Origin of the sequence: Actinomadura verrucosospora, assembly GCF_039540335.1 — a bacterium.
GTDB lineage: Bacteria > Actinomycetota > Actinomycetes > Streptosporangiales > Streptosporangiaceae > Spirillospora > Spirillospora verrucosospora.
Genome location: NZ_BAABEV010000039.1, coordinates 1 through 57,024, shown reverse-complemented (window position 1 = coordinate 57,024; position 57,024 = coordinate 1). Strand labels below are relative to the sequence as shown.

At 73.1% G+C, this 57,024-nt stretch carries 51 protein-coding genes and 3 pseudogenes (1 of these 54 only partly in view); 14 read left to right on the top strand and 40 right to left on the bottom strand.

Annotation, left to right across the window (positions count from 1 at the left end; all coding sequences use genetic code 11):
* From ABD944_RS32025 to ABD944_RS32015, 3 genes are all read right to left on the bottom strand, one after another.
* Positions 1-440 carry the 5' end (the start) of an ABC transporter substrate-binding protein gene (locus ABD944_RS32025; protein ID WP_345183025.1) on the bottom strand. Its footprint begins 940 nt before the window's first position, so 440 of the gene's 1,380 nt are visible here — the first part of the coding sequence; it begins with the start codon at positions 438-440; the stop codon falls past the left edge of the window.
* Positions 437-1,666, bottom strand: a complete 1,230-nt coding sequence (locus ABD944_RS32020; protein WP_345183024.1) for an ABC transporter ATP-binding protein — start codon at positions 1,664-1,666, stop codon at positions 437-439. Before ABD944_RS32020 ends, ABD944_RS32025 begins: the two co-directional genes overlap by 4 nt.
* Positions 1,667-1,919: 253 nt before the next feature.
* A complete protein-coding gene (locus tag ABD944_RS32015) occupies positions 1,920-3,041 on the bottom strand; it encodes a M24 family metallopeptidase (RefSeq protein WP_345183023.1) in 1,122 nt (373 codons plus the stop codon).
* 86 nt (positions 3,042-3,127) lie between these two features.
* On the opposite strand from ABD944_RS32015, the gene ABD944_RS32010 reads away from it, so the two are divergent.
* The 4 genes from ABD944_RS32010 to ABD944_RS31995 all read left to right on the top strand — a co-directional run bounded on the left by ABD944_RS32010 (position 3,128) and on the right by ABD944_RS31995 (position 6,488).
* Entirely contained in the window at positions 3,128-4,048 is a 921-nt protein-coding gene (locus ABD944_RS32010; RefSeq protein WP_345183022.1) for a 5'-3' exonuclease, read from the top strand.
* Between the two features lie 203 nt (positions 4,049-4,251).
* Positions 4,252-4,977: a Crp/Fnr family transcriptional regulator gene (locus tag ABD944_RS32005; RefSeq protein ID WP_345183020.1), complete on the top strand. Its 726-nt coding sequence runs from the start codon at positions 4,252-4,254 to the stop codon at positions 4,975-4,977.
* A gap of 92 nt (positions 4,978-5,069) precedes the next feature.
* On the top strand, positions 5,070-5,669 hold the full coding sequence (locus tag ABD944_RS32000) for an RNB domain-containing ribonuclease (protein ID WP_345183019.1): 600 nt from the start codon (positions 5,070-5,072) through the stop codon (positions 5,667-5,669).
* Positions 5,670-5,684: 15 nt separating this feature from the next.
* Complete coding sequence (locus tag ABD944_RS31995) at positions 5,685-6,488, top strand: hypothetical protein (RefSeq protein ID WP_345183018.1); 804 nt, start codon at positions 5,685-5,687, stop codon at positions 6,486-6,488.
* A gap of 36 nt (positions 6,489-6,524) precedes the next feature.
* Here ABD944_RS31995 and ABD944_RS31990 read toward each other — a convergent pair whose 3' ends face one another.
* The 4 genes from ABD944_RS31990 to nirB all read right to left on the bottom strand — a co-directional run bounded on the left by ABD944_RS31990 (position 6,525) and on the right by nirB (position 12,077).
* Entirely contained in the window at positions 6,525-6,713 is a 189-nt protein-coding gene (locus ABD944_RS31990; protein WP_185033969.1) for a hypothetical protein, read from the bottom strand.
* A 168-nt stretch (positions 6,714-6,881) separates the two neighbouring features.
* The gene (locus ABD944_RS31985) at positions 6,882-8,081 is read right to left on the bottom strand and encodes an amidohydrolase family protein (RefSeq protein WP_345183017.1); all 1,200 of its coding nucleotides are present in this window, start codon (positions 8,079-8,081) and stop codon (positions 6,882-6,884) included.
* Between the two features lie 25 nt (positions 8,082-8,106).
* Complete coding sequence (locus ABD944_RS31980; protein WP_345183016.1) at positions 8,107-9,579, bottom strand: FAD-dependent oxidoreductase; 1,473 nt, start codon at positions 9,577-9,579, stop codon at positions 8,107-8,109.
* Positions 9,576-12,077, bottom strand: coding sequence for a nitrite reductase large subunit NirB (gene nirB / locus ABD944_RS31975; protein WP_345183015.1), 2,502 nt, complete (start codon positions 12,075-12,077; stop codon positions 9,576-9,578). Before nirB ends, ABD944_RS31980 begins: the two co-directional genes overlap by 4 nt.
* A gap of 141 nt (positions 12,078-12,218) precedes the next feature.
* Here nirB and ABD944_RS31970 point away from each other — a divergent pair, with 141 nt between their 5' ends.
* Positions 12,219-13,067: an NAD-dependent protein deacetylase gene (locus tag ABD944_RS31970; RefSeq protein ID WP_345183014.1), complete on the top strand. Its 849-nt coding sequence runs from the start codon at positions 12,219-12,221 to the stop codon at positions 13,065-13,067.
* Positions 13,068-13,083: 16 nt separating this feature from the next.
* Here the strand turns inward: ABD944_RS31970 and ABD944_RS31965 are convergent, their stop codons facing one another.
* The 8 genes and pseudogenes from ABD944_RS31965 to ABD944_RS31930 form a co-directional block, all read right to left on the bottom strand.
* Positions 13,084-13,791, bottom strand: coding sequence for a DUF4142 domain-containing protein (locus ABD944_RS31965; protein WP_345183013.1), 708 nt, complete (start codon positions 13,789-13,791; stop codon positions 13,084-13,086).
* Between the two features lie 93 nt (positions 13,792-13,884).
* Positions 13,885-14,364, bottom strand: coding sequence for a MarR family winged helix-turn-helix transcriptional regulator (locus ABD944_RS31960; RefSeq protein WP_345183012.1), 480 nt, complete (start codon positions 14,362-14,364; stop codon positions 13,885-13,887).
* A 60-nt stretch (positions 14,365-14,424) separates the two neighbouring features.
* Positions 14,425-14,853 (bottom strand): FAD-linked oxidase C-terminal domain-containing protein, encoded by a 429-nt coding sequence (locus ABD944_RS31955; RefSeq protein WP_345183011.1) that lies wholly within the window; start codon positions 14,851-14,853, stop codon positions 14,425-14,427.
* 100 nt (positions 14,854-14,953) lie between these two features.
* A pseudogene (locus ABD944_RS31950) lies at positions 14,954-15,622 on the bottom strand (FAD-binding oxidoreductase); the annotation flags it as partial.
* 94 nt (positions 15,623-15,716) lie between these two features.
* Complete coding sequence (locus ABD944_RS31945) at positions 15,717-16,511, bottom strand: glycoside hydrolase family 15 protein (protein WP_345183010.1); 795 nt, start codon at positions 16,509-16,511, stop codon at positions 15,717-15,719.
* A gap of 143 nt (positions 16,512-16,654) precedes the next feature.
* Positions 16,655-17,479 (bottom strand): annotated as a pseudogene (locus tag ABD944_RS31940) (trehalase-like domain-containing protein); the annotation flags it as partial.
* 138 nt (positions 17,480-17,617) lie between these two features.
* Positions 17,618-18,451 (bottom strand): ABC transporter permease, encoded by an 834-nt coding sequence (locus ABD944_RS31935; RefSeq protein WP_345183009.1) that lies wholly within the window; start codon positions 18,449-18,451, stop codon positions 17,618-17,620.
* A complete protein-coding gene (locus ABD944_RS31930; RefSeq protein WP_345183008.1) occupies positions 18,448-19,416 on the bottom strand; it encodes an ABC transporter ATP-binding protein in 969 nt (322 codons plus the stop codon). Before ABD944_RS31930 ends, ABD944_RS31935 begins: the two co-directional genes overlap by 4 nt.
* 203 nt (positions 19,417-19,619) lie before the next feature.
* On the opposite strand from ABD944_RS31930, the gene ABD944_RS31925 reads away from it, so the two are divergent.
* Positions 19,620-20,471, top strand: a complete 852-nt coding sequence (locus ABD944_RS31925; protein ID WP_345183007.1) for an oxygenase MpaB family protein — start codon at positions 19,620-19,622, stop codon at positions 20,469-20,471.
* On the opposite strand, the gene ABD944_RS31920 is transcribed toward ABD944_RS31925, so the two are convergent.
* From ABD944_RS31920 to ABD944_RS31895, 6 genes are read right to left on the bottom strand one after another with little or no spacing between them, the layout of a single operon-like run.
* Positions 20,453-23,221 carry a DEAD/DEAH box helicase gene (locus ABD944_RS31920; RefSeq protein ID WP_345183006.1) on the bottom strand — a complete coding sequence of 923 codons (2,769 nt, stop codon included), beginning with the start codon at positions 23,219-23,221 and terminating at the stop codon, positions 20,453-20,455. The two genes, ABD944_RS31925 and ABD944_RS31920, sit on opposite strands and share 19 nt — an antisense overlap.
* A gap of 38 nt (positions 23,222-23,259) precedes the next feature.
* Positions 23,260-24,126, bottom strand: coding sequence for a twin-arginine translocase subunit TatC (gene tatC / locus ABD944_RS31915; RefSeq protein ID WP_345183005.1), 867 nt, complete (start codon positions 24,124-24,126; stop codon positions 23,260-23,262).
* 45 nt (positions 24,127-24,171) lie between these two features.
* A complete protein-coding gene (gene tatA / locus ABD944_RS31910) occupies positions 24,172-24,537 on the bottom strand; it encodes a twin-arginine translocase TatA/TatE family subunit (protein ID WP_345183004.1) in 366 nt (121 codons plus the stop codon).
* Between the two features lie 28 nt (positions 24,538-24,565).
* Positions 24,566-24,787 (bottom strand): hypothetical protein, encoded by a 222-nt coding sequence (locus ABD944_RS31905; protein ID WP_345183002.1) that lies wholly within the window; start codon positions 24,785-24,787, stop codon positions 24,566-24,568.
* A gap of 23 nt (positions 24,788-24,810) precedes the next feature.
* Complete coding sequence (locus tag ABD944_RS31900; RefSeq protein ID WP_345183001.1) at positions 24,811-25,812, bottom strand: helix-turn-helix transcriptional regulator; 1,002 nt, start codon at positions 25,810-25,812, stop codon at positions 24,811-24,813.
* Positions 25,809-26,834 (bottom strand): helix-turn-helix transcriptional regulator, encoded by a 1,026-nt coding sequence (locus ABD944_RS31895; protein WP_345183000.1) that lies wholly within the window; start codon positions 26,832-26,834, stop codon positions 25,809-25,811. The genes ABD944_RS31900 and ABD944_RS31895 overlap by 4 nt, the downstream gene beginning before the upstream one ends.
* Positions 26,835-26,929: 95 nt before the next feature.
* Here ABD944_RS31895 and ABD944_RS31890 point away from each other — a divergent pair, with 95 nt between their 5' ends.
* Positions 26,930-28,012, top strand: a complete 1,083-nt coding sequence (locus ABD944_RS31890; protein WP_345182998.1) for a DUF3866 family protein — start codon at positions 26,930-26,932, stop codon at positions 28,010-28,012.
* A gap of 3 nt (positions 28,013-28,015) precedes the next feature.
* Here ABD944_RS31890 and ABD944_RS31885 read toward each other — a convergent pair whose 3' ends face one another.
* The 11 genes from ABD944_RS31885 to ABD944_RS31835 all read right to left on the bottom strand — a co-directional run bounded on the left by ABD944_RS31885 (position 28,016) and on the right by ABD944_RS31835 (position 40,178).
* On the bottom strand, positions 28,016-28,537 hold the full coding sequence (locus ABD944_RS31885) for a DUF3291 domain-containing protein (RefSeq protein ID WP_345182997.1): 522 nt from the start codon (positions 28,535-28,537) through the stop codon (positions 28,016-28,018).
* 32 nt (positions 28,538-28,569) lie between these two features.
* Positions 28,570-29,226 carry a helix-turn-helix transcriptional regulator gene (locus tag ABD944_RS31880; protein ID WP_345182996.1) on the bottom strand — a complete coding sequence of 219 codons (657 nt, stop codon included), beginning with the start codon at positions 29,224-29,226 and terminating at the stop codon, positions 28,570-28,572.
* Positions 29,227-29,271: 45 nt separating this feature from the next.
* Positions 29,272-30,204 carry an FKBP-type peptidyl-prolyl cis-trans isomerase gene (locus ABD944_RS31875; protein WP_345182994.1) on the bottom strand — a complete coding sequence of 311 codons (933 nt, stop codon included), beginning with the start codon at positions 30,202-30,204 and terminating at the stop codon, positions 29,272-29,274.
* A gap of 132 nt (positions 30,205-30,336) precedes the next feature.
* A complete protein-coding gene (gene pafA / locus ABD944_RS31870; protein ID WP_089313247.1) occupies positions 30,337-31,695 on the bottom strand; it encodes a Pup--protein ligase in 1,359 nt (452 codons plus the stop codon).
* Between the two features lie 205 nt (positions 31,696-31,900).
* The gene (gene prcA, locus ABD944_RS31865) at positions 31,901-32,659 is read right to left on the bottom strand and encodes a proteasome subunit alpha (protein ID WP_345183059.1); all 759 of its coding nucleotides are present in this window, start codon (positions 32,657-32,659) and stop codon (positions 31,901-31,903) included.
* 21 nt (positions 32,660-32,680) lie between these two features.
* Complete coding sequence (prcB, locus tag ABD944_RS31860) at positions 32,681-33,526, bottom strand: proteasome subunit beta (RefSeq protein WP_345182993.1); 846 nt, start codon at positions 33,524-33,526, stop codon at positions 32,681-32,683.
* A gap of 284 nt (positions 33,527-33,810) precedes the next feature.
* Positions 33,811-34,020 (bottom strand): ubiquitin-like protein Pup, encoded by a 210-nt coding sequence (locus ABD944_RS31855; protein ID WP_021593619.1) that lies wholly within the window; start codon positions 34,018-34,020, stop codon positions 33,811-33,813.
* 278 nt (positions 34,021-34,298) lie between these two features.
* Positions 34,299-35,816 carry a depupylase/deamidase Dop gene (gene dop / locus ABD944_RS31850; protein WP_345182992.1) on the bottom strand — a complete coding sequence of 506 codons (1,518 nt, stop codon included), beginning with the start codon at positions 35,814-35,816 and terminating at the stop codon, positions 34,299-34,301.
* A gap of 131 nt (positions 35,817-35,947) precedes the next feature.
* Positions 35,948-37,711, bottom strand: coding sequence for a proteasome ATPase (gene arc / locus ABD944_RS31845; protein ID WP_345182991.1), 1,764 nt, complete (start codon positions 37,709-37,711; stop codon positions 35,948-35,950).
* Positions 37,712-37,956: 245 nt separating this feature from the next.
* The gene (locus ABD944_RS31840) at positions 37,957-38,937 is read right to left on the bottom strand and encodes a tRNA (adenine-N1)-methyltransferase (protein ID WP_345182990.1); all 981 of its coding nucleotides are present in this window, start codon (positions 38,935-38,937) and stop codon (positions 37,957-37,959) included.
* A gap of 62 nt (positions 38,938-38,999) precedes the next feature.
* Positions 39,000-40,178, bottom strand: coding sequence for a site-2 protease family protein (locus ABD944_RS31835; RefSeq protein WP_345182989.1), 1,179 nt, complete (start codon positions 40,176-40,178; stop codon positions 39,000-39,002).
* Positions 40,179-40,278: 100 nt separating this feature from the next.
* Between ABD944_RS31835 and ABD944_RS31830 the strand changes: the two genes are divergently transcribed.
* The 5 genes from ABD944_RS31830 to ABD944_RS31810 all read left to right on the top strand — a co-directional run bounded on the left by ABD944_RS31830 (position 40,279) and on the right by ABD944_RS31810 (position 46,974).
* The gene (locus ABD944_RS31830; protein ID WP_345182988.1) at positions 40,279-41,295 is read left to right on the top strand and encodes a RecB family exonuclease; all 1,017 of its coding nucleotides are present in this window, start codon (positions 40,279-40,281) and stop codon (positions 41,293-41,295) included.
* 96 nt (positions 41,296-41,391) lie between these two features.
* Entirely contained in the window at positions 41,392-42,615 is a 1,224-nt protein-coding gene (locus tag ABD944_RS31825; RefSeq protein ID WP_345182986.1) for a sensor histidine kinase, read from the top strand.
* A 109-nt stretch (positions 42,616-42,724) separates the two neighbouring features.
* A complete protein-coding gene (locus ABD944_RS31820; protein WP_345182985.1) occupies positions 42,725-43,405 on the top strand; it encodes a response regulator in 681 nt (226 codons plus the stop codon).
* Positions 43,406-43,645: 240 nt separating this feature from the next.
* The gene (locus ABD944_RS31815) at positions 43,646-44,476 is read left to right on the top strand and encodes an ABC transporter ATP-binding protein (protein WP_345182984.1); all 831 of its coding nucleotides are present in this window, start codon (positions 43,646-43,648) and stop codon (positions 44,474-44,476) included.
* Complete coding sequence (locus ABD944_RS31810) at positions 44,473-46,974, top strand: ABC transporter permease (RefSeq protein WP_345182983.1); 2,502 nt, start codon at positions 44,473-44,475, stop codon at positions 46,972-46,974. Before ABD944_RS31815 ends, ABD944_RS31810 begins: the two co-directional genes overlap by 4 nt.
* 100 nt (positions 46,975-47,074) lie before the next feature.
* Here the strand turns inward: ABD944_RS31810 and ABD944_RS31805 are convergent, their stop codons facing one another.
* From ABD944_RS31805 to ABD944_RS31775, 7 genes are all read right to left on the bottom strand, one after another.
* The gene (locus tag ABD944_RS31805) at positions 47,075-48,214 is read right to left on the bottom strand and encodes an ABC transporter ATP-binding protein (RefSeq protein WP_378187611.1); all 1,140 of its coding nucleotides are present in this window, start codon (positions 48,212-48,214) and stop codon (positions 47,075-47,077) included.
* A 23-nt stretch (positions 48,215-48,237) separates the two neighbouring features.
* Positions 48,238-49,305 (bottom strand): ABC transporter ATP-binding protein, encoded by a 1,068-nt coding sequence (locus ABD944_RS31800; RefSeq protein ID WP_345182981.1) that lies wholly within the window; start codon positions 49,303-49,305, stop codon positions 48,238-48,240.
* Positions 49,305-50,318: an ABC transporter permease gene (locus tag ABD944_RS31795; protein ID WP_345182980.1), complete on the bottom strand. Its 1,014-nt coding sequence runs from the start codon at positions 50,316-50,318 to the stop codon at positions 49,305-49,307. Before ABD944_RS31795 ends, ABD944_RS31800 begins: the two co-directional genes overlap by 1 nt.
* A gap of 105 nt (positions 50,319-50,423) precedes the next feature.
* A complete protein-coding gene (locus tag ABD944_RS31790) occupies positions 50,424-52,187 on the bottom strand; it encodes an ABC transporter substrate-binding protein (protein WP_345182979.1) in 1,764 nt (587 codons plus the stop codon).
* Positions 52,188-52,231: 44 nt separating this feature from the next.
* On the bottom strand, positions 52,232-53,224 hold the full coding sequence (locus ABD944_RS31785; RefSeq protein ID WP_345182978.1) for an ABC transporter permease: 993 nt from the start codon (positions 53,222-53,224) through the stop codon (positions 52,232-52,234).
* A gap of 430 nt (positions 53,225-53,654) precedes the next feature.
* Positions 53,655-54,083, bottom strand: a complete 429-nt coding sequence (locus ABD944_RS31780) for a hypothetical protein (protein WP_345182977.1) — start codon at positions 54,081-54,083, stop codon at positions 53,655-53,657.
* Between the two features lie 208 nt (positions 54,084-54,291).
* Positions 54,292-54,948: an HAD family hydrolase gene (locus ABD944_RS31775; RefSeq protein ID WP_345182976.1), complete on the bottom strand. Its 657-nt coding sequence runs from the start codon at positions 54,946-54,948 to the stop codon at positions 54,292-54,294.
* Positions 54,949-55,130: 182 nt separating this feature from the next.
* Between ABD944_RS31775 and ABD944_RS31770 the strand changes: the two genes are divergently transcribed.
* Together ABD944_RS31770 and ABD944_RS31765 are read left to right on the top strand one after the other, a co-directional pair.
* Positions 55,131-55,592, top strand: coding sequence for a universal stress protein (locus ABD944_RS31770; protein ID WP_345182975.1), 462 nt, complete (start codon positions 55,131-55,133; stop codon positions 55,590-55,592).
* A 203-nt stretch (positions 55,593-55,795) separates the two neighbouring features.
* Positions 55,796-56,638: a PAC2 family protein gene (locus ABD944_RS31765; RefSeq protein WP_345182974.1), complete on the top strand. Its 843-nt coding sequence runs from the start codon at positions 55,796-55,798 to the stop codon at positions 56,636-56,638.
* Between the two features lie 229 nt (positions 56,639-56,867).
* On the opposite strand, the pseudogene ABD944_RS31760 reads toward ABD944_RS31765, so the two are convergent.
* Positions 56,868-57,024 (bottom strand): annotated as a pseudogene (locus ABD944_RS31760) (cysteine--1-D-myo-inosityl 2-amino-2-deoxy-alpha-D-glucopyranoside ligase); the annotation flags it as partial.

Genomic DNA, 57,024 nt, shown 5'->3' with positions numbered 1-57,024 from the left:
GAGACCACGTCGTCGCCCAGGGGCTTGAGCGCCCCCTTGCCGGCGTACTGCTGCATGAGGCCCGGCTGCGGCAGGATCGCCACGTCCGGCGGGTTCTTGGCCTCGATGCGCGGGCCGAGGTAGGCGTCGGTGTTCTCCCCGGTGGAGGCGTAGTTGACCTTCGCCCCGGTCTTCTTCTCGAACGCCTGCAGGACCTTGCGGAAGTTCGCCTCCTCCGGACCGGTCCACTTGGCCGCGACCTCGATGGTGGTGCCCTTCAGCTCACCCCCGCCGGAGGGCGACGACCCGTCCCCGTCCTTGTCGTCGCCGCCGCAGGCGGCGGCCGCGGACAGCAGCAGTCCCGCCGCGACGGCGACTCCCGTCACGCGCCTGCCGACGCCGGCGGAGCCGTGTCGGGGGGTGCGGGGGGAGGTCCCCCCGCCGGCAAAGCTGACCCTCATTCCTCATCCTCCCTGGCCGGAGCGGCGTCGCCTGTTCCCCAGATCGACGCGCCGGACTCGATATCGAAGAAGTGCAGGCGTCCGGTGTCGACGCGGATCGTCACCGGGTCGCCCACCTTCACGCGGGTGCGCGGGCTGAACCGCGCGACCAGGTCCGTGCGGGGGCTCTCCAGGTCCCCCAGCACGTCGGTCCCCGCGTCGCGCGCGAGCTCCTTGGTGTCCTCGGTGACGACCTGGGACGCCTCGATCGCGAAGTGCACCAGCACGTCCGAGCCCATCGCCTCGACGAGGTCGGCGGTGGAGGCCAGCCCGGATCCCTCGGGCGTCTCCACGAGCTCGGAGTCCTCCATGTCCTCGGGGCGGATGCCGACGACGACGTCGCCGCCGAGGTGGGACGCCAGGGCCGGACGCTCGGTCATGACCTCGGCCGGAAGCGCCAGGGTCTGGCCGCCGATCTCCAGGCGCGGGTTCTCCGCGTCGCCGGACAGCGTGCCCTGGACCAGGTTCATGGCCGGTGAGCCGATGAATCCGGCGACGAACAGGTTCGCCGGCCGGTCGTAGAGCTCCTGCGGCGCGGCGACCTGCTGCAGGCGCCCCTTCTTCATCACCGCGACCCGGTCGCCGAGCGTCATCGCCTCGGTCTGGTCGTGGGTGACGTAGATCGTGGTGACGCCGAGGTCGCGCTGGAGGCGGGCGATCTCGGCGCGCATCTGGACGCGCAGCTTGGCGTCGAGGTTGGACAGCGGCTCGTCCATCAGGAACGCCTGCGGCTCCCGGACGATCGCGCGGCCCATCGCGACGCGCTGCCGCTGCCCGCCCGAAAGGTTGCGAGGCTTCTTGTCCAGGTAGTCGGTCAGGCCCAGGGTCCGCGCGGCCCGGTCGACCTTCTCGCGGATCTCGGCCTTCGGCAGCTTGCGCAGCGACAGGCCGAAGCCGATGTTGTCGCGCACCGACAGGTGCGGGTAGAGGGCGTAACTCTGGAACACCATCGCGACGTCGCGGTCCCGGGACGGCACCCGGTTGACGACCCGCCCGCCGATCGTGACCTCGCCCTCGGAGATCTCCTCCAGCCCGGCGACCATCCGCAGCGCGGTGGTCTTGCCGCAGCCCGACGGGCCCACCAGGACGAGGAACTCCCCGTCGGCGATGTGGAGGTTCAGGTCGGTCACGGCCCGCGTGCCGTCGGGATAGACCTTCCCGACGCTGGTCAGGTCGACCTCTGCCACGGCGTCTCCTCTTCGTCACGGCACGTCGATGCGGAAGAAACTCGACTTACTCCCGCGTAACAGTGCAACAAGGAGGTACAGGGCCGGACACCCGGATCGCAACCGGCGGAGGCACGCTCCGGCGCATTTGATACAGAGATCGTTACCGAGCCGTTTCCGTCTCAATTTGCGCTGCCCGAAAACAGCACGTGGGCATGAACGCAAACCCGTTCATGCCCACGGTCGTCCGGGCGCCCGAAGCGCCGGACCGGCGTCAGCCCACGACCACCAGCCCGCGCTCGGTGACGTTCATCGGCGCGTAGCCCTCCTCGGTGCACACGACGATGTCCTCGATGCGGGCGCCGTGCGGGCCGGGGTAGATGCCGGGCTCGATCGAGAACGCCATCCCGGGCTCCAGCGGCTCGCGGTTGCCGGCGACGATGTAGGGCTCCTCGTGCGACTCCAGCCCGATGCCGTGGCCCGTGCGGTGGAAGAAGTGCTGGCCGTGCCCGGCGGCGGCGATGATGTCGCGGCCAGCCGCGTCCACCTCCTCCGGCGTCGCCCCCGGCCGCACGGCCTCGCAGGACGCGCGCTGCGCCTCCTCCAGCACCGCGAAGTACGCGCGGTACTCGGCGGGCGGCTCGCCCACGCAGTAGTTGCGGGTCGAGTCCGAGCAGTAGCCGCTCGGCATCGTCCCGCCGATGTCGACCACCACGGGCTCGCCGGGACGGATGACCCGGTCCGACAGCTCGGCGTGCGGGTTGGCGCCGTTCGGGCCGGAGCCGACGATGACGAAGTCGACCTGCGCGTGCCCCTCGGCGATGATCGCGTCGGCGATGTCGCGGCCCACCTCGCGCTCGGTGCGCCCGGCCCTCAGCAGGTCCGGGACCCGGCGGTGCACCCGGTCGATCGCCTCCCCCGCCTCGCGCAGCGCCGCCACCTCCGCCGCGCTCTTGCGCATCCGCAGCTCCCGCAGCACGCTCCCGGCCGCGACCTGCTCGGCGCCGGGCATCGCGCCGCGGAACCGCAGCGCCATCACCGCCCACATCCGGTCGGCCACGCCGACGGTCCCCACGTCCCGCGGGAGGCGGCCGGCCACCAGCGCGTAGGGGTCGTCGGTCTCGTCCCACGGCACCAGCTCCAGCCCGAGGGACCCCGCCGGCGACTCCTGCGCGGCGGGAAGCTCCAGCCGGGGGACGACCAGGAACGGCTCGCCGCCGGCCGGGACCACCAGGCAGGTGAGCCGCTCGAGCTGCTTGGCGTCGTACCCGGTGACGTATCGCAGGTCGGGGCCGGGTGTCAGCAGGACCGCCCCGAGACCCGCCTTCACCGTCGCCTCGCGCACCAGGCCGACACGCTCGCGCGGATACAACTCCGTTGTCACATCCGTCTCCATATCCCAGCTCCTCTCCAGTGGCCGGTACCAGGATCCCAGGAGCGTCCGGGCGCCGGTGACCCGGCCCGCGTGGCAGCATGTGCCCCATGAGCGGGCTGATGCTGCTGGACACGCCGTCGTTGTACTTCCGCGCCTTCTTCGGAGTCCCCGAGTCGGTGACGGCCCCCGACGGGACCCCGGTGAACGCGGTGCGCGGGCTCGTCGACATGATCGCCCGGCTCGTCCAGGACCGCCGGCCGGAGCGGCTCGTGTGCTGCATGGACGCCGACTGGCGCCCGGCGTTCCGGGTGGAGGCGCTGCCCTCCTACAAGGCGCACCGGGTGGCCGAGGACGGCGGCGACCAGACGCCCGACGCGCTGGAGGCCCAGCTCCCGGTCATCGAGCAGGTGCTGGACGCCTTCGGGCTGGCGCGCGCGGGCGTCCCGGGCTACGAGGCCGACGACGTCATCGGGACGCTCGCGGTGCGGGGCGCGGCCGACGGGCCGGTCGACATCGTGACCGGCGACCGCGACCTGTTCCAGCTCGTCGACGACCGCGCCCCCGTCTGCGTGCTGTACACCGCGCGGGGGATCCGGAACCTGCAGGTGATGGGCGAGAAGGAGGTCGCGGCCAAGTACGGCATCCCGGGCCGCGGCTACGGCGACTACGCCACGCTGCGCGGCGACCCGAGCGACGGGCTGCCCGGCGTGCCGGGGGTCGGCGACAAGACCGCCGCCGCGCTCGTCACCCGGTTCGGCTCGGTCGAGGGGATCCTCGCGGCGCTGGACGCCGGCACCGACGAGGGGTTCCCGGCGGGCGCGCGCCGCCGGATGGAGGCGGCCCGCGAGTACCTGGCCGCCGCCGAGACCGTGGTGCGGGTCGTCACCGACATCGACGCCCCCGAACTGGCGGGCCTGGACGACCGGCTGCCCGCCGAGCCGCGCGACCCCGAGGCCCTCGTCCGGCTCGCCGACACCTGGAACCTGTCCAGCCCGGTCAACCGCCTGCTGAACGCGCTCTCCCGCTGACCGCTCCCCGGTGCAAGTTGCGCCGAGAGTGTCAGATGACACAGACAGCGCGGTCTCCGGCGTGCAGCATTCGGAGCGGTGAGGGGTTCTCCTTGGCACATGAAGGCGACCGGTACCCGCGGCACTTGGGCCTCAACGCCCCACTCCCCCCAATTGCCGCGGGTACCGGTTAATCCGAACCCCGGACCGGAGACGGACGTGCCGTGACCGAGCGGACCCGACCCCGCGGCGGCCTCGCCGCGGGCCCCGGCGGCGGATTCTGGGCCGCGCTGGACGGCCCGGAGCGCGCGGCGCTGCGGGCCGCCGGGCGGGCGCGGAGCTACCAGCCGAGAACGCCCCTGTGCTACCAGGGCGACGACTCCGACCACATCATCGTCATCGAGTCGGGCTGGGCGAAGGTCACCTGCGCCGGCGAGGACGGGCGCGCGGTCGTGCTCGCCGTGCGCGGCCCCGGGGACCTCGTCTGCGAGAGCGCGGTGCTCGGCGGCCGCGAGCGGTCGGCGACGGTGCAGGCGCTCGACCACGTCCGGGCGCTCATCGTCCCGGCGGCCCGGTTCACCGCCTTCCTGGACGCCCACCCCCGGGTGTGGCGGCTGGTCAGCGGCACGTTCGTGCGGCGCCTCGACGACGCCGACCGCAGGCTGCGGGCGCACGTGTCGGCGCAGGGAGCCCGGCGGCTGGCGATCCTGCTGTCGGGCCTCGCCGAACTGTCGGCCCGGCACGCCCCGCCCGCCGCCGGCGGCGCGGTCGCGATCGGGCCGCCGCTGTCCCAGGAGGAGCTCGGCAGCTGGATGGACGCCTCCCGGGAGACCGTCGCGCGGGCGCTGTCCACGCTGCGGCGGGAGGGCCTGGTCAGCACCGGCTGGCGCAGGATCACCGTGGAGGACCCGCCGGGCCTGCGCGCGTTCGCGGACTCCCCGGAGGACTGAGGCCGCCCGGCCGGAATCGAGCGGCCGGGCCGGTGCCTTTACATTGTAGATTCACAACGGGATCGGGTGGTTCGTCCCGTACGCTCGGTCGTGTGCCGCGCCGACCGCTGCGACTGCGTACCGCCGAGGCCGACACCGAGGTCCGCGCGGGACTCGACCGGATCCGCGCCGAGTTCTCGGTGCCCGGCGCGTTCCCGCCCGCCGCCCTCGCCGAGGCCGCCGCGTCCGCGCCTCCCCTGAACGGCCGGGCGGACCTGCGCGACGTCCCTTTCTTCACCCTGGACCCGCCCGGCTCCCTCGACCTCGACCAGGCGATGCACCTGGAGCGGCGCGGGTCCGGGCACCGGGTGCGGTACGCGATCGCCGACGTGGCGGGATTCGTCCGCCCGGGCGGCGCGCTCGACACCGAGGCGCGCGCCCGCGGCGTCACGCTCTACCTGCCGGACGCGAGCTCGCCGCTGCATCCGCGCCCCCTGTCGGAGGGGACCGCGAGCCTTCTGCCGGGCCGGGAGCGCCCCGCCGTGGCCTGGACGATCGACATCGACGACGCCGGGCGGATCACCGGCGTCGACGTGCGGCGCGCCCTCGTGCGCAGCCGCGACCGGCTCGACTACGCCACCGCCCGCCGCGGCGACGGCGACCCGCGGATCGCGCTGCTCGGCGAGATCGGCGAGCGGCTCATCGCGGCGTAGGCCGCGCGCGGCGGCGTGAGCCTGCCGCTGCCCGAGCAGGAGGTCGTGCACGCGGGCGGCGGCTGGGCGCTCAAGCTGCGCGGCGACCTGGCCACCGAGGCGTGGAACGCGCAGATCTCGCTGCTGACCGGGCGGGCCGCGGCCCGGCTGATGCTGGACGGCGGCGTCGGGCTGCTGCGCACCATGCCGCCCGCGCCGGCCGAGGCGGTCGAGCGGCTGCGGCTGGCGGCCCGGGCGCTCGGGGTCTCCTGGCCCGGGGACGCCTCCTACGGCGACATCGTCCGCGCCCTGGACCCGGCGCTCCCCCGGCACGCGGCGTTCCTGCACGACGCGGCGGGGCTGATGCGCGGCGCCGGCTACACCGCCTTCGACGGGGCGCCACCGGAGCAGGCCGAGCACGCCGCCGTCGCGGCCCCGTACGCGCATGTCACCGCGCCGATCCGGCGGCTGGCCGACCGGTACGCCACGGAGGTGTGCCTGGCGCTGGCGGCGGACCGCCCGGTCCCGCAGTGGGCGCGCGAGGCGCTGCCGCACCTGCCCGAGGCGATGCAGCGGGCGCTGCGCCGCGGCGCCGACATCGACCACGCGTGCGTCGACCTGGTCGAGGCGCTGCTCCTGCGCGACCACGTCGGGGACGTGTTCGACGCGGTGGTGGTGGACGTGAACGGCGACCGCACCGGCGGGCGCGTCCAGCTGGTGGCGCCGCCGGTGTTCGGCCGCTGCGACGGGGAGGGCCTGCCGCTCGGCGAGCAGGTCAGGGTGCGGCTGGAAGAAGCGGACCCGGCGCGCCGCCGGGTCCGCTTCTCTCGTGCGTCGTGAGCCCCGCCCGCCGGGTCCGGCGGCCGGGGCGGCCGGTCACCGGCGGCCGCGGCGCCGCGGCCGCCAGCTCGCGGAGGCGCCGGTGCCGACGCCGCCGAGGTGCAGGGCGATCAGCAGCAGGCCGAGGACGGTCAGGGTGCTGTTGTTGATGGCGTCCGAGGAGATGTCGGCCAGGTCGAACAGCAGGGCAAGTGCGAAGACGATCGCGGCGACGATCGCGAGCATGTCGGCCTCCGTGGGGGTCGGGGGCCCACCGCGGGCCCCTCGGCTGCCTACCGGATCTCCTCCAGCCCGCCGCCGAAACCGCGCCCCCTTTCCGGTCGGCCGATATCCGAATTTGCGACGGGGCGAGCGTTCCCGCCGGTCAGCGGCCGGTCACGCGGCGTGCGCCGCCTACGGTTCGTCGGGAGCGTCCCGCCCGCCGGCGAGCGCGGCGCGGGCGCGCTCGGTCATGCGGACGACCTCGCGGCGCACCTGAGAACGTTCCGTGAGCCGCTCGCCGAACGGGATCCGGACCGGGTGCTCGACGCCCCCGTCGGCGACGGCGAACTCGATGCCCCCCGCGTCCAGTCCGGTCATCCGCGCCGCGGTCGCGCCGGGGCGCCCGCCGAGCGCGCGGCAGATCGTCAGGCAGTCGGCGGCGTGGTCCTCGTTCATGTGCCGGGCGATCTGCGTGACGACGTCGTCGGTGAAGGGGTCCGCGTCGGGCATGCGAGGGTCCTCTCGGGCGGGCGGCGGGACGGTCAGGCCCTTGTAGACCTGCAGGGCGTTGCCGGCGAGGACGAGCGCGAGGGTCTCCTCGTCGAGGCCGAGGGCGGCGACGGCGCGGGCGTTGCGGGCGATGCCGGGCACGCCGGGCCAGTCGGTGCCGAAGACGAACCTGCGGGCCAGGCGCCGCAGGTCGTGCCGGGCGTAGTACTCGGGGAGCCGGCGGGGCGGCAGCCCGGACAGCTCGATCCACACCTCCTCGCGGGACAGCGCGAGGAACGCGGCGGCGTCGTACCACCAGCCGCGCCCGCCGTGGGCGAGGACGAACGTCAGGCCGGGGAACAGCCGCAGCACGTCGTCGACCGCGGTGGGATCGGCGTACCGGTTGACCGAGCCGGGGAACGAGCTCGTCCCGCAATGGACGACGACCGGGACGCCGGCGTCGCGGCACACCTCGTAGGCGGGGTGGAGCTCGGGGTCGGCCACGCTGAACCCGCCGTGCACCGGGTGCAGCTTCAGGGCGACGGCGCCGAACCCGAGCTGCCGCTCGACCTCGGCGCCGATCGGGTAGTGCAGGTGGGGGTTGACGTTGGCGATCGGCCTGAAGCGCCGCGGGTTGTGCTCCAGCAGGGGCCGCAGGTCCTCGATGGGCTGCGTGCCGGTGGTCCGCGGGCTGTACTCGCACAGCAGCAGGGCGACGTCGACGCCCTCGCCCTCGAAGTAGGCGTCCACCCGCTCGGGCACGAGCGTGCCGTCCTCGTCGTAGAGGTCCTGCCAGGGGTGGGACGAGCCGAACTCCTCCGCCCAGCGCCGCCAGGCCGGGCGGAGCGTGGGCAGCCGGGCGGCGTGCACGTGCGCGTCGATCAGCGGGCGTCCGTCGAGCATGCGGCGGAGCCTACCCGCCGGCCGCTCAGGCGACGTCCGCGGTGTCCTGCTCCTCCAGCCAGGCGACGATGCCCTCCACGGCGGAGCGGCAGCTTCCGCAACCGGTGCTCGCCCGGGTGGCGCTCGCGACGTCCTCGGCCGTGCGGGCGCCGCGCTGCCAGCAGGCGCGGATCTGGCCCTTACTGACGTTGTTGCACTGGCAGACGGTCGCCGCGTCCGGCATCCGCACCGGCGACTCGGCCTCGGGCGCCGCGCCGACGCCGGGGAACAGCAGGCCGAGGCGCTCGGCGGGCAGCGGCGAGGCCCGGTCGTAGAGCTGGGTGAGCGTCCCCGCGGTGGAGGTCTCGCCGAGCAGGATCGCGCCGATCAGCCGCCCGTCCCGGATCACGGCCTTCTTGTAGGTGCCGCGCGCCGCGTCGGTGAACCGGACGACCTCCACGTCCTCGTCGTCGTCGCCGAAGTGCGTCTCCCCCATCGACGCCAGCTCGATCCCGGCGGCCTTGAGCCGGGTGATCTGGCGGGCGCCGGTGAACCGCGCCGCGGGGTCGGTGCCGGCGAGCAGCCCCGCGAGCACGGCCGCCTGCTCCCACGCGGGCGCCACCAGCCCGTACACCTCGTCGCGGTGCTCGGAGCACTCGCCGATGGCGCGGACGGACGGGTCGGTGACCGACCGCAGCTCGTCGTCGACGATCACGGCCCGGCCGACGGCCAGGCCCGCGTCCCGGGCCAGGCCCACCTCGGGCCGGACTCCGCAGGACAGGACGACCAGGTCGGCGTCGACGACCTCGGTCCCGCCGCCGGGCAGGGCCAGCTCGACGCCGGTCACCGCGCCGCCCGCGGTGCGCAGCCCCGTGACGGCGGCCTGCAGCCGGGTGCCGATGCCGAGGGCCTCCAGGGTGCGGGCCAGGACCTTCCCGGCGGCGGGGTCGAGCTGGCGTTCCATGAGATGCCCGGCCAGGTGCAGGACCGTCACCTCCAGGCCGAGGCCGGTGAGCCCGCGCGCCGCCTCGATGCCCAGCAGCCCGCCGCCGACGACCACCGCGCGGCGCGCCGACTCGGCCAGGGCGGAGATGCGGCGGCAGTCCTCCAGCGTGCGGAACACCTGCGCGCCACCCGGAAGGCCGTCCTCCAGGCCCGGCATCGGCGGGACGAACGCGGTGCTGCCGGTCGCGAGGACGAGCGTGCCGTAGGGGGTGACCGTCCCGTCCGATGCGTGCACGGTCCTTGCCGCGCGGTCGATGCGGGTGACCTCGACGCCGAGGCGGGCGTCCACGCAGTGCGAGGCGTACCAGGCGGCGTCGACCAGGCTGATGTGGTCGGGCCGCGTCTTCCCGGCGAGGACGTTCGACAGCAGGATCCGGTTGTAGGGGCGCTGCGCCTCCGCGCCGAACACCGTCACCGGCGTCGCGGCGTCCCGGGACCGCAGCTCGTCCACGAACCGGGAGCCGGCCATGCCGTTGCCGACGACGACCACGCCCGCCGGGTCCGCGGCGCTCACCGCTTCACCTCCAGGGGGAGCGGCTTGATCTGGTCGCGCTCGACCTCGAAGGCGATGCTCGGGTCGGGGGTCTGCGGCGCGTTGACGAACGAGACGAACCGGCGGAGCCGCTCGGGGTCCTCCAGGGTGTCGCGCCACTCGTCGGAGTAGGAGGCGACGTGGCGGGCCATGGCCGCGTCGAGGTCGGCGCAGATGCCGAGCCGGTCGTCCACGATCACCTCGCGCAGGTAGTCCAGGCCGCCGTCGAGGGACTCCAGCCAGCTCGCGGTGCGCTGGAGCCGGTCGGCGGTGCGGATGTAGAACATCAGGAAGCGGTCGATGTAAGTGATCAGCTCCTCGCCGGCGAGGTCGGTGGCGAACAGGTCGGCGTGCCGGGGCCGCATGCCGCCGTTCCCGGCGAGGTAGAGGTTCCAGCCGTTCTCGGTGGCGATGACGCCGAAGTCCTTGCTCTGCGCCTCGGCGCACTCGCGGGCGCAGCCGGACACGGCCGACTTCAGCTTGTGCGGGGCGCGCAGCCCCCGGTAGCGCAGCTCGAGCCGGATCGCCATCGCGGCCGAGTCCTGGACGCCGTAGCGGCACCAGGTGGAGCCCACGCACGACTTCACCGTGCGCAGCGCCTTGCCGTAGGCGTGGCCGGACTCGAACCCGGCCTCGACGAGCCGCCGCCAGATCTCGGGCAGCTGCTCGACGCGGGCGCCGAACAGGTCGATCCGCTGACCGCCGGTGATCTTGGTGTAGAGCCCGAAGTCGCGCGCCACCTCCCCGATCACGATGAGCCTCTCGGGGGTGATCTCGCCGCCGGGGACCCGCGGGACCACCGAGTACGTGCCGTTCTTCTGCAGGTTGGCCAGGAAGTGGTCGTTGGTGTCCTGCAGCGCCGCCTGCTCGCCTTCGAGGATGTGGCCGTTGCCCAGGCTGGCGAGGATGGAGGCGACGGCGGGCTTGCAGATGTCGCAGCCGCGGCCCGTCCCGTGCTCCTGCACGAGCTGGGTGAAGCTCCCGACCCGCCCGGCCCGGACGATGTCGAACAGCTCGGCACGGCTGTAGTCGAAGTGCTCGCAGATCGCCTTGCTGACCTCGATCCCCGCGGCGGTCAGCTCGGCGTCCAGGATCCGCTTCACCAGCGGGACGCAGCTTCCGCAGCTCGTCCCGGCCCTGGTGCGGTCCTTCACGCCCGCGACGTCGGTCAGGGAGCACTCGGCGACCGTGCGGCGGATGCCCTCGGCGGTGACGTTGTTGCAGGAGCAGATGACCGTCGCGCCGGGCAGCTCGCCGCCCGCCGCCTCGGTGCCGCCGAACAGCATCTGCTCGGGCGCGCCCGGCAGGCCGCCGCCGACGTGGGCGCGGAGCGTGCCGTAGGCCTCGGCGTCGCCGACGAGGACGCCGCCGAGCAGGGTCCGCGCGTCGTCGCTGACGACGAGCCGCTTGTAGACCCCGGCGACCGGGTCGGTGTAGGTGACGCCGAGCGCGCCCCGCTCGGGACCGGCGAACGGGTCGCCGAAGCTGGCGACGTCGACGCCCATCAGCTTGAGCTTGGTCGACATGTCCGCGCCCTCGAACACCGCCGTGCTCGCGGGGGACAGCAGCCGGTCCGCGACCACCTCGGCCATCGAGAAGCAGGGCCCGACCAGCCCGTACACCGTGCCGCCGACCAGGGCGCACTCGCCGATCGCGAAGACGGCGGGGTCCTCGGTGCGGCAGGAGGCGTCCACCACGACCCCGCCGCGCTCCCCCACCGGCAGCCCGCAGCCGCGGGCCAGCTCGTCGCGCGGGCGGATCCCGGCGGAGAACACCACGACCTCTGCGTCGAGCGCCGTGCCGTCCTCCAGGACGACGCGCCGGACCGAGCCGTCCTCCCCGGCCTCCAGGGCCCGCATGGGGGTGCCCGCGTGCACGGCCATGCCGAGCGCCTCGATGTGGCGGCGCAGCATCGCGCCGCCGCCCTCGTCCAGCTGGCGCGGCATCAGCCACGGCGCCACCTCCACGACGCCGCTGCGCAGGCCGAGGCCCTGGATCGCGCGGGCCGCCTCCAGGCCGAGCAGGCCGCCGCCGACGACGGCGCCGGTGGCCCGGCCCCGCGCGTACGCGCGGATCGCGTCCAGGTCGTCGATCGTGCGGTAGACGAAGACGCCCGGCAGGTCCCGGCCCCGGACCGGGGGGACGAACGGCGCGGACCCCGTGGCGAGGACGAGCGCGTCGTAGGGGACGGCGCTCCCCGCCGAGGTGGCGACCGTCCGGGCCGCGCGGTCGATCCCGGTGACCCGCTCCCCGGTCCGCACGGTGACCGCACCGTCGTGCGCGGGGTAGGCCAGGTCGGCGCCCTCCAGATGCGTCGTGAGCGCCACGCGGTCGTAGGCGGTGCGGGGCTCCTCGCCGATCACTGTGATCGTCCACGTGCCGGCGGTGTCGCGCTCGCGCACCGCCTCCACCAGGCGGTGCGCGGCCGGCCCGTGGCCGGCGACGACCAGGCGCTTGTCCGGTCTGCTGTCGGCTCCCATGGGGCCGATCCTCGGCGGCCCGTATTACTCGCGCGGATCTTCGCTGTCACCCCCGCGTTAAGTGGCCCTCACAGCCGGCCCGCCCGCGATGCGGGGCGGGAGCCCCGCGCCGCACCCGCCCCGGTCGTGCACCATGGAAGGGTGACGGAGCTTGCGGAGAACGGGACGAAGACCGGCCTGCCGATGCTGGCCGACCTTGTCTCGGACGGCGACGTGGTGGTGCTGAGCGGCGCGGGGCTGTCGACCGAGTCGGGCATCCCCGACTACCGCGGGGAGACGGGCCGCCGGCGGCGCGCGGAGCCGATGACCTACCAGGCGTTCACCGGGAGCGAGGCGGCGCGGCGCCGCTACTGGGCGCGCAGCCACCTCGGCTGGCGGCACATCGCGCGGGCCCGCCCGAATTCCGGGCACCGCGCGGTCGCCGAGCTGCAGCGGCGCGGCCTGCTGGCCGGAATCATCACCCAGAACGTCGACGGGCTCCAGCAGGCCGCGGGCGCGCGCGAGGTGATCGAGCTGCACGGCGCGCTGGACCGCGTCCTGTGCCTGTCCTGCGGCGAGCGGTCCGCGCGCGAGCGGCTCGACGAGCGGCTGCGCGCGGCCAACCCCGGCTGGACGGCCCGCGCCGAGACGATCAATCCCGACGGGGACGCCGTCCTGCGCGACGAGGCCGTCGAGGCGTTCCGGATCGTGGGCTGCGAGCGGTGCGGCGGCGCGCTCAAGCCCGACGTGATCTTCTTCGGCGAGAACGTGCCCCCGGCCCGTGTCGGGGACTGCTTCGCGCTGACGGAGCGGGCGGGGGCGCTGCTGGTGCTGGGATCGTCGCTGACCGTGCTGTCGGGCTACCGGTTCGTCCGGCACGCGGCGCGGCACGGCGTCCCGGTGGCGATCGTCAACCGCGGCGCCACCCGGGGCGACCCGCACGCCCTGGTCACGCTGGACGCCCCGCTCGGCGCCACCCTGGACGCGCTGGTCGCCGAGCTGCCCGCCTGACGCGGACCGGCCCGGCCTACCCTCCGCCCACCAGCGTGGTCGCGGCCGGCGCCGGGCCGTGGGAGTGCCCGGGGTCCCCGGGCGGGGGCGCGCCGGTGGCCTCTGGCGGGTCGGGCAGCATGTCGCCGGTGACGAATCCGGTGCCCTCCAGCAGCCGCATGTGGGTGCGGACGAACGTCTCGCACTGCTCGGAGAAGTTCCGCACCAGCGTGTTGCGGGTGCTGCCGCGGACGGCGGCGATCGCCGGGTAGATCTGGCCGTGCGCCATCCGCAGGCGGGCGACGGCCGTCCGGTCGTAGTCGTTCCCCGACTTGCCGGTGATCTCCGACATCCAGCTCTGCTGGTCCGGTGTCGGCTGGTTCGGCAGCGGAACGTTCAGCCTAGCGGCGACCGCGCGGTCCAGTTCGTCCAGCCGGGCGTGCTGGCGCGCGATCTCGCCGAGGTTGCGGCGGGTCGCGGCCCGCGCGGCGCGGCGCTCGGCCTCCCGGCCCACGGGGATCTCCCACAGACCCGCCTGCCGGACCCGCACGACGAGGTCGCGGTCGGCGGGGCCGAGCGGCCCCCACGGGGTGTCGACGGTGGACTGGGCCGCGTTCCGGGCGTTGGCCTGCGGCGCCACGGCGCCGCCGTCGGAGGCCTGGCGGCCGATCGGCGCGCAGGCGCCGAGGAGCAGCGCCGCGGCGAGGCCGCACGCCGCAGCGACGACCGGTCGGGGTTCTCGCATCCGCCGCCGCCTTTCGTGTCGGGGAAGGGGCGTCGTCGCGCAGTACGCACGTCCGGGCGCCGAGGTTCGGCCGTGCGGGGAACGGGCCGGGCCTCAGGTCCAGCCGAGCCGGGCCAGGGAGGTGACGGGCGGTTCGCCGCCGGCCTCGGTGAAGGCGCGCAGCGCGTCGACGAGGGCCCGCCGCTGCCCGGCCGGCATCCGGGCCACCACGGCGGCGATGTCGGCGCGGCGGCGGGCGGTCACGTCGTCGACGATTCCGCGCCCGGCCGGGGTGAGCTGGATGCGGACCTCGCGGCCGCTGTCGGGGCTGGCCTGCCGGTCCACCAGCCCGGCGGCGGCCAGCCGATCCACCATTCGCATCGCGGTCGAGGGGTTGACCTCCAGCAGCCCGGCGAGCGTCACGAGCTTGGCCGGCCCCTGCGAGGCCAGCACCACCAGGAGCCGGAACTGCGGCAGGGTGACGGCGCCCTCCACCGCGGCCAGGGAGCGCACCGAGACCGCCACCAGCAGGCGGGACGCGGTCAGCAGCGCCGAGGTCACCGCGTCGACCCCGTCGTCCTGCAGCTCGTTCATGACGACTTTCTACCGGGGCCGGTCCCGCCGCCGCCAACGCCGACCGGAACCGGCCCGGGGTCACCGGCCCTCCTCGTCCGGGAGGAGGTCGGCGAGATGGCGCGGGCGGGCGGCGGTCCCCGCCTCGATCTGCGTCCGGCAGGAGAACCCGTCGGCGAGGACCGCCGTCCCCTCGCCGGCGTCGAGCGTCCGCACATCGACCCCGGCGCGCGCCAGCACGCGCTGGTCGGCGCCGAACCCCATGACGGCGTGCTGATGGCAGTGCGGTTGAGCGATCACGCGGACCGTTGTCGGTGAACGTGTCGGGCCGTAGCCGAACTCCTCGATGAGGGCGCGGAAGTCGCGCAGGTAGTCGCCGAGCCGGTCGGGCGGGACGGCGGCGTCCTCCCAGCCCTCGTGCGTGTCGGCCCGTCCCGGCGGGTAGGCGGTCGCGCCGAGTCCCGCCTCGCGCACCCTCCAGAGCCGCTCCTCCTCCCGCGGGTCGTGCACGAAGGTGCAGCGCGGCGGGTTCGGCCCGTTCTCCAGGTCGCTCGATGAGCGACCGGGCCCTGCGGTCGGCCTCGTCCTCGGTGTCGCCGCCGAAGCGGACCATGAGCCAGCCCGCTCCCTCCGGCATGTCCTTCACCACGCGGGGCGCGGCGAGGTGGTCGCGCTTGGCCAGGCCGAGGAGCCGCTCGTCCATGCCCTCCAGCGCGAGCGGGCGCGACGGCAGGACGCGCGGCACGGCGTCGCCCGCCTCCGCGATGCCGTCGTAGCCGAGGACGGCGAGCGACTCGAACGCCGGGACCGGCACCAGGCGGATCTCCGCGCGCAGCACCGCCACGAGCGTGCCTTCCGAGCCGACGAGGGCGCGGGCCACGTCGAAGCCCTTCTCCGGCAGCAGCGAGTCAAGGTTGCAGCCCGACACGCGTCGCGGGATGTCGGGGTAGCGGGCGCGGATCAGCTCCATGTCCTCGTCGCGCAGGTCGCGCAGCGCCCGGTAGATCTCGGCGCGCCGGCCACCCTCGGCGATGATCCGCTCGTACTCCTCCCGCGAGGTCTCGCCGACCCACATCCGCAGCCCGTCGCAGGTCAGCACCTCCAGCCGCACAACGGAGTCGACCATCTTCCCGTAGGCCTGCGCCGACGCGCCGCACGAGTTGTTGCCGATCATCCCGCCGATCGTGCAGGTGTCGTGGGTGGACGGCCTGGGCCCCACCATCAGGCGGTGCTCGGCCAGCCTCTCGTTCAGGTCGTCCAGGCACGCGCCGGGCTCCACGACGGCGCGGCGCGCCCCCGGGTCGACCGACACCAGCGCGCGGCAGTACTCGCACGCCGCGGTTCAACCGCCGGACCCGCCGGTCCTCCGGGGGTCAGCCGGCGAGGCGGGAGGCGGCCTCCAGCAGCAGGGCGTGCACGAACGCCTGGGGCATGTTGCCGCGCAGCTGCCGCTGCCTGACGTCGTACTCCTCGGAGAACAGGCCGCTGGTCGCGCAGCCCGACCGGGTCCGCTCGAAGGCGGCGAGAGCGCGGGCCGTGTCGCCCTGGCGGTCCTCGGCGAGGGCGAGGAATAAGCCGCAGAGGATGAAGGCGCCCTCGGCCACGCCGAGCGGCTCGTCCCCCACCCGGTACCGGTAGACGAACCCCTCCTCGACGAGGTCCTCGCGCACCGCCCGCAGCGTGGCGGCGGTGCGCGGGTCGTCGCTCGGCAGCGCCCCCCGCAGCGGCGGGATGAGCAGCGCCGCGTCCACCCGGTCGTCGCCGGGCGCCCGCCTCCACCGGCCCTCCGGGGTGAGCGACGTCCGGGACGTCTCGGCGAGGATGGCGTCGGCGAGCGAGGTCCACCGGTCGGCCTCGGCGCGGCCCGCCAGCGTCCGGGCCGCCTGGCGCAGCCCGGCGACGCAGGTCAGGCGCGAATGCGTCCACAGGTCGTCGTGGATCTCCCAGATGCCCGCCTCGGGCCGGGTCCAGCGGCGCGCGACCGCGCCGGCCGCGACGCGGGCGGCCTCCACCGCCTCCGGGACCCGGCGGTCGTGCTCGGCGGCGGCGGCGAAGAGCAGCAGCGCCTCCCCCAGCGCGTCCAGCTGGAACTGCTCGCCCGCCTTGTTCCCGAAGACCGCCCGGGCGCCGGGATAGCCGGGCAGGTCGCCGGTGCTCTCGGCCGGCACCGGCCCCCCGTGACGGTGTAGGCGGGTTTCAGCCCCTCACCGTCGGCGAGGACGCGGGCCGACACGAACTCCACGGCGCCGCGCAGCAGGCGGGGCGGGCCGCCGTGGAGGGCGACGGCGCGCCCGGCGAAGCACTGGTCGCGGATCCAGGCGTAGCGGTAGTCGAAGTTGCGGCCCTCGTCCGAGCGCTCCGGCAGCGCCGTCGTGGCGGCGGCGACCATGCCGCCGCCGGAGGCGGTGAGGCCGGTGAGGACGGAGTAGGCGAGGCGGGCGTCGCGCGGGGCGATGGTGTCGCGGCAGTCCGGCACGGCCCCGTGCCAGTCCCGCTCCGTGGCCTCCCACAGATCGTCGGCGTCCAGCGGGCCGCGGGCGCCGCCCTCGGCTATCTCCAGGACGAGGTCGCGGGTCTCGCCCTCGTCCAGGTCGAAGGCGAGCTCCAGCACGGGCCCGCCGTCGCGTCCCGCCCGCACGACGGCCCCGTCCGCTCCGCGCCAGCGCAGCGACGCGCCCCCGCCGCCGGCCGTCCAGTCCGGGCCGTCCCGGCGCGGGTCGCCCATCCGGGACGCGCCGTGACCAATGCGGACGTCCAGCAGGGCGCGGACGCGGGAACGGCCGCGGACGGCCCGGCACGTGCGAAGGATGACCGCCCGGTCAGGGGCGGCCGGGCGGGCGAGGGCCTCGCGGCACTCCAGGATCGCGCCGCCGGTCACCCACCGGCTGTGCCAGATGAGCCCGCGGTCCTCGTAGTAGCCGCCCCAGACCCACCGCCCGGGAGCGGGCTGCACCGCGTACGCGCCGGGGCCGCCGAGCAGGCCCGCGAAGGCGGGCGGCGAGTCCCAGGATGGGAAGCACATCCACGCGTACTCGCCGTGCGGGCCCACGAGAACGCCGCGTTCGCCGTCGGCGATGAGGGCGTAGTCGCGGAGGGCCTTCGGGAGGGAGTCCTCGGCTCCGAGGTCGTCCAGCATGCCCCTCCACTACCCGGGGACCTGCCGTTACTCGGAGCCGGGCGGGAGGACGGGCGTTCCGGTCCCGGCCTCCCCGTGCGCCAGACCGTCCGGACCGCCCTTGCGGGCGGCCCAGACGGTCTGGACGGCGCCGGAGCCTCAGGCGTCGCGGCGCTTGAGCAGGACGGCGGCGACGGCCAGCAGAACGCCGGTCCAGATCGCGAAGACCCCGTACCCCTGCCAGGGGGTCAGCAGGTCGTCGGGGCCCTGGCGGGACTGGGCGATCAGATGGCCGGCCTCGGACGGCAGGTAGGCGTGGATGTGGTCGCCGACGCTGCCGGGCAGCAGCGTGGCCAGCGGCGCCAGCACCAGCACGAACCCGATGACGCCGGTGATCCCGCCGGCGGGGTGCCGCACGATGGCGCCGATCGCCAGGGCGAACAGCCCGAGCATCGCCAGGTACAGGCCGCCGCCGACGACGGCGCGCAGCACGCCGTCGTCGCCCAGCGACACCTCCGCCTTGTCGCCGATGAGCGCCGAGCCGATGAAGAACGAGACGAACGACACCGCGACGCCGAGGACGAGCACGACCGCCGCGAACACCAGGGCCTTCGCCCACAGCACGGGCAGCCGCCGCGGCACCGCGAGCAGGCTCGCGCGGATCATGCCGGTGGAGTACTCCGAGGCGATGACCAGCACGCCGAGCACGCAGATCGTCAGCTGGCCGAGGAAGAACCCGCTGCCGAGGATGAAGCCGGTCGGGTCGGCGACGACCGAGGCGCGGTCGGCGGGGTCGGTCTTGTCCCACTGCGCGACGGTGAGGCCCACCAGCAGCGCGGTGAAGCCGAGGTCGACCACGACGAGCAGGATCAGCGTCCACAGCGTGGACCGCACGGTGCGGATCTTCGTCCACTCCGAGAGCAGCAGCCGGCCGAAGCCGGGGCGGGGGTGGGCCGCGGGGTCGGCGGCGGGCGTGGCGGTGGCGGTGGTCATCGGGTCTCCCCCTCCTCGACGGGCACCGCGCTCGGGGCCGGGACCGGGCCCGGGGCGGGCGCGCCGCCTCCGCCGTACTCGACGCTGTCGCGGGTCAGTTCCATGAACGCCGACTCCAGCGAGCCGCGGGTCGGGGTGAGCTCGTGCAGGACGATGCCCTCGGCCGCCGCCAGCTCCCCGACGCGGGGCGCCTCCATGTGGGTCACGTTGAGCAGCCCGTCCCCGTTCGGGAAGGCCTTGCCGCCCTCGGCGGCGACGAGGTCGGCGAGGCGGGCCGCGTCCGGGCTCCGGACGATCACCGCCTTCTCGGTGCTGCGCTCGATGAACTCCTCGGTGGAGCAGTCCGCGATCAGCCGGCCCCGGCCGATGACGATGAGGTGCTCGGCGGTGACGGCCATCTCGTTCATCAGGTGGCTGGAGACGAACACCGTGCGCCCCTCGGCGGCGAGCCGCTGCATGAGCGTGCGGATCCACACGATGCCCTCGGGGTCGAGGCCGTTGACCGGCTCGTCCAGCACGAGCACCGACGGATCGCCGAGCAGCGCGGCGGCGATGCCGAGCCGCTGCCCCATGCCGAGCGAGAAGCCGCCGGCGCGCTTGCGGGCCACGCCGGTGAGGCCGACGAGCTCGACCACCTCGTCGACGCGCTTCCGGCCGATGCCCTGCGTCTGGGCGAGGCACAGCAGGTGGTTGTAGGCGCTGCGGCCGGTGTGCACGGCCCGCGCCTCCAGCAGCGCCCCGACGACGCGCAGCGGCGCGTTCAGGTCGCGGTAGTGGCGGCCGTGGATCCGGGCGTCCCCGCGGTCCGGCCGGTCCAGGCCGAGCAGCAGCCGCATGGTGGTCGACTTCCCGGCGCCGTTGGGGCCGAGGAACCCGGTGACCCGCCCGGGGACCACCGTGAACGACAGGTCGTCCACGGCCGTCCTGTCGCCGTAGCGCTTGGTGAGGTTCTCCGCCTCGATCATGCCTCTCCCGGCGTCTCTCGGTAGTTGTTCCGTGACCGGAATCACACTAGCGCCCCGGCGCGGCGACCGGATCCTCCTCAGTGCCGATGATCCCGCGCGGCGGGACCGCGGGGCCTCCGCCGCCAGGAGGAGGCCGTCTTATTGACCGTCTGCCAATAGGTGCGGGAGGATGGCCGGGCACGATCCGACCGCCGGGAGGCGCCGTGACCGCCCCGTCCCAGACCACGCCGGAGCGCCTCGCCGACCGCGACGTGCTGCGGACCCTGGCCGCCGAACCGCTGGTCGGCCTCGCGGCCGGCCGGGCGCTGCTCATGCAGCTCGCCCACCCGGCCGTGGCCCGCGGCGTCGCCCGGCACAGCGACTTCGCCGAGCGCCCCCTGGCCCGGCTGTTCGGCACCCTCGACTTCCTGCTGATCGTCACCTTCGGCACGCCGGAGCAGGTGGCGCGCATCGCGGCCAAGGTGCGCGGCATCCACACGACCGTGCGCGGCGAGGACTACTCCGGCAACGACCCCGGCCTCCAGCTCTGGGTCAACGCGACCCTCATCGACTCGGCCCTGCATGTCTACGAGCACGTCATGCGGGGCGACGACCCCGGCCTGGCCGAGGCCTACTACCGGCAGGCGCGGGTGGTCGCCGAGGTCCTCGGCTGCCCCCTGGAGGCGCAGCCGCCCGACCTGGCCGCGTTCCGCGCCTACATGGCCGACACGATCGCCGGCCTGGAGGTCACCGGCACCGCCCGCGAGGTCGCCTCCGCGGTCCTGTGGCCCCGCCGCCTGCGCGCCCTGGCCCCCGCGCTCGCGGTCTTCCGCCTCCTCACGGCCGCGCTCCTGCCGGACGAGCTGCGCGACCAGTTCGGCCTGCCGTGGACCCCCGCCCGCCGCCGGGCGGCCGGCGCGCTCCTGCGGACCGCCGGCCTCGCCCACCGCCTGTCCCCCGCCTGGCTGAGGCGCCCGCCGGAGCCCCTGCTGGTCCGGCTGGCCGCCCACCGCGTCGACCGGACGCTCTCGGCCCGGCGGGCGCGGCGCCGGGCCGCCTACGCGACGGACGAGTAGGCGACGACGCCGCGGCGCATGGCGTCCATGGCGCGGCGGGCGGTCTTGCGGATGTGGCTGTTGGCGGGCGCGGCGTCGGTGACCTGGCCGAGAAGGTCGAGGAGCTGCTTGACGGCCCGCACGAAGTCGCCCGCGGTGAGGTCGCTCTCCATCAGCACCTCGTCGAGGTCGTCGCCCTTGGCCCACCGGTAGGCCGTCCACGCGAAGCCGAGGTCGGGCTCGCGCAGGAACGAGACGCGGTTGTCGCGCTCGACGCCCTCCAGCACCCCCCAGAGCCGCACCATGGACGCCAGCGCGTCCTGCGCCGGGCCGGGGGGCGTGCGGGGAGGCGTCGCGTCGTCGGGCTGCCGCGACTCGTAGACGAGGGCGGACACGCACGCGGCCAGCTCGGCCGGGCCGAGCTTCTCCCACAGGCCCTCGCGCAGGCTCTCGGCGGTGAGCAGGTCCAGCTCGTTGTAGATGCGGCCGAGGCGGCGGCCGTCGGCGGTGACGGAGTCGCCGTCGAGGTAGCCGAGCTGCTGCAGGACGGCGCAGACGCGGTCGAAGGTGCGGGCGATGACCTGGGAGCGGCCCTCGACGCGGCGCCGGAGCTGCTCGGTCTCGCGCTCCAGGCGGTGGTAGCGCTCGGCCCAGCGGGCGTGGTCCTCGCGCTTGTCGCAGCCGTGCACCGGGTGCGCGCGCAGGTCGGCGCGCAGCCGGACGATCTCGGCGTCGTCGGTGGTGGGCGAGTCGCCGCGCGAGCGTTTGCGCTCGCGCGCGTCGTCGGGGACCTTGTTGCGCAGCGTGGACGCCAGGTCGCGCCGGTCCTGGGGGTTGCGGGGGCTGAAGGACTTCGGGATGCGGATCCGCTCGACGGGCTCCACCGCGCGCGGGAAGTCCTGGATCGACAGGCGCTGCACGGACCGGTTCACGGTCAGCACGAGCGGCGCGGGCCCGTCGGAGCGGCGGCCGACGCCGGGGTCCAGGACGACGGCCAGGCCCGAGCGCCGCCCGGACGGGACGAGGATGACGTCGCCCGGCCGCAGCCGCTCCAGGGACCGGGCGGCCTCGGCGCGGCGGGCCCCGGCCCGCTCGCGCGACAGCTCGGACTCGCGGTCCGACAGCCGCCGCCGCATCGCGGAGTACTCCATGAAGTCGCCGAGATGGCACTCGGCGGCCTTGGCGTAGCCCTGGAGGGCCTCCTCGTTCTTGTGCACCTGCCGGGCCAGGCCGACGACGGCGCGGTCGGCCTGGAACTGCGCGAACGACTCCTCCAGGAGCGTGCGGGCCCGCTCGAGGCCGACGGCGCCGACCAGGTTCACGGCCATGTTGTAGGACGGCCGGAAGCTGGAGTTCAGCGGGTAGGTGCGGGTGCCGGCCAGCCCCGCCACGGACGCGGGTTCGACGTTCGGGCCCCACACGACCACGGCGTGGCCCTCGACGTCGATGCCGCGCCGCCCGGCGCGCCCGGTGAGCTGGGTGTACTCGCCCGGGGTGAGGTCGACGTGGGCCTCGCCGTTCCACTTGTCCAGCTTCTCGATCACCACGGTGCGGGCCGGCATGTTGATGCCGAGCGCGAGCGTCTCGGTCGCGAACACGGCCTTGATCAGCCCGCGGGTGAACAGCTCCTCGACGATCTCCTTGAAGGTGGGGAGCATCCCGGCGTGGTGGGCGGCGACGCCGCGCTCCAGGGCCGCCAGGAAGTCGCCGTAGCCGAGGATCCGCAGGTCCTCCGGCGCGATGTCGGCGGTGCGCAGCTCGGCGTGCGCGCGGATCTCCTCGGCCTCCTCCCGGGAGGTCAGCCGGATCCCGGCGTGCAGGCACTGCAGGACCGCGGCGTCGCAGCCGGCGCGGCTGAAGATGAACGTGATCGCCGGGAGCAGCCCGGCGCGCTCCAGCCGCTCGATCACGTCGGGCCGGGCGGGCGGCCGGAACCGCTGCGGGCGCGCGGCCCGGCGGCGGCCGGTGCGGCGGCCCTGGTTGACCTTGGCGCGCCGGACCTCCTCCACCGCCATCCGCGTCAGCTGCGGGTTCAGCCTGGCCTGCCGGTCCCCGCCCCGGCCGGTGTCGACGAACAGGTCGTACAGCCGCGTCCCGACCAGCATGTGCTGGAACAGCGGGACGGGGCGGTGCTCGTCCACGATCACCGCGGTGTCGCCGCGGACCTCGTGCAGCCACTCGCCGAACTCCTCGGCGTTGCTGACGGTCGCCGACAGCGCCACGATCCGCACCGAGTCCGGAACGTGGATGATCACCTCTTCCCAGACGGCGCCGCGGAACCGGTCGGCGAGGTAGTGCACCTCGTCCATCACGACGAACGCCAGCCCGGCGAGGGTCTGGGAGCCCGCGTACAGCATGTTCCGCAGGACCTCGGTCGTCATGACGACGATCGGGGCCTCGCCGTTGACGCTGTTGTCGCCGGTCAGCAGGCCCACCTTCTCCGGGCCGTACCGGCGGACGAGGTCGGCGTACTTCTGGTTCGACAACGCCTTGATCGGCGTCGTGTAGAAGCACTTGGTGCCGCCGGTCAGGGCGAGGTGGACCGCGAACTCCCCCACCACCGTCTTCCCGGAACCGGTGGGGGCGGCGACCAGCACGCCGCTGCCCTCCTCCAGGGCCTGGCACGCCTCCAGCTGGAACGCGTCGAGCTCGAAGTCGTACAGCGTCCGGAAGTCCAGCAGGGCCGGGCCGTGCCCGGCGGTGCGCCGGCGGTAGGCGGCGTAGCGCTGGGCCGGGCTCTGTCCGGCCGACGTGGTGTCGGGGGTGGTCATACCTTCGAGCCTACGGTTTCGACAGGCCCGATACCCAATCAGCGGGCCCGGTCGCCCTTCTCCAGCTCCGCGTCGATCGACTCGAGGTCGAGGGGCGAGACCTCGTCGTCGGACAGGCCCGCGTACGGGTCGGGCCGCCGGGCCCGCCTGCGGTCGTTGAGGAAGGCCAGCAGCGCGGCGATCTCGAACAGCAGGACGGTCGGCAGCGCGAGCGCGAGCATCGTGAACGGGTCGGCGCTCGGCGTGGCGACCGCCGCGAAGACGAAGATCCCGAAAAGGATCAGCCGCTGGGACCGGCGGATCCGCGACGAGCTCAGCACGCCCGCCATGTTCAGGACGACGACGAACAGCGGGAGCTCGAACGTCAGCCCGAACACCAGCAGCATCGTCAGCACGTAGCTGAGGTAGCTGTCGACCGTGATCAGGGGCTTGACGTCGTCGGCGACGAACCCCAGGAAGATCGCCAGGCCCTTGTCGACCGTCAGGTACGCCAGGGCGGTGCCGACGAAGAAGAGGGGGACGGCGGCGCCGAGGAACACGTACGTCCAGCGCCGCTCCCGCTGGTACAGGCCGGGCGCCACGAACGCCCACATCTGGTACAGCCAGAACGGCGACGAGATGACCCCGCCGATGATGCAGGAGATCTTCAGCTTCAGGAAGAACGAGGAGAAGATCCCGTTGACGAACAGGGAGCACTGGTCCTTGTCGACCACGTGGGACTGGGGCAGGGAGCAGTACGGCTGCTTGAGGAAGTCCCAGACCGGGTCGAACAGCAGCCAGCCGACGATCGCGCCCACCGCGAAGGCCAGCACGGCCTTGATCAGCCTGTTCCGCAGCTCACGGAGGTGGTCCATGAGGGGCATGCGGCCGTCGGGGGCGGCGGCGTCGCGCCTGTTCAGCTTCATCGTCGGCATTCGGTTCGGGGGTGGCGGGTCGGGGCGGGGGCCGGATCAGGCCTTGCGCGCCTGACCGGGGTCCGACACCGGCACGCCCTGGATCGGCTCGCCGGAGCCCAGCGCGCCGCGGGAGCGCTGCCCGCCCTCGGCCGCCGCGGCCTCGCGCTCCAGCCGGGCCGCCTCCTCGCGCAGCCGCGCCGCCTTGTCGCGCGCGTCCTCGCCCTGCGAGGACGGCATGGTCTTGGCGGGCCGGTCGGCCGGCGCGTCGTCATCGTCCTCGCGCAGGCCCTTGGTCTCGGCCTTCAGGATGCGCGCCGACTTGCCCAGCGAACGGGCGAGCTGGGGCAGCTTCGCCGACCCGAAGATCAGGACGACGACCAGCAGGATGATGAGCAGTTCGGGGGTCCCGATGTTCGGCATGTGCAAGTCCTTCTTCGACGGGTGACACTCAGGACGATCGTACGCCGTCCCGGGGCGGTTGTGGCGACCGATCGTCCTCGAGCCGGGAGAGTTCATCGCTCAGCGCCGACCGTTCCGGCTCCAGCCGGCGCCTGGTGCGCTCCAGTTCACGTCCGAAACGCCGCACGCCGAGCCACACCTTGAACGCGCACCAGGCGAGCACGGCCAGCCCGGCGAACCCGAGCGACACCGACACCGAAACCCACGCCACGCCCGCCACGCTATCCGATCCGCTCACGCCAGGCCGTACCGGGCCAGGGCCCGCGACGCGTCCTCCCGCACCCCGGCCGCGATCGCCTCCGGGGCCACGACGCGGCCCTGGTCGCCGAGCCGCAGCGCCAGGCCCCGCACCCAGCGGGCGTCAGGGGTGCGCAGGACGACCCGGAGCCGCCCCTCCCCCAGTTCCTCCACGCTCTCGCACGGGTAGTAGTCGGCGACCCACCGGCCGCGCGGGGACAGCTCCAGGGTGACCGCCTCGTCCTGCGGCGAGGGGCGGAACAGGCCGGCGTCCACGTCGATCGGCTCCGCGTCGTCCGGCACCTCGGCGGGCACGTCCAGCACCGACAGGTCGGCGATCCGGTCCAGCTTGAACAGCCGCACCCCCTCCGCCCGGCGGCACCAGCCCTCCAGGTAGGTGGTGCCCTCCACGACCAGCAGCCGCATCGGGTCGACGTCGCGCTCGGTGTTCTCGTCGCGCGCCGGGACGTAGTAGGTCAGGTGGACGCGGCGGCCCGCCGCGATCGCCTCGCGCAGCACGCCGACCGCGGTGCGGGCCGAGTCGGCCGAACCGCCGCGGGCGTCCACCTCCACGGAGACCTTGCTGGACACCGCCGCGGCCGCGCCCGCCGCGCCCTCCAGCTTGGCGATCACGCGGCTGAGCGCGTCCCGGTCGTGCAGCTCGGGGATCTCGGCCAGCATCCGCAGCGCCACCAGCAGCGCGCTCGCCTCGTCCACCTTCAGCCGCAGCGGCCGGGCGATCGACTCCGCCTCCGCCACCGTGATCTCCCCGCCCTCGTAGGACAGGTCGATCGGGCAGTAGGGGTCGGGCGCGCGCAGCTCAACGCACCACAGCAGGTTCAGATCGTCGATCAGCTGCTTCTCGGTCACCCCGAACGCGGCCGCGGCCTCGCCGAGCGCGACCGAGTCGCGGTTCACCACGTACGGCACGAGCGCCAGCAGGCGCGCGAGCCGGTCGGTGGACGTCGTCGCCGCCTTGGCCGCCGTCTTCGCCGTCATCGGCCGCTCATCTCCCCATGCTCGCCGTGCGCCGCCGGGTGCGCGCCGGCCGCGGCCAGCACCGACTTCAGGTGCTGGATGACCGCCTCGCGCAGGTCGGGCGGGTCGAGGACCACCAGGTCGTCGGCGAACCGCGCGAGGTAGGGCGCGAACCGGTCGACGTCCCGGAAGGTCAGGACCGCCTCGTCCCACTCCCCGTCCCAGCCCGGCGCGTCGGCCGGGCGGACGTCCCGGGCCCACCGCCGCGGGCCCTGCGCCGCTCCGCGCCGCAGGCGGACGACCGCCGGGCGGGGCTCGCCGAGCGGCTCGCTCCAGTCGAACGCGATGCGCCGAACGTCAACGCCGTCCGGGACGGTCACCGACCCGGGCGGGCCGTCCGTCGCGACGTCGCCGACGATGCGGCTCAGCCGGAACACCCGCTGCTCGTCGCGGTCACGGTCGAACCCGACCACGTACCAGCGGCCCCGCCGGCTCACCACGCCCCAGGGGTCCAGGTGGCGGCGCGCCACCGACGTGCGCCCGATGCCCTGGTAGTCGAAGGCGACCGGGCGGCCGTCGCGCACCGCCTCCCACAGGGCGGGGAAGGACGGGTCCTGGGTGTTGACCCGGGGCTCGATGCCCGTCGCGGCGGCCACGTCGGTCTCCACCCCGGCCGCGCGCAGCTTCAGCAGCGCGCCCGACGCCGCCTCGGCCATGCTGGCGCGCTGCCACACCCGCGCCGCCAGGCCCAGCACCGCCGCCTCGTCCGGGCTCAGGTGGATGTCGGGCAGCTCGTAGGCCTGCGGGGGGATCCGGTAGCCGATCTCCTCACCGCCGCCGCCCTGCTGGTCGCTGCCGACCTCCAGCGGGACGCCGAGCTCGCGCAGCTCCTCCTTGTCCCGCTCGAACATGCGCTTGAACGCCTCGTCGGAGTCGGGGTAGCCGGGCACCGCCCGGCGGATCTGCTCGGCCGTCAGATAGCGCCGGGTGGCGAGCAGGCAGACCACCAGGTTCAGCAGCCGTTCGGTCTTGCGCCGCGACACTTCGCCACCACCTCGTTCCCTCCGTGAGCCCCGAACCCCGGCGGCGTGCCGATCGTCCCCACGTGCCGTCGTGCAGGACGCTACCGTTTCCCGGTGTGATCCGATGGCGCAAAGGCACAGTCGAGGACATCCGCCGCGAATGGCCGGGGGCGGTCGAGCTGGACGTCTCGATCGGGGGCGAGGGGACGCACCGGGCCCTGGCCTATCCCGCCCTGGTGGGAAGGCCCGAACCGGGCGACACCGTCCTGCTCAACACTACGGCCTTGGCGATGGGTCTCGGCACCGGCGGGTACGCCATGGTCGTCGCGGTCCCCGACCGGCTCCCGCCCGACCCTGAGGGGCCGGGCCACCTGGTCAAGGCCCGCTACACCCCGCTGCAGGCCACCGTCCTCGGCGCCGACGAGCAGGACTCGCCCCACCACGCGGCCCTGCGCGACGCCGACTCGCTGGACGGGATGCCCGTCGTCGTCGCCGACCTCCACTCCGCGCTGCCGCCGATCCTGGCCGCCCTGCTGGCCGGGCGCCCGGACGCCCGGATCGTCTACGTGATGCCGGACGGCGGGGCGCTGCCGGCGTGGTTCTCCATGTCGATCGCCCGGCTGAAGGACGCCGGGGCCCTCGCCGCGACCGTCACCGTGGGGCAGGCGTTCGGCGGCGACCTGGAGGCCGTCACCGTCCACACCGGCCTGCTGGCCGCGCGCCTCGTCCTGGAGGCCGACGCGGTGGTCCTCGCCCAGGGCCCCGGGAACCTGGGCACGGGCACCAGGTGGGGCTTCTCGGGCGTCTCGGCGGGTGAGGCCGTCAACGCCGCGTCCGTGCTGGGCGGCCGGCCGGTGGGGTCGCTGCGGGTCAGCGAGGGCGACAGGCGCGAGCGGCACATCGGCGTCTCGCACCACTCCGTGACCGCCTACGGGCGCGTGGCGCTGGCCCGCGCCGACATCCCCGTCCCCGAGCTCGGCGGCCACTTCGGCGCCCGCGTCGCCGCCGACGCCGCGCCGCTGGGCGACCGGCACCGGCTCGTCCCCGTCCCCGTGGACGGCCTCCACGAGGTCCTCAGCGCCGCCGAGAAGGACTGGGGCGTCCGGCTGTCGACCATGGGGCGCCGGCTGGACGAGGACCTCCCCTACTTCCTGGCGGCCGCCGCCGCGGGCCGCCACACGGCCGCCCTGCTCGGCTGACCCCTAGGGCGCCGCGGGCCCGGCGCCGGCCGGCTCTGCGCCGGCGCCCGCGGGTCCGGCGCCCGCGGCCTCCTCGGCGGTGTAGGACGACGTGAAGGTGAACGCCCGCGGCGAGGGGCCGCCGGCGCGCAGCAGCGCGAGGCGCTCCAGGGCCTCGCCGACGCTCGGGATGTGGCCCGCCGGCACCCACCACAGCACGAGATGCGCGTCCACGTGCCGCTGGAACCACTCGCGGCGGCGCCGCATCGTCTCCAGATGGGCGCTTCGATAGACGAAGTCCCACAGCGCCTCCGCCGACTCCCACACCGAGAAGTTGACGATGACGTCCTCGCCGGCGGGGCGCATCCCGGTGGCGTCGGCCTCCCCCTCCTCCACCAGACGCCAGACGAACCCCGGCGTCCCGTCGGCGAGCGCGTTGACCGGCTCCAGCAGGGCGACGAAGTCCGCCATGCGCGGGTCGCCGAGGGGGAAGCGGAGCGTGGCGGTGTTGAACTGCGCGAGGTGGTACCGGGTCCGTGTGCTCATGGGGTCACCCCACCACGCCCGCCACTTCTATGTCAATGCTCATTGTTTTTAGAAGGACGGGCCGCGACGCAGCACCACCCGGGCCGGGGATCCATCCGGACCCGGACCCGCGAGCCCTCCACCAGGCCTTCGAGCAGCGCCAGGTTCATCCCGCAGACGAGCGGCGGGAACTGCTCGGCGACGGCGTGGAAGGGGCAGTTGCGCATGCGCAGGACGGCGCCGTCATCGTCCATGACCGGTTCGTAGCCGCGGTCGGCCAGCACGGCCGCGAGATCGTCCAGACTCGCGAAGGGGGCGCCCCGGTCCCGCAGCGCCCTGCCCCTGCGGCGGGCCGCGTCCTGCAGTTCCATGTCGAGACCGGCCGTCTCCGCCGCCTCGGCCAGCAGGCCCGCCGCCGTCCGGTAGTCGCGGGCGGGCAGCGACACGTCCCGCTCCGCCGCCGAGCGCCGGTACACCTTCGCCGGGCGCCCCGCCCCGGGCCCCGACCGCCCCGTCAGCCGCCTGCTGCCGGCCTCCAGGAGCCCGGCGTCGACCAGCTTGTCCAGGTGGAACGCCGCCAGGGTACGCGCGACGCCGGCCGCCTCGGCGGCCTCACCGCGCCCCACCTCCCGGCCCTGCGCCGCGACGAACTCGTACAGCCGCCGCCGCACCGGATCCTGCAGCAGCGCGATCGCGTCGATGTCCTCCATCCCGCCATTCTAAGAACGACGGGCACTCGACTTAGAGACCTCGGCTCAGTGCGCGCCCAGGAGGTCCACGACGAACACCAGCGTGTCGTCGCCCCTGATGCCGAACTGCGCCAGCCCCTTCGCCCCGTACCCGAGGGCAGGAGGCACCACCAGCAGCACCCGGCTGCCCACCTTCTGGCCCACCAGGCCCTGGTCCCAGCCCTTCATCACCTGGCCGGTCCCGATCATCGCCCCGAACGGGTGGCCCTCCGACCAGGAGGAGTTGAACACCTTCCCGTCGCGCCAGAAGTAGCCGCCGTACTGCAGCGCCACCAGCTGGCCCTTGCGCACGGCCGGGCCGTCCCCCTTGACCAGGGTCCGGACCTGGAGGCCCTTCGGCGGGGCCGAGCGCGGCATCGTCACCGCCGGCGTCTGCCCCGCCGCCGCGTCCGCCACCTTCGGCAGCCCCGGCTCGTTCAGCGGCGCCTGCCGCGCGCCGTGCGGGCCCGCCGTCCGCGGGTACACCGCCCGGACGTCCAGGACGTACACCAGCGTGTCGTCGCCGCCCACCTGGTGCTTCGGGTCGCCCTCGTCGCCGAAGCCGTCCTTCGGCGGGATGCGGGTCACCACCCGCGACCCCGGCCGCACCCCGTCGAACGCCTTCGTCAGGCCGGGCACCAGCCGGCCGGTGGGGAACGCGCCCGGCTCGCCCTTGGAGTAGCTGCTGGCCAGCAGCTTGCGCCCGCCCTTGTTCCACCGGTAGCCGACGTAGTCGGCCACGACGAGGTCGCCCTTGCGCGCCGCCGTTCCCGTGCCCTTCTTGACGGTCTTCACGGCGAAGGAGTCACCGGGCGCCCCCTTCGGGAACTTCACCTGCGGCAGCTTCCCGAAGTCCCCGCTCACCTCGACGTCCACGCCGCCGCCCGAGCAGGCGGTGGACAGTGCGAGCGGCAGGGCGAGCACGACGGCCGCGGGGAGGAACCGAACACGACGGCGCATACGGGGTCCTTCGGGGGGTGGTGAGCGCTACTGCGCGCTCACCCTACCGCCCTGGTGACCTGCCGGTAACCTGCCGTGCGCGTGTCGTCCCGCGCGGTCCCGGACGCGCGTCCGGGACCGCCGCGCCCGTGCCTACATGCCGGCGATGAGCTTGTCCACGCGCTCGTCCACGGAGCGGAACGGGTCCTTGCAGAGCACCGTCCGCTGCGCCTGGTCGTTCAGCTTCAGATGGACCCAGTCCACCGTGAAGTCGCGCCGCTTCTCCTGCGCCTTGCGGATGAACTCGCCCCGCAGCCGCGCCCGCGTCGTCTGCGGAGGCACCGACTTCGCCTCGAAGATGTCGAGGTCGCGCGACACCCGGTCGACCGAGCCCCGCTTCTCCAGCAGGTAGTACAGCCCGCGGTCGCGGTGGACGTCGTGGTAGGTGAGGTCGAGCTGGGCCACGCGCGGCGACGACAGCGGCAGGTCGTACTTGCGCCGGTACCGCTCGATCAGCTTGTACTTGATCACCCAGTCGATCTCGCGCGAGACCAGGTCCAGGTCGCCGGTCTCGACCGCGCGCAGGGTCCGCTCCCACAGCTCGAGCACGCGCTTGGCCGTCGCGTCGCCGCCCCGCGCGTCCACGAAGTCGCGCGCCTTGCCGTAGTACTCCTTCTGGATCTCCAGCGAGCTGGCCTCGCGGCCGTTGGCCAGCCGCACCTTCCGGCGGCCCGTCATGTCGTGGCTGACCTCGCGGATCGCCCGGATCGGGTTCTCCAGGGTGAGGTCGCGCATCACCACCCCGGCCTCGATCATCCGCAGCACCAGGTCGGTGGCCCCGACCTTGAGCAGCATCGTCGTCTCGCTCATGTTGGAGTCGCCGACGATCACGTGCAGGCGCCGGAACCGCTCGGCGTCGGCGTGCGGCTCGTCGCGGGTGTTGATGATCGGACGGGACCGCGTCGTCGCCGACGACACGCCCTCCCAGATGTGCTCCGCCCGCTGCGACACGCAGTACACCGCGCCGCGGGGGGTCTGCAGGACCTTTCCGGCGCCGCAGATGATCTGCCGCGTCACCAGGTACGGGATCAGCACGTCCGCGAGCCGGCCGAACTCGCCGTGCCGCCCCACCAGGTAGTTCTCGTGGCAGCCGTAGGAGTTGCCGGCCGAGTCGGTGTTGTTCTTGAACAGGTAGATGTCGCCGGCGATGCCCTCCTCGCGGAGGCGCCGCTCGGCGTCGACCAGGAGACCCTCCAGGATCCGCTCGCCCGCCTTGTCATGCGTCACCAGGTCGACGACGCTGTCGCACTCCGGCGTCGCGTACTCCGGATGGCTCCCCACGTCCAGGTAGAGCCGGGCCCCGTTGCGAAGGAACACGTTGCTGCTGCGGCCCCACGACACGACCCTGCGGAACAGATAGCGCGCCACCTCGTCCGGTGACAACCGCCGCTGCCCGCGGAAGGTGCAGGTGACGCCGTACTCGTTCTCAAGCCCGAAGATGCGCCTGTCCACACCAAGACCCTATGCGGCGCGGCCGTCACTTGGCAGTCTCTCGACCCACCGTTTCCGGCGAACGCGGCCGCCGCGCCCGGAGGCCTCCAAGGCGCCCGGCGCGCCGCGCGCCCGCCGCGGGCCGGGACGGCTGGTCACCGTCCCGGCCCGCGGCGGGCCCGTGTGGGCGGGCGGGCCGCCGGCCGGAGGCCCGCCCGCCTGCGCGTCAGTCCTCGTCCGCTCCGGTGGAGCCCGTCCCGCCGGAGGCGTCCTCGCCGCCGGAGGTGATGCCGGGGCCGGAGTCCTGCGCCGCCAGCAGACCCCCGATGCGCGCCGCGGACAGCCGCTTGAACAGCCGGTGCTCGCGGTTGCGGTCGAGGACCGCGACCTCCAGCGAGGTGGCCTCCAGGTGCCGGTCGGAGTCCTGGGCCTCCAGCGCCCGCACCGCCGTGCGCAGGGCGTCCTCCAGCGAGGAGCCCTCGCGGTAGCCGTCCTTCAGCGACTGCGCCACCGCCTCGGCCTGCCCGCCCATGGCGACGTAGCCGTGCTCGTCGGCGACCGAGCCGTCGAACGTCAGCCGGTAGATCTGGTCGGTGTCGGCGTCCTCGCCCACCTCCGCGACGACCAGCTCCACCTCGTACGGCTTGTTGGTCTCGGTGAAGATCGTGCCGAGCGACTGCGCGTACACGTTCGCCAGGCCGCGCGCCGTCACGTCGCGGCGGTCGTACTGGTAGCCGTTGATGTCGGCGTAGCGGACGCCCCCGAGCCGCAGGTTCTCGAACTCGTTGTACTTCCCCACCGCCGCGAACGCGATCCGGTCGTAGATCTCACTGATCTTGTGCAGCGCCCGCGACGGGTTGTCCGCCACGAACAGGATGCCGTCGTCGTACTGCAGCACCACGACACTGCGGCCGCGCGAGATGCCCTTGCGCGCGTAGTCCGCCTTGTCCTTCATCTGCTGTTCGGGCGACACGTAGAACGGCATGGACACCGGTCTGGATCCCTTCTATCGCAGCGGGGCGGTCGGACCGCCCGGCGAGTCGTAACGTGCGTCGACGACGGCCTGCGCCAGCGCGCCCACCTCGTCCTCGCCGAGCCGGCGGTACCCGTCCGCCGTCACCGACGCCACCACCGGGAAGATCCGGCGCGTCAGGTCGGGCCCGCCCGTCGCCGAGTCGTCGTCGGCCGCGTCGTACAGCGACTGGACGCACACCAGCGCCGCGTCCTCCGCCGACAGGTCGGGCCGGTAGAGCTTCTTCAGGGCGCCGCGCGCGAAGACCGACCCCGAGCCGATCGAGTGGAAGTCGCGCTCCTCGTAGCGGCCGCCCGCCGGGTCGTAGGAGAAGATCCGCCCCTCGTCCCGCTCCTCGTCGTAGCCCGCGAACAGCGGCACCACCGCCAGGCCCTGCATCGCCATCCCGAGGTTCTGCCGGACCATCGTCGCCAGGCGGTTGGCCTTGCCCTCGACCGACAGCGTCCGGCCCTCGCGCTTCTCGTAGTGCTCCAGCTCGACCTGGAACAGCCGGACCATCTCGATCCCGATCCCGGCCGTGCCGGCGATCGCGATCGCCGAGAACTCGTCGGCCCGGAAGACCTTCTCGATGTCGCGCTGCGCGATGACGTTGCCCGCCGTCGCCCGCCGGTCGCCCGCCATCACCACCCCGCCGGGGAAGCCGACCGCGACGATCGTCGTCCCGTGCGGGATGTCCTCGCCCGCCCGCGAGGACGGCGGCGTCCGCCGGCCGGGCAGCAGGTCCGGGGAGTACGCCCCGAGGAACTCCGTGAACGACGACGTATCCGGGCTCGCGAACAACCCCGGCAGACGTCCGGTGTGCGAATCGTGGGACGCCACGCGACTCCCTTCCCCTCCACCATTGCGCCGGCTTCGGCAATCTCACCGGCGCGGACTCTACGACCCTACTGTTCAAGGTCGCCCGCGCGCATGCCGCCCGATCACCGGTCCGATCAGCCCACGGCGAACCGCCGCGCGCGCCACGCGCGCCGCGCACGGGCGCGAACACACGAACATGGGCGGGCCGCCGCGGCCCACCCATGTCCTCACTGCCGTGTCAAGTTGGAGTTCCGTCCCGGAGAAACGGCGATTCCGCTACATGGCCGATCCGCCCGATTCGGGGTTCACTGTCCGCCCTTTTGGATGTAGGCGCGGACGAAGTCCTCGGCGTTCTCTTCCAGCACCTCGTCTATTTCGTCCAGGATCGAGTCCACGTCGTCGGTGAGCTTCTCCTGGCGCTCCTGCACGTCCTCGGTGGTCGTGGCCTCGGTCTCCTCGACCTCTTCCGTGCGCCGGGTGGTCTGCTTCTGACCGCCGGTGTCCTTCGTGGCCATTCCGTACCTCCGCTCTGCCGGTGCCTCCGACCCTATCTCCGATCTTCGACGGTGCGCGGAACTCTCGGGTCCGTTTCGCCGTCTCCGCCCGGGGGCCGGGGGCATGCTCGGGTTATCGCCGGTCCACCGCCCAGCGAAACGGGCAATCCCTCCACGAAACCGGCCCGTTACCTGGCATGGCCGGACCGGCGGCGGCGCCGGCCGTCTCAGGCGGTCCAGCCGTCCAGCCGGGCCGCGGAGGGCCCCTCCGGGCGCGTGTGCCGCGCCCTCGCCGCGGTTCAGCCCTGGCCGGTCAAAGTGGCCACGAGGTCCGCGGCGGTGCGGCAGCGGTCCAGCAGGGCGCCCACGTGCTGCTTGGTGCCCCGCAGGGGCTCCAGGGTGGGCACGCGCTGCAGCGACTCCCGGCCGGGGACGTCGAAGATGACCGAGTCCCAGGAGGCCGCGGCGACGGACTCGGCGTACTGGCGCAGGCAGCGGCCCCGGAAGTAGGCCCGGGTGTCCTCGGGCGGGTCCTCGACGGCGGCCTCGACCTGTGCCTCGGTGACGACCCGGTCGATGCGCCCGCGCTCCACCAGGCGGTTGTACAGGCCCTTGTCGGGCCTGATGTCGGTGTACTGCAGGTCGACGAGCTGCAGGCGCGAATGGGACCAGTCGAGGCCGTCGCGGCTGCGGTACCCCTCCAGCAGGGACAGCTTGGCGACCCAGTCGAGCTCGCGGGACAGCTGCATCGGGTCGTCGCCGAGGCGGTGCAGGACCGACTCCCAGCGGTCGAGGACGTCCCTGGTCATCTCGTCGACGTCCGCGCCGAACCGGTCCTCGACGTACTTGCGCGACTGCTCCAGGTACTCCATCTGGAGCTGGACCGCCGTCATCTTCCGGCCGTCGCGCAGCGTGAGCAGATGCTTGCAGGACGGGTCGTGCGAGACCGCCCTGAGCGCGGCGACGGGCATGTCGACCGAGAGGTCGACGGTGAGGAAGCCGTCCTCGATCATGGCGAGGACGATTGAGGTGGTGCCGAGCTTGAGGTAGGTGGACAGCTCGGCCATGTTGGCGTCGCCGATGATGACGTGCAGCCGCCGGTACTTCTCGGGGTCGGCGTGCGGCTCGTCGCGGGTGTTGATGATCGGCCGCTTGAGGGTGGTCTCCAGCCCCACCTCCACCTCGAAGAAGTCGGCGCGCTGGCTGATCTGGAAGCCGTCGCCGCGCCCGTCCACGCCGATGCCGACGCGGCCTGCGCCGCAGACGACCTGGCGGGAGACGAAGAACGGGGTGAGGTGCCGGACGATGTCGGCGAAGGGCGTCTCGCGGCGCATGAGGTAGTTCTCATGGCAGCCGTAGGAGGCGCCCTTGTTGTCGGTGTTGTTCTTGTAGAGCTGGATGGGGTGGGTGCCGGGGACGAGCGCGGCGCGCCGCGCGGCGTCGGCCATCACGCGCTCGCCCGCCTTGTCCCAGATGACGGCGTCGAGCGGGTTGGTGCACTCGGGCGCCGAGTACTCGGGGTGGGCGTGGTCGACGTACAGCCGGGCGCCGTTGGTGAGGATGACGTTGGCGAGGCCGAGGTCCTCGTCGGTGAGCTGCGTCGGGTCGGCGACCTCGCGGGCGAGGTCGAAGCCGCGGGCGTCCCGGAGGGGGTTCTCCTCCTCGAAGTCCCAGCGGGCCCTGCGGGCCCGTGCCGCCGACGCCGCCAGGTAGGCGTTGACGACCTGGGAGGAGGTCACCATCGCGTTGGCCCCTGGCTGCCCGGGTACGGAGATGCCGTACTCGGTCTCGATGCCCATCACCCGCCGAACACTCATATCGTCGAGCCTATCGGGGCCGGGAGAGTGGAGCCATGGGGCCCGCTGTTCGCGGCCCGCGTGGCGCGGCACGCCCGCGCGGCGGCCCCTGCGTGCAGGGGGCCGCCGCGCGGGTGCGTCATCGTCGGGGGCTACAGGTACTGGCCGGTGTTGGCGACGGTGTCGATGGAGCGTCCGGCCTCGGAGCCCTTGGTCCCGGAGACCAGCGTGCGGATGTAGACGATCCGCTCGCCCTTCTTGCCGGAGATGCGGGCCCAGTCGTCGGGGTTGGTGGTGTTGGGCAGGTCCTCGTTCTCACTGAACTCGTCGACGCAGGCGGCCAGCAGGTGGCTGACCCGCAGGCCCTTCTGGCCGGTGTCGAGGAACTGCTTGATGGCCATCTTCTTGGCCCGGTCGACGATGTTCTGGATCATCGCGCCGGAGTTGAAGTCCTTGAAGAACAGGACTTCCTTGTCGCCGTTGGCGTAGGTGACCTCCAGGAAGCGGTTCTCCTCGCTCTCGGTGTACATCCGCTCGACGGTGCGCTGGATCATCGCCTCGACGGTGGCCTCGGTGGAGCCGCCGTGCTCCTTGAGGTCGTCGGGGTGAAGCGGGAGTCCGTGCAGGATGTACTTGGAGAAGATGTCCTTGGCGGCCTCGGCGTCCGGCCGCTCGATCTTGATCTTGACGTCCAGCCGGCCGGGCCGCAGGATCGCGGGGTCGATCATGTCCTCGCGGTTGGACGCGCCGATCACGATGACGTTCTCCAGGCCCTCGACGCCGTCGATCTCGCTGAGCAGCTGAGGGACGATGGTGTTCTCGACGTCGGAGGAGACCCCCGAGCCGCGGGTGCGGAAGATGGAGTCCATCTCGTCGAAGAACACGATGACCGGGGTCCCGGCGGACGCCTTCTCGCGGGCCCGCTGGAAGACCAGGCGGATGTGCCGCTCGGTCTCGCCGACGTACTTGTTCAGCAGTTCGGGGCCCTTGATGTTGAGGAAGAAGCTCTTCCCCTCCTGGCCGGTCTTCTCCGCGACCTGCTTGGCGAGCGAGTTCGCGACGGCCTTGGCGATGAGCGTCTTGCCGCAGCCGGGCGGACCGTAGAGCAGCACGCCCTTGGGCGGCCGGAGCTGGTGCTCGCGGAACAGGTCGGCGTGCAGGTAGGGCAGCTCCACCGCGTCGCGGATCATCTCGATCTGCGATCCGAGGCCGCCGATCTCGTTGTAGGAGATGTCGGGGACCTCTTCGAGGACGAGCTCCTCGACCTCCGCCTTGTGGATCTTCTCGTAGGCGTAGCCGGACCTCGGCTCGAGCATGAGGGAGTCGCCCGCACGCAGCGGGACTCCGCGCAGCGGCTCGGCGAGCTTGACCACGCGCTCCTCGTCGGCGTGCGCGATGACCAGGGCGCGCTCGCCGTCGTCGAAGAGCTCCTTGAGCATGACGACCTCGCCCTGCTCCTCGAACCTCAGCGCCTCGACGACGTTGAGGGCCTCGTTGAGCATGACCTCCTGGCCGCGCTGCAGTTCCTCGACGTCGACGGCCGGGCTGACGTTGACGCGCAGCTTGCGCCCGCCGGTGAAGATGTCGACCGTTCCGTCGTCGCGGGCGTCCAGGAAGACGCCGAACCCGGAGGGTGGTTGTGCGAGCCTGTCGACCTCCTCCTTGAGCGCCACGATCTGTTCGCGAGCCTCTTTGAGGGTCGCGACGAGACGCTCGTTCTGACCGGTTACGGCGGCCAGGTTGGCCTGTGCCTCATGGAGGCGTTCTTCCAGCACACGTACTTGGCGCGGGGACTCCGCGAGCTTGCGGCGCAGCACGGAGATCTCCTCCTCCAGGAAGGAGATCTGCGTCTGGAGGTCCCTGACCTCCTTTTCGTGCTGCGCCCTGCGCGCCCCTGCATCGTCACGAGCGGCCACGCCCCGCCACCTCCTCACGAAGAGAGCCGACGACCTACTGAGACCCTACCTATCTGGAGGGCTTCCGTAACCTGCCCATTCGGTGTTCGTGTCGTGCGGGGGTCTTCCGGGAGGGTTGGCAGGGGTCCCGTGGAGGTGGCGCGGGTCGAGCCCTTACGACGTCCGGACCTGCGGGTTCGGCACGCCGGGCGTGTCGTGGCACGGCGTTTGCCGAGTCCGGTGGCGGGGCGCCGGAGGAATGTGATCTAGGCCTCGGCCGGGACCCCGGGCGCGGCGTCCGGGGCGGGGGCGACCTCGGAAGCGGCTCCGGAAGCGGCCCCGGACGGAGGCGCGGCGTCGCCGGGGGCGGGGTGGGCGCCCTTCGCGGGGCGGCGGCGCCGGGCGGGCGGGGTCACGCCGTCGGCGAGGCGGCGCGCGGTGACGAGGAAGCCGGTGTGGCCGACCATGCGGTGGTCGGGGCGGACGGCGAGCCCGTCGACGTGCCAGGAGCGCAGCATGGTCTCGAAGGCGTAGGGCTCGGCGAACCGGCCGTGGGAGCGCAGGTCCTCGACGACCCGCGACATCTGGGTGGTGGTGGCGATGTAGGCGCAGACCATGCCGCCCGGCACGAGGGCCTTGGCGACGGCGTCGAGGGTCTCCCAGGGCGCGAGCATGTCGAGGACGACGCGGTCGACGTCGGTCTCGGCGAGGGCGTCCTCCAGGGAGCCGACGGTGAGGCGCCAGGCGGGGTGGGGCCCGCCGAAGAACTTCTCGACGTTGGCGCGGGCGATGTCGGCGAAGTCGGGCCGGCGCTCGTAGGAGGAGACGAGGCCGTGCTCGCCGACGGCGCGCAGCAGGAAGCAGGTGAGGGCCCCGGACCCGGCGCCGGCCTCGACGACGCGGGCCCCCGGGAAGATGTCGGCCATCGCGATGATCTGGGCGGCGTCCTTGGGGTAGACGACGGCGGCGCCGCGCGGCATGCGGAGGGTGAAGTCGGCGAGCAGCGGGCGGAAGGCCAGGTACTCGATGCCGCCGCTGGACCGGAAGACGCTCCCCTCGGGGCTGCCGATCATCTCGTCGTGCGGGATCGAGCCCTTGTGCGAGTGGTAGACCTTGCCGGGCTGGAGGGTGATGGTGTTGATCCGGCCCTTGGGGTCGGTGAGCTGAACCTGGTCGCCGGGGCGGAACGGGCCGTGCGGGATGCGGCCGGGCGAGGGGGCGGGGCCGTCGGGTCGGGGTTCGCTCATGGAGGTCAAGGCTAGCGGCGCGCGCGGGCAGGTCGGGCCGCCGCGGCGGCCCGCGGGGGCGGTCAGATGCCGGCGAAGGCGCGGTCGACGTCGGCGACCGCGAGGACGCCGTAGACGCCTCCGTCGGGCTCCACGAGCAGGTACTCCGAGGCGGGCGCGCGGCGCAGCGCCTCGACGAGCTCCTCGCCGGACAGGTCGGCGGCCAGCTGCAGCCCGTCGTCGATGCCCCGCGACAGCTCGCCCACGCTGACCCAGGGGCGGCGGTGCTCGGGGGTCGCGGTGACGGCCTTCTCGCTGACCAGGCCGAGGGGCCGGCCGTCGTGGTCGGCGATGACGATGGCGCCGGCGTGGTCCTCGCGGGCGCGGCGGACGGCCTCGGCGAGCGGGACGTCGGCGGTGACGAGGGTGGCGCGGCGCGCGAGGCGGCGCGCCGACAGCAGCGGGATGCGGTCGCGGACGCGCTCGGCGCGGATCGACTGGGTGGCGCCGACCCAGATGAACGAGGCGACGAGGGCCGACCAGAGCAGGGCGAGCCAGCCGATGCCGCCGCCCTCGCCGGTGTTGTAGGTGGCCAGGTAGGCGCCGGCGACGAGGCAGGCGATGGCGACGCCGCGGCCCACCCAGCCGGCGAAGACGCCGCCGCTGCGGCTGCGTCCGGTGACCTTCCAGACGACGGCGCGCACGAGGCGCCCGCCGTCCAGCGGGAGGCCGGGCAGCAGGTTGAACAGCCCGACCAGGAGGTTGGCGAAGGTGAGGGCCTCGACGAGCAGCAGCGCGACGTCGGGCAGGGGGACGACGGCGTGGACGAGCAGGCCGAGCCCGGCGAGGACGAGGTTGACCAGCGGCCCGGCGAAGGCGATGAGGAACTCGCGGCCGGGGGTGGGGGCCTCGCGCTCGATGGAGGTCTCCCCGCCGAGGATGTGGAGGGTGACCGAGCGGACGGGCAGGCCGAAGGCGCGCGCGGTGACGGCGTGGCTCAGCTCGTGGACGAACACCGAGCCGTAGAGCAGGACGGCGTAGGTGAAGGCGACGAGGTAGCTGAGCGGGCGGCTGACGACGCCGTCGACCTGGCCCTCGAACATGACGGTGACGAGGACCGCGACCAGGAACCAGCTGGGCGAGACGTAGACGGGCACGCCGAACAGGCGGCCCATGAGCAGGCCGGGGCGTGCGGGGCGGTCGTCGGGACCGCGGCCGCCGGCCGGGGTCCTGTCCTCGGTCGGGGGCGCGCTGTGTGTCACGCCCCCGATGCTACGGCCCCGGCGGCGGTGCCGGTCCCCCGCCGGGCGCGCGGCGGCGGTGCGGGATTTCCGTCGGGGGTGTCACCTACGCTGCTGTGCCATGACGACGACCGAGGCGGGCAGCACCGAGGCGGGTGGCATCGAGCCGGGAGGGATCGGAGCCGGGGGCGGGGCGTCGGTGCCGCCCGCGCGCGCGGGCGAGTCGGGCGGAGGCGCGGGGGACGCGCCGGTCGTGGTCGGGTCGCTGTCGCCGTCGCGGGCGGGCGACTTCATGACGTGCCCGCTGCTGTACCGCTTCCGGGTGATCGACCGGATCCCGGAGCGGCCGAGCGCCGCGGCCGTGCGGGGCACGCTGGTGCACGCCGTGCTGGAGCGGCTGTTCGACCTGCCGACCGGGGCGCGCACGCCGGAGGCGGCGCTGGAGATGCTGGCGCCGGAGTGGGACCGCCTGCTGGAGGCCGAGCCGGAGCTGGCGGAGCTGTTCGGCGGCGACGGCGGCGAGGCCGAGCACGCCGAGTGGCTGGGGCAGGCGCGCCGGATGGTGGAGCGGTACTTCTCCCTCGAGGACCCGCGCCGGCTGGAGCCTGCCGAGCGCGAGCTGTTCGTGGAGACGGTCCTCGACTCGGGGCTGAAGCTGCGCGGGTACATCGACCGCGTCGACGTGGCGCCCAGCGGCGACATGCGGATCGTGGACTACAAGACCGGGACGGCGCCGCGGGCCGACTTCGAGGCGCGGGCCCTGTTCCAGATGAAGTTCTACGCGCTGGTGCTGTGGCGGCTGCGGGGCCGGGTACCGCGGCTGCTGCAGCTGATGTACCTGGGCAACGGCGAGATCCTGCGCTACGAGCCGGACGAGGCCGACCTGCGCGCCACGCAGCGCAAGGTGGAGGCGCTGTGGCAGGCGATCCGCCGGGCGATGGACACCGGCGAGTGGCGGGCGCGCACGGGGCGGCTGTGCGACTGGTGCGACCACAAGGAGCGCTGCCCGGAGTTCGGCGGCACTCCCCCGCCGCTGCCCGCGGCGCCGGTCGACCGCCCCTCCCCCGCCGACCTGGAGGAGGCACGGCGGGCGGACGCGCGCGCCGGTGCGGGGGCGCGGGAGCACGACGATCTCTAGTGCCGCCCCCGGCGCGGCCGGGTCATCCTTGGGGAGGACCGCGGATCCGCGTGCAGGAGGGCTCGGGACCTGCTGCGGCCTCCTAGGGTGAGTGTCGTGTCACCCCGCATCCGTGGTCTCCACGCCGTCCGCGCCTGGCTGCACGCGCGCCCGATGGCGGCCGACGCGTTGCTCGCGCTGGGCCTCCTGGCGGTGGGGCTGCCTCAGCTCTTCCTCGAGGAGCTGCCCGCCGGCCACGGCTACGATCAGTTCCGGTCGCCGGACATCTGGGACGGCCTGGTGGTCACCATCGTGACGATGGCGCTGACGTGGCGCCGCCGCCATCCGATGCCGGTGCTGCTGTTCATCATCGGCGGCGAGCTGGTGATGGCGGTGGCCCACTATCCGCCGTCGGTGCCGGACGTGGTGGCGTTCCTCGTGGCCGTCTACAGCGTGGCGGCGCACCGGGGGCTGGCGCAGAGCGCGCTCGGCGGCGCGACGGCGTTCGTCTACTTCCTCGCCTACCTGCTGGTCCTGCCGATCTCGATGGCGCCGGAGGTACTGATCACCGACTGCGCGCTGGTGATCGGCGTGTGGGTGCTGGGCCGCAACCTGCGGCTGCGCCGGGCGTACTTCGCCGAGCTGGAGGACCGGGCCGCCCGGCTGGAGCGGGCGCGCGGAACCGACGCGCGGGCCGCGCGCGTCGAGGAGCGGTCCCGGATCGCGCGGGAGCTGCACGACGTCGTGGCGCACCACGTGAGCGTGATGACCGTGCAGGCCGGCGCCGCGCGGCGGATCATCGACCGGGACCCCGGCAGCGCGCGCGAGGCGATGTCGACGATCGAGGAGGTCGGGCGGACCGCGCTGAGCGAGATGCGGCGGATCGTCGGCGTCCTGCGCACGGACCGCGACTCCGAGCGGGCGGGCCGGGAGCTGGCGCCGCAGCCGGGCCTCGGCGACCTCGGCGAGCTGCTGGAGCACGTGCGGGAGACGGGCCTGTCCGTGCAGCTGTGGATGGAGGGCGAGGCGCGTCCGCCGTCCCCGGGCGTGGACGTGGCCGCCTTCCGGCTGATCCAGGAGGCGCTGACGAACACGCTCAAGCACGCGGGGCCGCAGGCGCGGGCCTGGGTGCGGCTGTACTACGGCGACAGCGACCTGACGGTGGAGATCGAGGACGACGGGCGCGGGACCGCGACGTTCATGGCCGACCACGGGGACAACCCCGGGCACGGTCTGGTCGGGATGTACGAGCGGGTCGCGCTGTACGGTGGCGAGTTGAAGATCGGGCCGAGGGTCGGCGGCGGATTCGGCGTGCGGGCCCGGTTCCCGCTGGAGCCGTGAGCCGTGCGAGGCCGTAGGTTGGGGCAGGAGCGCCGCGGACGCGGCGGTCCGGTGAGGCGAGGAGCGCGACGATGAACGGTCCGGGACGGCGGCCTGCGGTGGTGGCCCGATGACCACGGTGCGGGTCCTGCTGGTCGACGACCAGCCGCTGCTGCGGACGGGGTTCCGGCTCATCCTGGAGGCGGAGGCCGACATCGCCGTCGTCGGGGAGGCCGGGGACGGCGCGGTGGCGGTGGAGCTGACCCGGTCGCTGCTGCCGGACGTGGTGCTGATGGACATCCGGATGCCGGGGGTGGACGGCATCGAGGCGACCCGCCGGATCATCCGGGAGGGCGCGGCCTCGCACGACCCCCGGGTGCTGATCCTGACGACGTTCGACCTGGACGAGTACGTCATCGAGGCGGTCCGGGCGGGCGCCAGCGGGTTCCTGCTCAAGGACTCCCCGCCCGAGGACCTGGTGCAGGCGATCCGCATCGTGGCGGCGGGCGACGCGATCGTGGCGCCGTCGGTGACGCGGCGCCTGCTGGACAAGTTCGCCAGCCGGCTGCCGGCCGTCCGGGACGCGGCGCCGCCGCCCGGGCTGGACACCCTGACCGAGCGCGAGCGCGAGGTGCTGTCGCACGTGGCCCGCGGCCAGTCCAACGCCGAGATCGCGGCGGAGCTCGTGGTGAGCGAGACGACGGTGAAGACGCACGTGGGGAACGTCCTGGCCAAGCTGGGCCTGCGCGACCGCGTCCAGGCCGTGGTGTACGCGTACGAGACGGGGCTGAGCAGGCCCGGCCAGAGCTGACGCGCAGGCCGAAGGGCCGGTTTCGGGGTCGGCCCCTGAGGCGCCCCTGACTTTCGTCGGCGGAGGCCTACTCCGGTAGGACGACGGTGGAGGGGCTTCTCCTGCCGTGGGTGGACGGGCAAGTCCGTTCCTGGGGTCCAGGAAACCGGTTTGTTCGGCTTCTAGGGTTTTGTGAGTCGGATCGCCGGGGGCACGGCGCGGTCCGGACGCATTCCTGCTCACTCACCCACGGGAGTACACGTGACGAACACCGCCCCATCGACCGCCGGCGCGGAGCACGCGCCCGGGGCGGGCGACTTCGCCGCTCGAACCCAGCAGATCGCGAAGGTGTACGGGCGCGGCGACGCCCAGGTCGTCGCGCTCGACGGGGTCACCGTCGGCATCCCCCGCGGCCGGTTCACCGCGATCATGGGCCCCTCCGGATCCGGCAAGTCCACCCTGATGCACTGCATGGCGGGGCTGGACTCGGTGGACTCCGGGCAGGTCTACATCGGCGACACCGAGCTGACCCGGCTCAAGGACAAGCAGCTCACCCGGCTGCGCCGCGACAAGATCGGCTTCATCTTCCAGGCGTTCAACCTGGTGCCGACCCTGACCGCGCTGGAGAACATCACGCTGCCGATGGACATCGCGGGCCGCAAGCCCGACCAGGAGTGGCTGGACGCGGTGGTCGACACGGTGGGGCTGCGGCCGCGGCTCAAGCACCGTCCCACCGAGCTGTCGGGCGGCCAGCAGCAGCGGGTGGCGTGCGCCCGCGCCCTGGCGTCCCGCCCGGAGATCATCTTCGCGGACGAGCCGACGGGGAACCTGGACTCGCGCGCGGGCGCCGAGGTCCTCGGCTTCCTGCGCGACTCCGTGCGGCGGATGGGGCAGACCATCGTGATGGTCACCCACGACCCGTCCGCTGCCGCCTACGCCGACCAGGTGCTGTTCCTGTCCGACGGGCAGATCGTCGACACGATGACCGAGCCGACCGCCGAGCGGGTGCTGGAGCGCATGAAGGGCTTCGACGCCGGCGGCCACAACACCCGTCCCGCGGGCGCGGCCGGCTCCGGGGTGTCGGCGCGATGATGGGCAAGGTCACGCTCCGCAACCTCGCGGCGCACAAGATCAGGCTGGTGCTGACGGCCGTCGCGGTGATCCTCGGCGTCGCGTTCGTGGCCGGCACGCTGATCTTCACCGACAGCATGAACAAGCAGTTCGACGACCTGTTCAGCCGGATCGGCACGAACGTGGCCGTCGACGTGCGCGCCAAGAAGGTCGTCGAGGGCGACGACGACGGGGCGGCGGCGCAGCCGGTCCCGGCGACCGTGCTGAAGACCCTGCAGGGCATCGACGGCGTCAAGGACCCCCAGGGCAACGTCAACGGGTACGCGGCCGTCGTCGGCAAGGACGGCAAGATCGTCGGGACCGCACAGGAGGGTCCGCCCCAGATCGGGACGAACTGGTCAACGGGCGGGACCTACGACCTGGCGTCGGGCCGCGCCCCGCAGGGACCCGACGAGGTCGTCATCGACGCCAGGACCGCGGAGAAGGGCAAGCTCGCGGTCGGCGACACCACCCGGGTCCTCACCGCCGGGCCGCCCGCGCGCATGCGGATCGTCGGGCTGGTCGACGCCGGGAACCTGATGGGCGCGACGCTCACCGGGTTCGACACCCCGACCGCGCAGCGGCTGATGCTGAAGCCCGGTTACTTCAGCGACATCGAGATGGGCTCCACCGGTCCGTCCCAGAACGAGCTGCGCGACCGGGTCGCCAAGGCGCTGCCGCAGAACCTGGAGGCCGTCACCGGCGAGAAGCTCCGCGAGGAGTCCAAGAGCGACATCGCCGCGATGATGGACTTCTTCCGCACCTTCCTGCTCGTGTTCGCGCTGATCTCGATCTTCGTCGGGTCGTTCATCATCTTCAACACGTTCTCGATGCTGGTCGCGCAGCGGACCCGCGAGCTGGCGCTGCTGCGCGCCATCGGCGCGGCCCGCGGCCAGGTGACGCGGGCGGTGATCGGTGAGGCCGTCGCGGTCGGCGTGGTCGGCTCCACCCTCGGCCTCGCGGCCGGCGCGGGCCTGGCCTCCCTGCTGCAGACGCAGATGGGCGACGCCGGGCAGGGCGGGCTGACCTTCACCGCGACCCCGGTGATCTCGTCGTACGCGGTGGGCATCGTGGTGACGGTCGTGTCGGCCTACTTCCCGGCCCGCCGCGCCGCGAAGATCCCGCCGGTGGCGGCGATGCGCGACGACGTCGCGCTGCCCCAGCGGTCGCTGCGGATCCGGATCGCGCTCGGCTCCCTGCTCACCCTCGTGGGCGCGGGGCTCATCGCCGTCGGCCTCGCCGGCGGCGGCGGCAACCCGGTGGTCCCGGTCGGCGTGGGCGCGTTCGCGGTCTTCATCGGCGTCGCCATGCTCGCCCCGGTGATCAGCGTGCCGGTGATGAAGGTGCTCGGCGCGCCGTTCGCGCGGCTGATGGGCCCGCCCGGGCGCCTCGCGCGGCAGAACGCGCTGCGCAACCCGCGCCGCACCGCCGCGACGGCCGCGGCGCTGATGATCGGCCTCGCGCTGATCACCACGGTGAACGTGCTGGGCGCGACGATGCGGGCCTCGGTCGACGAGCAGGTCGACGCGCAGTTCGGCGCCGACTACCTCGTCGAGGTGCAGGGCGCGGGCGGCATCACCGCCGAGGCCGCCCAGCGGATCCGGACGACGCCCGGGGTGGCCTCCGCGTCCCCCACCTACGAGGGCAACGCCAAGATCGAGAACAAGAAGGCGTGGTACATGTCCGGCGACGCGGCGGTGATCGCCAAGGCCGCCAGGCTGAAGGTCACCTCCGGCGGCACCGGCATCGGCGACGCCGGGATCATGGTGGACGAGGACACCGCGAAGGCCCGCGGGTGGAAGGTCGGGGCGGCGGTCCCGGTGCAGTTCGCCGACGGGCGCACCGAACAGCTCAGGCTGGCGGGCGTGTACGCCAAGAGCGATCTGATCGGCCCCCGCCTCATCTCCCCGCAGGCGCACCTGCGGCACACCCTCAAGCCGACCGTGACCACGGTCGTGGTGGACGCCTCGGCGCCGTCGGCGGCGACGAAGGGCGCGCTGGAGTCGTCGCTGAAGGACTACCCGAACCTGAAGGTGTCCGACCAGGCGTCGCTGAAGGCCGACGCCCGCAAGCAGGTCGACGGGTTCGTGACGTTCCTGACGATTCTGCTGGTGATGTCCGTCATCATCGCGGCGGTCGGGGTGGTCAACACCCTGGCCCTGTCGGTCATCGAGCGGACCCGGGAGATCGGGCTGCTGCGCGCGATCGGGATCTCCCGGCGGCAGCTGCGCCGCATGGTCCGGCTGGAGTCGATCATGATCGCGGTCTTCGGCGCGGTGCTCGGCATGGGCATCGGGGTGGCGTTCGGCGCGGCGCTGCAGAACGCCCTCGCGGACAAGGGCCTCGGAGTCCTCGCCGTGCCGTACGGGACCCTGGGGATCTACCTGGTGGTCGCCGCGGTCATCGGCGTGCTGGCGGCCCTCTGGCCCGCGTGGCGCGCGGGCCGCATGGACGTCCTGAAGGCCATTTCCACCGAGTAGCCGACGGCCGGCAACGCGGAAAGGCCCGGTCCCCCTGGCGGGGGCCGGGCCTTTCCGCGTGCACGGTGCGCGCCCCATGCACGGGGCACGCCTGGCGGCGCTACTCCACGGAGTCCGTGCCGTCGGCAGGAACCGGGTCGGCGGCCGGCGCGGCCGGCGCCACCGCGGCCTTGGCGACCGCGTCGGTCGCGCTGACCGTGGTGTTCTCCGGGAAGTGGCAGGCCGCCTGGTGGCCCGGGCTGAGCTCCACCAGCGGCGGCTCGACCTGCTTGCAGATGTCCTGCGCCTTCCAGCAGCGGGTGTGGAAGCGGCAGGCGGGCGGCGGGTCGAGCGGGCTCGGCACGTCGCCCTGCAGCCGGATCCGCTTGCGGTCCCCGCGCTCGCTCGGGTCGGGGATCGGCACCGCCGACAGCAGCGCGTTGGTGTAGGGGTGCATGGGCCGCTCGTACAGGTCCGCCCGGTCCGCCACCTCGACGATCTTGCCGAGGTACATGACGGCGACGCGGTCGGAGATGTGCCGGACGACCGACAGGTCGTGCGCGATCACCACGTAGGTGAGGTCGAGCTCGTTCTGCAGGTCCTCCAGCAGGTTGACGACCTGCGCCTGCACCGACACGTCCAGCGCCGACACCGGCTCGTCCGCGACGATCAGCTTCGGCTTGAGGGCCAGGGTGCGGGCGATGCCGATGCGCTGCCGCTGACCGCCGGAGAACTCGTGCGGGTAGCGGTTGTAGTGCTCGGGGTTCAGCCCGACCAGCTCCAGGATCTCCTGGACGGCCTTCTTGACGCCCTGCTTGGCCTCGATGTTCTGCAGCCGGAAGGGCGCCCCGACGATCGCGCCGACCGTCTTGCGCGGGTTCAGCGACGAGTACGGGTCCTGGAAGATCATCTGGATGTCGCGGCGGAGCGGCCGGAGCCGCCCCTGCGACATCGTGGTGATGTCCTGGCCCTCAAAGGTGATCTTGCCGAAGCTCGGGTCCAGCAGCCGCATGATCATCCGGCCGGTGGTGGACTTGCCGCAGCCCGACTCGCCCACCAGCCCGAGCGTCTCGCCCTTGCGGACCGAGAACGACACGCCGTCGACGGCCTTGACCGCCGCGACCTGCCGGCGCAGCAGCCCCGCGGTGACGGGGAAGTGCTTGCCGAGGTTGTCCACCTCCAGCAGCGGCTCGCCGTCCCGCACGGGGCGGGTCTCCGCGGCCGGACGGGTCTCGTCGGCCGGGGTCTTCGTAGTGTTCACAGTCTCGTTCCCACCCGTGCTCGTCACAGCTTCGCCCGGATCTCGTCGTTCCAGATCTGCCGCTTCTTCTCCAGCGGGAGATGGCACGCCACCTTGTGGCCGGGTTCGGCCTCGATCAGGTCGGGCCGCTCGGTCGTGCTCTTGTCCCCGTTGAGGTCACTGTAGGGGCAGCGCGGATGGAACGCGCAGCCCGACGGCACGTTGATCAGGCTCGGCGGCGACCCCACGATCGGCATCAGCCGCTCCGTGCGCTCCCGGTCCAGCCTCGGCATCGAGCCGAGCAGCCCCCAGGTGTAGGGGTGCAGCGGCTGGTGGAAGGCGTCGTCGACGGAGGCGTACTCCACCGCGCGGCCCGCGTACATCACCAGGATGTCGTCGGACAGCTCGGCGACCACCCCGAGGTCGTGGGTGATCATGATGACCGCGGAGTTGAACTCCTGCTGCAGGTCCCGGATCAGGTCAAGGATCTGCGCCTGGACGGTCACGTCCAGCGCCGTCGTCGGCTCGTCGGCGATCAGCAGCTCGGGGTCGCAGGAGAGGGCCATCGCGATCATCGCGCGCTGCCGCATGCCGCCGGAGAACTGGTGCGGGTAGTCGTCCACCCGCTTGTCCGGCTTGGGGATGCCGACCTTGCCGAGCATGTCGATGGCGTGCTTGCGGGCCACCGACTTGGACACGTCGTTGTGCACCCGGTAGGCCTCGATGATCTGGTGGCCGACCGTGTAGAAGGGGTGCATCGACGACAGCGGGTCCTGGAAGATCATCGCCATGTCGCGGCCGCGGAGCCGGCGCACCTCGGCCTGCGAGGCGCCGACGAGCTCCTTGCCGTTCAGCCAGATCTCCCCGGACACGTCGGCGTTGCGCCGGTTGTGCAGGCCGAGGATGCCGAGGCTGGTCACGCTCTTGCCGGAGCCCGACTCGCCCACGATCCCGAGCGTGCGGCCGCGCTCCAGCTGGAACGACAGGCCGTCGACGGACTTGACCAGGCCGTCGTCCGTCGGGAAGTGGATCTTGAGGTCGCGGACCTCGAGGAACGCGCTCGGGGCCTCGCCGGTGCCCGCGGTCTCCGCGGCGGGCGCGGTGCCGGTCATCAGCCAAGCCTCACTCTCGGGTCGACGATCGCGTACATCATGTCGACGATCAGGTTGATCACGATGATGGAGGTCGCCGTGAGCAGGGTCACGCCGAGCACCATGGGCAGGTCGCCGCCCCGGATCGAGCTGATCGCCAGCTGGCCCAGCCCCGGGATGCCGAAGGTGTTCTCCGTCAGGACCGCGCCGCCGAGCAGCAGGCCGAGGTCGAGGCCGAAGATGGTGAGGATCGGCGTCAGCGAGGCGCGCAGCGCGTGCTTGGTGACGACCGTTCCCTCCGACAGGCCCTTGGCGCGGGCGGTGCGGATGTAGTCCTCGTTCATCGTCTCCAGCATGCCCGCTCTGGTGAGCCGCGCGTACATCGCGGCGTAGAGGAACGCGAGCGTCACCCAGGGCAGGACCAGCGCCTGGAACCAGCTCACCGGATTGGAGGTGAACGGGGTGTAGCTGCCGCCGCCCGGGAAGATCTTGAGTGTGTAGGAGAACAGCGCGAGCGAGACCAGGCCGGTGAAGTAGATGGGCAGCGACACGCCGCTCAGCGCGATGATCATCGCTGTCCGGTCCCAGAGCGAGCCTCTGCGCAACGCCGACAGCACCCCGGTGGCGATGCCGCCCACGAGCCAGACGAGCGCGGCGCCGAGTGCCAGCGACAGGGTCGCCGGGGCCCGGTCGACCAGCGTCTCCAGCACCGGCTGGCTGCTGCGGAACGAGTAGCCGAGGCACGGCGCGGGGCAGTGGTCGGTCACGGGGCCGGCCTTGTAGTCCTTGCCGACGACGATGGCCTTGACGTAGTTGCCGTACTGCACCACGACCGGCTTGTCGAGGCCGAGCCGCTCCTTGGTGTCCTGGATGGCCTCGGCGGTCGGCGCCTTGCCCACGTAGGACGCCGCGATCTGGTCGGTCGTCTGCCCGGCGATCTTGGGCAACCAGAAGAAGATGCCGAAGGTCACCATGCTGACCAGCAGCAACATGACGACGGCACCGATGAGGCGCCGGATGATGTATGCGAACACAATGCTCGGCCCGACCCGCCGGCCGGCGGGACCTGTGGGTCCCGGCACGGCCGGCGGGCGTCGCCTTCACCTGCCTTCAGCTGGACGCACGGACGAAGCGGAGTGTCACTCCACGCCCATGTTGAGGTAGTCGTACATTCCGCCGTAGTAGTACGTGATGCCGGCGTTCGTCACGCGCTTCGGCCGGTACATCAGGGCCTTGGCGTAGATCAGCGGCACCTCGGCGGCGGTCGCCATGACCGCCTTGTCGACCTCACCATAGGCCTTCAGACGCGAAGCCTTGTCACCGTTGGAGATCGCGTCGTCAAGGCCCTTGTTGACCTTCGGGTCGTTGAGCTCGGCGAGGTTGTTGCCGCCCGACGGCTTGATCGCCGCACCGTGCACGATCTGCGAGAGGAAGCCGTAGCCGGTGGGCCAGTCGGCCGCCCACGCCATGATCATCATGCCGATGCCGTGGTCGTGAACGTACTTCGGCACGCCGACGTACTTGTTGAAGTAGTCGCCGGCCGGGAACTGGACGATGCTGACCTTGATGCCGACCTTGGCGAGGCTCTGCTGGATCGCCTCGGCCATCGCGACTTCCTTCGGCCGGTCCGACCGCGCCGAGATCTTGGTGCTGAAGCCGTTCGGCTGGCCGCACGCCTGCAGCTCCGACTTGGCCTTGGCGAGCGTGGCCTGGTCGAGACCGCCGCCCTCGGCCTGCTTCTGCGGGTACAGGTCGAACTTGGTGTAGCCGTCCACCGACGGGGGCAGCACGGTGGTGGCGATGTCGCCGCCGGCCAGCGGGCCTCCGTAGGCGGTCTGCGCGGCGACCTTGTCGGTCGCGTACTGCACGGCCGTCCGGCAGTGGATGTTGTCGAGCGGCTTGACGTTCACGTTCAGCGACATGAACCGCAGGAAGCCCTGGACGGGGTTGTCGACGTACGGCTTCTGCTCGGGGGTCAGCACCTTCGGCTGGGTCCCGGCCTGGACGCCGACGCCGGTGATGTCCATGTCCAGCGCGCCGGCCAGCATCCGCTGGTCGATGTCGTCCGCGTTCTGCTTGATCTGGACTTCGATCTTGTCCGGCAGCGCCTTGCGGAGCGGGTCGGTGCTCTGGTTCCAGTTCGGGTTGCGCGACAGCGACATGGACTTGCCGCGCGTGTAGTTGTCGATCTTGTACGGCCCGCTGGAGACGATCGCGGACTCGTACTTCGTGCCGGTGTCCTTGGCCTTCGGCACAGGGATCGACTGCGACATCGAGACCAGGTAGTCGAACTCCTGGAACGGCTCGTTCAGGTGGAAGACGATCGTCTGGTCGTCGGGGGTCTCGATGGACTTCAGACCCTCGTCGCTCTTGTCCTCGTACGGGCCCTTGTAGGCGGGCTTGTTGTCGACGAGGTACTGCTTGAAGTACTTCGGCCCGAGCTGCAGCTCCTTGGTGTAGTTGCTGCGCTCGATCGCGTACTTGACGTCCTTGGACGTGACCGTGGTGCCGTCGTCGTACTTGACGCCGGTCCGCAGCTTGTACGTCCAGGTCTTGCCGCCGTCGCTGGACTGGCCCATGTCGGTGGCCAGGTCAGGGACGATCTCGAGGCTCGCCTTGCCCGCCGCGGCCTTGGCCGTGGTCAGGCCGCGGCCGTAGAGACGGGCGAAGTTCTGCGAGAAGGCGTAGTAGGTGTTGCCCGGGTCCGGCGAGTCCCAGTCGTCGGAGTCGGCCAGCTTGAGCGTGCCGCCCTTCTTGTCCGACTTGTTGACGACCTCGTTCACGCCGGCGTTGTACCCGGGCCCGCTCCCCGAGCCTCCGGATTCACCGCCGCCGCAGGCGGCGAGCCCTGCGGCCGCGACCACACCGGCCGCGAAGACCGCAAATGGTCTCATCTTGTTCATGTGCAGGCGCACCCCTTCAATTAGACGGGTCGGTTGAACCCGAGTCACTTGGCCCGAGGGTCGAGAGCGTCCCGCAGCCCGTCACCGAAGAGGTTGAAGGCGAGGACGGTGATGAAGATGGCCATACCAGGGATGATCATGTACGCGGGGTCCGAGGAGTAGATCGGAACCGCGAGCGTCAGCATGGCGCCCCACGAGGGCGTCGGCGGGATCACTCCGACGCCGAGGAACGACAGCGCCGCCTCGAACAGGATGTTGGTCGGGATCAGCAGGGTCGAGTAGACCAGGATCGGGGCGACCAGGTTCGGCAGGATCTCCTTGAAGAGCACGTAGGAGTTGCGGGCTCCCAGGCTGCGCGCGGCGTCGACGAACTCGCGCTCGCGCAGCGACAGCGTCTGGCCGCGGATGATGCGGCCGATGTAGGGCCAGTTGAAGAAGCCGATGACCACGACCAGCACCGAGATCCGCAGCCCGTTGCCGTTCATCCCGAACGCGCCGTCGGAGACGACGCCGACCAGGGCGATCGCGAACAGCAGCAGCGGGAACGCCAGGAAGGCGTCCATGGCCCGGCTGATCAGGTAGTCGACCCAGCCGCCGAAGTAGCCGGCCACGATGCCCATGACCGTCCCGATGACCACCGACAGCAGGGTGGCCAGGAACGAGACCAGGAGCGAGATCCGGGCTCCGTGCACGATGCGGGCCAGCAGGTCGCGGCCGGTGCCGGGCTCCACGCCCAGCAGGTGGTCGCCGCTGATGCCCGTGTGCCAGATCCCCGACTTCGGCCGGTTGTAGGTCGGGTCGATCAGGTTCTGGTGGTACGTCAGAGGGTCCTGCACGAAGTACGGCCCGAAGATCGCGATCAGGATCAGCACGAGCACGATGACCGCGCCGGTCAGAGCGACCTTGTCCCGCTTCAGCCGCATCCAGGCGATCTGCCCGAGCGAGCGTCCTTGGATCTTCTTCCTGTCGACGCCGGCGAGGACAGCCTCTGGCTGCGCCTCGCTGTCGGACCCGGTCACCTCTATGGGTGCGGCCACGCTCGATACCTCCTACCGTCCGGCCACTGGTTCGGCCCTGCCGCCGGCGAGTGACCGGCGGTCGCGGAGATCATCCGCTGCCCCCCGTGCCCGTTACGCCGCGTTTGCTGAAGGGAAACGTAGTCCTTCGGGCACGACTGTCCATCCGTGAGGCGTGCTTCGGAAGTACCCGTATCTGACTTGTGATCTCGTCGTCATCTGGGCAACATGCGTCCACGCACCACGTTGGACAAATCGCCCGAATAGTACGTTCAGCCCAGACGTGCCCGGCAACTCCACACGGGTCGGGAACGGCAAGCTTTACCGTACTGAGTCCGATCTGAGACTGATCGTCCGCAGGTCAGGGCGGGGACGCGCAGAAACGGCGGGCCGGGACGCCCCGTCAGGGACGTCCCGGCCCGCCGTCACGACGCGTGCGGGCCCCGCGGCGTCAGGAGATGCCGCGGTCGCGGAGGATCTTCTCGATCTCCGCCATCTCCGGGTCGCCGCCGCCCGGCGCGGGGCCCTCGACGCCCCGCCCGGGCTTGCCGGCGCGACCCGCCGAGCGGCGGCCGTCGCCGGACTTGGCGGCGGCGCGGCCGTCGTCGGCGCCCCCGCGGCGGCTCAGCATCGCCCCGGACGCCAGGTAAAGAAGCACGGCCAGCCCCGCCACCGCGACGCCCGCCCACTTCACCGGGCTGAACGCCAGGTCGACGAAGAACTCGGTCACGCCCGTCAACGCCGCCGCCAGCGGCACCAGCGACAGGGCTGCGCCGCGCAGCCCGGTGCCCGCGCCCCGGCGGCGGTAGGCGCCCCAGCTGATCACCAGCCCGACCAGGGTCACCCCGAGACTGATCGCGAATATGGCTGCGTCGCTCATGCCGGCCCCTCATTCCGTGCGGCGGTGCTCTTCCCATCGTCACACGCGAACCGCCGGACCTGCTCCTTCTGGCGGACGGTTTGCGCCCGCCGCCGTCTCCTCCTGCGGCGGGACCCGTCCCCTAGGGACCGCCCCCCGGGGTACCGGCTCCCGCGTATCAGGTCACGGCCGGACAACGGCCCGGCCGCGGGACGGCCGAGGCGCCGGGTCAGGCGACCAGCGAACGCAGCCGCGCCAGGTCGACCTCGCGCAGCGAGGCGACCACCGTCCGCCCCGGCGCGGGCGGGATGGGCAGGAGGCCGGGGACGGCGACGGTGACGCAGCCCGCCGCCTCCGCCGCCGCGACGCCGTTCGGGGAGTCCTCCAGGACCACGCAGCGCGCGGGGTCGGCGCCGAGCCGGGCGGCGGCGGTCAGATACGGCTCGGGGTGGGGCTTGGTCCGGGCGACCTCGTCCCCGGCGACGCTGAGCGCGAAGTGCTCGCGGCCGACGGCGTCCAGCACCGGCTCGATCAGCCGCCGGTGGCTGGAGGACACCAGGGCCGCCGTCACCCCGGCGGCGCGGATCTCGGCGAGCAGGTCCTTGGCGCCGGGCATCATCGGGACGCAGGCGCCGAGCCGCTCGGCCATGCCGTCCAGCATCCGCCGGCCGACCTCCTCGCGCGGGGCGTCCGCCCCGGTCAGCTCCAGCATGTAGTCGACGGCGAGGTAGAGGGAGCCGCCGACCAGCCGCTCCTGGTGGGCGGGGGTCCACTCGCCGCCGAGCCACGCCATGACCTCCGACTCCACCTCCAGCCAGACGCTCTCGGAGTCGATGAGCAGGCCGTCCATGTCGAAAAGCACGGCGTGCGGGCCGCCACCAGTCACAACTCTCCCCACGGGTCGTCCGGGCCGGAGAAACCACCCTATCTATGCGATCAAGGGACACTCCGGCCAGTCCTCCGCCGGGGGCCGGCGCCTCTTGGACGGGGTGTGCAAAGAGACGGTGACGGATGGGACACCGGACCGATAACGTGCCAGCAGTTGACTACCAACGGGTAAGGAACGGCATGAGCGCGTACCGCACCATCCTCGTCGGCACCGACGGCTCCGACTCCTCGTTCCGCGCGGTCGACAGGGCCGCGCAGCTGGCCGCCGCCACGGGCGCCACCCTCCTGCTCGCCTCCGCCTACAGCCCCATGCCGGAGCGCGAGCGCGCCAGCGCCGCCGACCGGCTCGGCGACCTGGCCTACAAGGTGCAGGGGTCCACGCCCGCCGACGACGCTCTGCGGGCCGCGCGGGAGCGGGCCGTCGCCGCCGGCGCCACCGCCATCGAGCAGGAGGCCGTCGAGGGCGACGCCGTGGACGTGCTGTCGAAGCTGGCCAAGGAGCGCCCCGTGGACCTCATGGTGATCGGCAACCGGGGGCTCAACAGCCTCGCGGGCCGCATCCTCGGCTCCGTGCCGGCGAACCTGTCGCACCGCGCCCCCTGCGACGTGCTCATCGTGCACACCACTCCGCGCGGCAAGTGACGCCCGTCCCCGCCGCCGGTGACCCGATCGTGACCCGGGTTCCGCCGCGGGCGTACAGGGCGGGGTCTGGCTTCCGGAGGGGTGGGGTACGTCACCGTCAGGACGTAGGCTGACAGCCACCGATCATGAGCGGGGCCCCCGACCCCCGGGAATGACGGCCCCCGTCGGTGACGCTGTACCTGGGCGTCGAAAGGAGGCAGCGCGTGGTCGAGCTCGAAAGCGTGCCGGAACTCGTCGATCCGGTGCTCGTGGCCGCCTTTGAGGGGTGGAACGACGCCGGGGAGGCCGCCAGCGGGGTGATCGCGCATCTGGAGTCGACCTGGGAGGCGGTGCCCATCGCCGAGCTCGATCCGGACGACTACTACGACTTCCAGGTCACCCGCCCCATCGTCGAGATGGCCGACGGCGAGACCCGCGGCATCACCTGGCCGACGACCCGCGTGTCGTGGGCGCGGCTCCCCAACGGCAAGGACGTCGTGCTGCTGCACGGCATCGAGCCCAACATGCGGTGGCGGTCGTTCTGCCGCGAGCTGGTCGGGCTGATGCTGGAGCTGGAGATCCGCAACGTCGTGCTGCTCGGCGCGCTGCTCGCCGACGCCCCCCACACCCGGCCGGTGCCGGTCACCGGCGCCGCGTCCGAGGCCGGCCTGGTCAACACCCTGAACCTGGAGCCGGCCCGCTACGAGGGGCCGACCGGCATCCTCGGCGTGCTCCAGGACGCCTGCGCCAAGGCCGACCTCGACACCGTGTCGCTGTGGGCGGCCGTCCCCCACTACGTCGCCCAGCCGCCCTCCCCCAAGGCGACCCTCGCGCTGCTGCGCCGCGTGGAGGACCTCCTCGACGTCACCGTCCCGCTCGGCGAGCTTCCCGAGGAGGCCCGCGCCTGGGAGCACGGCGTCAACGAGCTCGCCGAGGAGGACTCGGAGGTCGCCGAGTACGTCCGCACGCTGGAGGAGCAGAAGGACGCCACGGAGCTGCCCGAGGCGAGCGGCGACGCCATCGCCCGCGAGTTCGAGCGCTACCTGCGCCGCCGCGACCCGGGCTGATCGCGCGGGGCGGGGCGCCCCGGCCTCTCGCATCCCCGGCGGCGCCTCCCGCATCCCCGGCGGCTCCGCGCGCACGCCGTGGAGTGCGCTGATCACGACGTCCACCGTCCCGCGGACCGCCGGCGTCTGTTGCCGGTGAGCGCGCCGCGGCCCCTTCCCCGGCTCTGAGCACGCCGACGAGCCCGCCGTGGCGGGCCTACCGGCGCAGGACGAGGTCGGACGCCGCCGGTCAGAGCGCGATGCCGAGGAGGGCGTCGACGACGGCGGCGGCCTGGGCCGGCGCCGCCTCGTCGTCGCCGTCGGCGGAGGCCCAGGCGTCCACGGCCGCCAGCGCGGCGGGAGTGTCCAGGTCGTCGGCCAGGCCCTCGCGGACCGCGGCGGCCAGC

Bases quoted from the DNA above. Each gene is read 5' to 3' on its own strand.
- tatA (WP_345183004.1), bottom strand. From the start codon at position 24,537: ATGCCGAACATCGGGACCCCCGAACTGCTCATCATCCTGCTGGTCGTC.
- prcA (WP_345183059.1), bottom strand. From the start codon at position 32,659: ATGCCGTTCTACGTGTCGCCCGAACAGCAGATGAAGGACAAGGCGGAC.
- ABD944_RS31880 (WP_345182996.1), bottom strand. From the start codon at position 29,226: ATGGAGGACATCGACGCGATCGCGCTGCTGCAGGATCCGGTGCGGCGG.
- ABD944_RS31960 (WP_345183012.1), bottom strand. From the start codon at position 14,364: ATGAACGAGCTGCAGGACGACGGGGTCGACGCGGTGACCTCGGCGCTG.
- dop (WP_345182992.1), bottom strand. From the start codon at position 35,816: ATGAGTGTTCGGCGGGTGATGGGCATCGAGACCGAGTACGGCATCTCC.
- ABD944_RS32010 (WP_345183022.1), top strand. From the start codon at position 3,128: ATGAGCGGGCTGATGCTGCTGGACACGCCGTCGTTGTACTTCCGCGCC.
- ABD944_RS31875 (WP_345182994.1), bottom strand. From the start codon at position 30,204: ATGCGCCGTCGTGTTCGGTTCCTCCCCGCGGCCGTCGTGCTCGCCCTG.
- ABD944_RS31855 (WP_021593619.1), bottom strand. From the start codon at position 34,020: ATGGCCACGAAGGACACCGGCGGTCAGAAGCAGACCACCCGGCGCACG.
- ABD944_RS31920 (WP_345183006.1), bottom strand. From the start codon at position 23,221: ATGACCACCCCCGACACCACGTCGGCCGGACAGAGCCCGGCCCAGCGC.
- ABD944_RS31790 (WP_345182979.1), bottom strand. From the start codon at position 52,187: ATGAACAAGATGAGACCATTTGCGGTCTTCGCGGCCGGTGTGGTCGCG.
- ABD944_RS32015 (WP_345183023.1), bottom strand. From the start codon at position 3,041: ATGGAGACGGATGTGACAACGGAGTTGTATCCGCGCGAGCGTGTCGGC.
- nirB (WP_345183015.1), bottom strand. From the start codon at position 12,077: ATGGGAGCCGACAGCAGACCGGACAAGCGCCTGGTCGTCGCCGGCCAC.
- ABD944_RS31885 (WP_345182997.1), bottom strand. From the start codon at position 28,537: ATGAGCACACGGACCCGGTACCACCTCGCGCAGTTCAACACCGCCACG.
- ABD944_RS31930 (WP_345183008.1), bottom strand. From the start codon at position 19,416: ATGATCGAGGCGGAGAACCTCACCAAGCGCTACGGCGACAGGACGGCC.
- ABD944_RS31830 (WP_345182988.1), top strand. From the start codon at position 40,279: ATGACGACGACCGAGGCGGGCAGCACCGAGGCGGGTGGCATCGAGCCG.
- ABD944_RS31770 (WP_345182975.1), top strand. From the start codon at position 55,131: ATGAGCGCGTACCGCACCATCCTCGTCGGCACCGACGGCTCCGACTCC.
- ABD944_RS31990 (WP_185033969.1), bottom strand. From the start codon at position 6,713: ATGCTCGCGATCGTCGCCGCGATCGTCTTCGCACTTGCCCTGCTGTTC.
- ABD944_RS31810 (WP_345182983.1), top strand. From the start codon at position 44,473: ATGATGGGCAAGGTCACGCTCCGCAACCTCGCGGCGCACAAGATCAGG.
- ABD944_RS31935 (WP_345183009.1), bottom strand. From the start codon at position 18,451: ATGACCACCGCCACCGCCACGCCCGCCGCCGACCCCGCGGCCCACCCC.
- ABD944_RS31900 (WP_345183001.1), bottom strand. From the start codon at position 25,812: ATGACGGCGAAGACGGCGGCCAAGGCGGCGACGACGTCCACCGACCGG.
- ABD944_RS31780 (WP_345182977.1), bottom strand. From the start codon at position 54,083: ATGAGCGACGCAGCCATATTCGCGATCAGTCTCGGGGTGACCCTGGTC.
- ABD944_RS31840 (WP_345182990.1), bottom strand. From the start codon at position 38,937: ATGAGCGAACCCCGACCCGACGGCCCCGCCCCCTCGCCCGGCCGCATC.
- ABD944_RS31800 (WP_345182981.1), bottom strand. From the start codon at position 49,305: ATGACCGGCACCGCGCCCGCCGCGGAGACCGCGGGCACCGGCGAGGCC.
- ABD944_RS31985 (WP_345183017.1), bottom strand. From the start codon at position 8,081: ATGCTCGACGGACGCCCGCTGATCGACGCGCACGTGCACGCCGCCCGG.
- tatC (WP_345183005.1), bottom strand. From the start codon at position 24,126: ATGAAGCTGAACAGGCGCGACGCCGCCGCCCCCGACGGCCGCATGCCC.
- ABD944_RS31965 (WP_345183013.1), bottom strand. From the start codon at position 13,791: ATGCGAGAACCCCGACCGGTCGTCGCTGCGGCGTGCGGCCTCGCCGCG.
- ABD944_RS31820 (WP_345182985.1), top strand. From the start codon at position 42,725: ATGACCACGGTGCGGGTCCTGCTGGTCGACGACCAGCCGCTGCTGCGG.